Source organism: Stenotrophomonas sp. SMYL86, assembly GCF_036320025.1.
Lineage (GTDB): Bacteria > Pseudomonadota > Gammaproteobacteria > Xanthomonadales > Xanthomonadaceae > Stenotrophomonas > Stenotrophomonas maltophilia_A.
On the sequence record NZ_JAWIRU010000004.1, the window covers coordinates 220163 to 269364 of the forward strand.

Here is a 49202-nt window from a genome sequence, read left to right on the forward strand (position 1 = left end):
GTTGGCCGGCCCGCGGGCCGCACCCCGGGGGGGCCCGGGGGGGCCTTGCCTGCCGGCCAGCGGCCGGCACTACCACGGTCATCAATATTTCTCTTTCTTCCGCTTGGCCGGCTTGCCACGCTCGGGCAGCGGCGGCAGGCCATCGCCCTCGTCTTCGCCCTTGTGCTCGACCAGGCGGAAGTCGATCTTGCGCTCTTCCATGCTGGCCTTCAGCACCAGGATGCGCACGCGATCACCCAGCCGGTAGCTGCTGCCACGGCGCTCGCCGGTCAGCGTCTTGCGGGTCGCGTCGAACTTGTAATAGTCCTGCGGCAGCTGGGTCACATGGACCAGGCCCTGCACCTTCGACTCGTCCAGCTCCACGAACAGGCCGAAGCTGGTCACGCCACTGATCACACCGTCGAACTGCCCGCCTACGTGCTTTTCCATCCACGCGGCGCGGTAGCGCTCGTCGACCTCGCGCTCGGCCTCATCGGCACGGCGCTCACGCTCGGAGCACTGCAGCGCCAGCGCAGCCATTTCGCGTGCGTTGTAGGTGAACTTGTCCAGCGGCTTGCCGGACAGCGCGTGCTTGATCGCGCGGTGCACCAGCAGGTCAGGGTAGCGACGGATCGGCGAGGTGAAGTGCGCGTACGCCTCCAGCGCCAGGCCGAAGTGACCGTGATTCTCCGGGCTGTAGATCGCCAGGCTCTGGCTGCGCAGCAGCACCGATTCCAGCAACGTGGCATCAGGACGGTCGCGGATCTTCTTCAGCAGCTTGGTGTAATCGCCCGGACGCACCTTGGACCACGGCGGCAGGCTCAGCTTGAACTCCTTGAGGAATTCCAGCAGGTCGGCGTACTTGGTTTCCGGCGGCTTCTCGTGGATTCGGTACGGGGCCGGCACATGGCGCGACAGCAGGTACCTGGCCGCCTCGACGTTGGCCGCGATCATGCATTCCTCGATCAGCTTGTGCGCGTCATTGCGCACCAGCATGCCGGCCTGGGTGACTTCACCGCGGTTGTCCAGCACGAAGCGCACTTCGCTGCTTTCGAACTCGATGGCGCCGCGCTTGGCACGTGCCTTGGACAGCACCTTGTACAGCTGATGCAGGCGCTGCACCTGCGGCAGCAGGTCGCCCATCCAGGCCTTGGTATCGGCATCGTCCTCGCCCACCGCCTTCCACACCTGGGTGTAGGTCAGGCGCGCGTGCGAGTTCATCACCGCTTCGTAGAAGCGCGAATGCGTGACCAGGCCGTCGCGGTCGATCTGCATGTCGCAGACAAAGCACATGCGGTCGACCTTCGGCATCAGCGAACAGATGCCGTTGGACAGCGTCTCCGGCAGCATCGGCACCACGAAGCCCGGGAAGTACACCGAGGTGGCGCGCTTCTGCGCCTCCTCATCCAGCGGCGTGCCGGGGCGCACGTAGTTCGAGACATCGGCGATCGCCACCACCAGGCGGAAACCCTCGGCATTCGGCTCGCAGTAGACCGCGTCGTCGAAGTCCTTGGCATCCTCGCCATCGATGGTGACCAGCGGCGTGCTGCGCAGGTCGACGCGGTCGCCGATCATCGCCGGTTCGACCACCAGCGGTACCGAGGCGGCTTCGTCCAACACTTCCTGCGGGAACTCGAACGGCAGCTCATGACCGTGGATGGCGGTTTCCACCACCAGCGAGGCGGTCAGCTTGTCGCCGAGCACGGCGATGATGCGGCCGATCGGCGGGCGGCGGCTGTCCGGCGCCTGGGTCAGTTCACAGACCACCAGCTGGCCATCGCGCGCACCACCGGTCTGGTCCGGCGGCACCTGCACGTTGCGCTGCACGCGCTTGTCGTCGGGCACCACGTAGTTGATGCCCATCTCGATGCTGAAGCGGCCGATCAGGCGGGTCATGCCGCGCTCGAGCACGCGGGCGATGCTGCCTTCGCGACGGCCACGATGGTCGATGCCGGTCACACGGGCCAGCACCTTGTCGCCGTGCATGACCTTGCGCATTTCATACGGCGGCAGGAACAGGTCGTCACCGCCCTCGACCGGGCGCAGGAAACCGAACCCTTCCGGGTTGGCGATCACCACGCCAGTGACCAGGTTCAGGGTCTGGATCGGGGCGAAACCGCCGCGACGGTTCTGCACCAGCTGGCCGTCGCGGACCATGGCACCGAGCCGGCGCGACAGCGCCTCGGCCCGGTCCGGCGCGGTCAGGCCCAGGCGCGCGCCCAGTTCTTCGGCGGTCTGCGGCCCTTCGCAGCGCTCCAGCAGGGCCAGGATGGCCTCGCGGCTGGCGATGGGCTGTTCGTACTTCTCGGCTTCGCGGGCGGCATAGGGATCGTCGATCACCTTGCCGGTCGGCGGCAGCTTGCGGCCCGGGGCCGGGCCCGGAGCGGCGGCATCGGCGCTGCGGACCTTGCGACCACGCGGTGGTGCGCCGCCTTCATTCAATTCGGGGAACCAGCCCGGCAACGGCTTGCCCGGCTTGGTGGTGCGGGCCGTGCCCGCCTTGGCGCCCTTCTTCGGGGCCTGGCTGCGGGAGGTGCTCCCGCCCTTGCTTGGTTTTTTGGTAGTCATCGCCCTACATGGTAGCCGCTGACGGCGTGCAGAACGGGTCAGCGGCTGTCTTGAAGGCCTTGCATGAAAAATATTCAGGAAGTCGTTGACAGCCTGCGGATTCATCTTCACAATTGCGCCTCTGGAACGCCCAGGTGGCGGAATTGGTAGACGCACTAGTTTCAGGTACTAGCGGGTAAAACCGTGGAGGTTCGAGTCCTCTCCTGGGCACCACTGATAAAGAACCCCTGAGCGATCAGGGGTTTTTTGTTGTCCGGCGCCTCCGCCTCATATCCAGACATCGTTCTGCGCAGTGCGCTCGCCGCGCGAATCGCCCGTATTGAGCACGCCTCGCGGCTCGACCAGCATCAACCACACTTCGTGATCGGCACAGGTTCTGTGCTCCACCCCTTTAGGCACGACGTACAGTTCGCCTCGTCGCAGCAGGATGTGCCCGTCGCGGAATTCGATGCGCAGCTCTCCCTCAACCACCAGGAACGCCTCATCAGTGTCGGCGTGCACGTGCCATACGAATACGCCCTCGATGCGTACGATCTTGAACTGGTAGTCATTCATCTCGGCGATGACCTTGGGTGCCCACTGTTCGGTAAACAGCGCAAATTTCCGGGCAAGCGAGACCGGCTGGGGCAGAGGAGAGGGATCAAGGTGTGACATGCGGATGCTCTTGGCGACATGGAAGAGGAAGCATGGAAAACTCCGCCGTGGGGTTCTTGTACGATCGTGCAACGATCAACGGCGCCGGCCGCGCATGCCCATCCGCTTGAGCCACAGCGCAGGCGTGACCCCGTAGGCAAGCAGGAACTGCCGCGCCATGTGGCTCTGATCGAAGAAGCCCGTATCGAGTGCAGCCGAGGCGATTGATTGCCCGGCCAGCAGGGCCCTGCGCACCCTGTCGAGCCGCCGAAGTGTCAGGAACCGATAGGGGCTGGTACCCAGCAGCGCGCGAAAATCACGACTCAGCTGCCAGCGATCCATGTCGCTGACCTGCTCCAGCGCATCCAAGGTCACCTGCTGTCCGAGCCTGTCCATCAGGTAAGCGCGGGCCCGCTCCACCCCGGCCGCATCGGGCCTGCGCATGGCACGCGGGCGCCCGGCCACCGCGACAAGGCTGTGCGATAGATCATAGAGCGCGTCAGCCTCTTCCATGGGATCCAGGCAGGCCTGTAGGTGCGCCAGTAGAGGCAGAATCGCGGCCCTCAGGCGAGGGGCGCTGGATACCCCCCCCTGCACGAAGGGAAGCGGCGCACCGCCAAGCACCTGCTGCACCTGCCAAGGTGAGACATAGGCCATCCTGTAGCGGAATCCGGCGGCCGTGCCCGCCTCACCATCGTGCAGTTCATCAGGATGCAGCACGAGCACCGATCCAGGCACGCCGTGCCGCCGTGAGCGCTGATACTGGAAACTCTGCACCCCAGCCAGCGTGAATCCGATGGCATAAGTGTCATGTCGATGAGGCGCGTAACCGTGGCCTTCGAAGAACGCCTCGATGCGCTCAATGCCACCGTCACCCTCCCCGCGCTTGACCCAGTCACCTGGCGAAGCCTTCTCAGTCATTTCCACGCTCCATCAGGCACCACCACTCCAGCATGGATGTCGGCAGGGATTCTCTTACCAGCGTTCCGGTCGTCCGGGTTCAGCGATGCTCGATCAACATCACCGCGGTGACCGGTTCCGACATCGCCTCCAGCACATGCGCGACATCGGCCGCATAGCTGATGTAGTCGCCCGCCCCCAGTTCGACGCACTGCCCCACTGGCCCCAAGCGCGCGCGGCCACTGCATAGCACCACGTGCTCCACCGTTCCCGGCGGATGCGGTGCGGATTCACGGATGGATGCAGGCTCGACCACGACCCGATAGATATCGCGGCGCGCCCCCGCGGGGCACGCGGCCAGCAGATGCACGACGTAATCAGCCTGCTCGGAGGCCAAACGAGCGCCCTCTCCAGCACGTATCACCTGCACCGGCTGCTGCGGCGGAGCGATCAGCTGCGATACCTGAACCTCCAGCGCCGAGGCCAGCGCCCACAGCGTTTCAAGGCTGGGATTGCCAATACCAGCCTCCAGCTGGGAAAGCGTGGACTTGGCAACGCCAGCGCGCTTGGCCAGCTCAGAAACAGACACCCCCAAATGCTCGCGCTCCCGCCTGAGGGCACGGGCGAGGACATCAATGGGCGCGAACGTGGATGAAGACATGAATACTCCATATCGAACGAATGTTCGGCTTGACGAACACTAGTGGTCACTTCTATCTTAGCGGCCAATCGTTCGACATATCGAACACCGCTGGAGGTGGCATGCAGTCCATCCGCGTTGGCGCGTTGCAGATGGCGGCAGCGATGGTGATATCCGGCAGCGTGGGTTGGTTCGTGGTGGAAACCGGACTGCCCGCGCCGACCGTGGTGTTCTGGCGCTGCCTGCTGGGCGGACTGGCCATGCTGCTGGCCTGCGTCGCACTGCGCCTGCCGTTAGGGGATGCGCGCAAGCGGCGCTGCCTACCCTGGATTCTCGCTGGCGGTGCAGCCCTGACCCTCAACTGGATCTGCCTGTTCTCCGCCTACCCGTATGCGTCGATCGGCGTGGTGACCGTCACCTATCACACCCAACCGTTCCTGCTGGTGGCCCTTGGCGTGCTGGCCTTCGGCGAACGCCCACGCCCCGCTCAGTGGGGCTGGCTGCTGCTGGCCTTCGGCGGCGTGGTGATGATCGTTGTTGCCACCCCCTCAGGCACCACCCCTTCGGCCAACTACTTCACTGGCATTCTGCTGGCGCTGGCGGCCGCCCTCCTCTACGCCATTGCCGCAGCCATCGGCAAACGACTGGTGGACGTGCCCACGCCCGTGGTCGTAACGGTGCAGCTCCTGATGGGCAGCCTGTTGCTGCTGCCCTTCGCGCGCTGGCCGGGCGACGCTCCGTCGCATGGATGGGCACTGCTGCTGACGCTGGGCTTCGTGCATACTGGCATGATGTCGACGCTGTTGTACTCAGCCCTGAAGAAACTACCGACCCTGCTGGTTGGCGTCCTGTCCTTCCTCTACCCGGTCATCGCCATTGCCATCGATGCGGCGGCATTCGGCCATGTGCTGGGGCCGGCCCAATGGATGGGCAGCGCGGCGATCCTCGGCGCCGTCGCCGGCATGAACCTGCTGCGGGCGGGCGGAATGCAGGGCGGCACAGCGAGTGACGCCGAACACGACCAAAAGTGTTGACACCCCCGTAACAACACCCCATAATCTCGCTCCTCGACGCCCAGGTGGCGGAATTGGTAGACGCACTAGTTTCAGGTACTAGCGGGTAAAACCGTGGAGGTTCGAGTCCTCTCCTGGGCACCACGTCGAGAATGAGAAAAACCCGCGAAAGCGGGTTTTTTCATACCCGTGATTCGGCATCGCCGCGACCGGCGGCCGGCATCACAACAGCGGCCGCAGCACCAGCTCCAGCCCCAGCAGCAGCAGGAAACCCAGGAAACAGGCGCGGAACACCCGCGCACTGATGCGCTGCCGGATCACCTGCCCCAGCCACATGCCCAGCAATGCCGGCAGCACCGCCAGCGTACTCAGCCCCAGCTGCTGGATGCCGAATGCGCCGTGCAGCACCAGGCCAGTGGTCAGCGAAATCGTCGACACAGTGAACGCCAGCCCCAGCGCCTGCACCAGCTCCTCGCGCTGCAACCCCAGCGACTGCAGGTACGGCACCGCCGGCATCACGAACACGCCGGTGGCGCCGGTCACCACACCCGACAACGCCCCCACCAGCGGCCCCAGCCATCGCTCGCGCCGCTGCGGCACGCGGAACACCGGCGCGAGCAGCGCATACGCCGCGTAGACCACCAGCGCCACGCCCAGCGCAACGCGCGACCAGGTGCGATCGACCCGCACCAGCAGCGCTGCCGAGCCCAGCGTCACCACTACCACGGCCAGCATCATCGGCCACAGGCACCGCACGATGTGGCCCAGCGATGGCCCGGACAACAACTGCCATGCATTGGTGACGAAGGTCGGGATGAACAGCATCGACGCCGCCGCCACCGGCGACAGCGTGCTGCCCAGCAGGCCCATCGCCACCGTCGGCAAGCCCATGCCGGTCACGCCCTTGACCACACCGGCCAGCACGAACACCACCACCAGCAGCACGTAGAAGTACATCGATTCATTCATGCCTTCATTGGATCGGCCGGCCGTTCGGCGCACAATGCGGTCTTCCCGGCCTCGCCTTCGGCTGATCCGAAGGCTCAGGCGTTGCGATGAGGGCATCACATGCGGATGGATATCGCCGACCTGCGCCTGTTCCTGGCCATTGCCGAAGCGGGCAGCATCACGGCCGGTGCCGCGCAGGCAAACCTGGCACTGGGCTCAGCCAGTGAGCGCCTGCGCACGATCGAAGCCGATGCCGGTACCCCGCTGTTGAACCGGCACCCACGCGGCGTCAGCCTGACCGAAGCCGGTGCCGCGCTCGCCCACCATGCACGCTTGATCCTGCAGCAGCAGGCACAGCTGCGCGGTGAACTGCAGGCGTTCGCGCACGGTGCGCGCGGCACCCTGCATCTGTATGCCAACACCGCAGCGCTGACCAACTATCTGCCTTCGCGGCTCGCACCATGGCTGGCCGAACGCCCGCGCCTGCACGTGGAACTGCTGGAGCGCACCAGCCCTGAAGTCGTGCGTGCGATCAGTGCTGGCCAGGCCGAGGCCGGCATCATCAGCGATGCCGTCGACGCTGCCGGCCTGCAGCAGCATGTGGTCGCCGAAGATCCACTGGTGATGCTGCTGCCCGCAGACCACCGCTTCGCATCGCGGCGCAGCGTGGCCTTCACCGATGTTGCCGGCGAAACCTTCGTCGCACTGGCCGATGGCAATGCACTGCAGACCTACATCGAGGACCAGGCGCGCGACATCGGTCGGCGCCTGGACGTACGCATCCGCATGAAGACCTTCGAAGGCGTATGCATCATGGTCGGCCACGGCATTGGTGTCGGCATCGTGCCGCGGACCATCGCCCGCCAGCATCGGCGCAGCACGCATACCGTCGCCGTACCGCTCGCCGATGCATGGGCACAGCGCCGCCTGTGCGCCTGTTTTGCCGAGTGGGCGCAGTTGTCATCGGCGATGCGCAGCCTGCTGCTTCACCTGGGCGTACAGCCGCAGAAAAAGGTGTGAAATGTTGTTGACACATCCTCTGCCGTACCGCACAATTCATCTCCTGAGTCGCCCAGGTGGCGGAATTGGTAGACGCACTAGTTTCAGGTACTAGCGGGTAAAACCGTGGAGGTTCGAGTCCTCTCCTGGGCACCACGACTCAAGATGATCAAACCCGCGAAAGCGGGTTTTTTCGTTTCCGGGGTTTGCAGCGTCAACGCGATGGTGACGCCCATCCACGCATGGATGCACTCCGTCGACGCCTGAGTGCACAAACAAAAACCCCGCCTTGCGGCGGGGTCAAAATACAGCACGTGTTTCCAGGGAGTTTCAGTGTCCGCCACCGGCGGCCGCACCTGCGCCTGCGCCAAACGGCGGTTTGGCCAGCCACAGGAACGCGATGATCGCCAGGAAGATCCAGCCCAGCAGGAAGAAGATGTCGTTGAAGCCCATCTGCGATGCCTGGTGGTTGATCATGTTGTTCAGTACCGCTGCGCCATGTTGCAGGTCGCCCTGCCCCATCGCTGTCACCTGGTCCTGCATGCCCGGCTGATAGACCGAGATGTGCTCGGTCAGGTCGGCGTGGTGCACCTGGGTACGCCGCGCCCACAGCCACGTCGTCAGCGACGCCGCGAAGCTGCCGCCCAGCGTACGCAGGAAGGTGGCCAGGCCTGAGCCCGCCGCGATCTCGCGCCCATCCAGGTCCGACAGCAGGATCTGCAGCACCGGCATGAAGAACAGCGCGACGCCGATGCCCATGATCAGCTGCACGCCCGCCACATGGTTGTAGTCCACCTGCAGGTTGAAGTTCGAACGCAGGAAGCTGGTCATCGACAACACAATGAACGCAATCGTAGCCAGCATGCGCATGTCGAAGCGCGATGCATACTTGCCCACGAACGGGGTCATGATCACCGGCAGGATGCCGATCGGCGCTGTCGCCAGGCCCGCCCAGATCGCGGTGTAGCCCATGTCACGCTGCAACCACTGCGGAATCAGCAACGCCACGCTGAAGAACGCCGCGTAGGCCACCACCATCGCCAGCGTACCGGCGCGGAAGTTGCGATGCCGGAACAGCTTCAGGTCGACGATCGGATCCTTGTCGGTCAGCTCCCAGATCAGGAACACCGTCAGCGTGACCACGGCCACGCACGCCAGCACCACGATCTTCATCGACGAGAACCAGTCCTCGTCGTTGCCGAGGTCGAGCACCAGCTGCAGCGCACCGACACCGATCACCAGGGTGACCAGGCCGACGTAGTCCATCTTCGGCTTCTCGATGTGCTCCGGGCGCCCCTTCAGCTGGTTGCCCACCACCAGCGCAGCGAAGATGCCCAGCGGCACATTGATCAGGAAGATCCATTCCCAGCTGTAGTTGTCGGTGATCCAACCGCCGAGGATGGGCCCGCAGATCGGCGCCACCACCGTGATCATCGCCAGCAGCGCCAGCGCCTGCCCGCGTTTCTCCCGTGGATAGATCGAGACCAGCAACGACTGCGTGATCGGGTACATCGGGCCGGCCACGAAACCCTGCAGCGCACGCGACAGCACCAGCATGCCCATGCTCTGCGCCAGGCCGCACAGCAGCGAGGTGATGACGAAGGCCAGCGTGGCCCAGACGAACAGCTTGCGTTCGCCGAAGCGGCGGCTGAGCCAGCCGGTCAGCGGCAGCGCGATGGCCGTGCTGACCGCGAACGAGGTGATGACCCAGGTCGCCTGCTGCGAACTGGCGCCGAGGTTACCGGCGATGGTCGGCAGCGAGACGTTGGCGATGGTGGTGTCGAGCACCTGCATGAACGACGCCATCGCCAGGCCGACGGTGCACAGGGCGACGCTGGGCGGCAGGAACCCGGAGGCCGCACCCGGCGCCGCCGGGGCGCCCGGAGCACCGGGCGCGGCTGGAGCTTGTGCGGACATGGCGACCTCAGCCCACCTTCGCCTGCTGCGGCAGGTTGCCCTGGATGATCGTGTGGATCACCTCGTCGGCATCATGCAGCTGCTTGGCATACACGTCGGTGTCGAACACCGTGCCCTTGGCCGGGGTGCTCGGCAGCACTTCGCCCTTCTGGTCGCGCAGGCTCACTTCGGCCTTCATCGACAGGCCGATGCGCAGCGGGTGTTCGGCCAGCTGCTTGGCATCGATGGCGATGCGTACCGGCACGCGCTGAACGATCTTGATCCAGTTGCCGCTGGCATTCTGCGCCGGCAGCAGCGAGAACGCCGAGCCGGTGCCCAGGCCCAGGCTCTGGACGCGGCCCTTGTACTTCACGTCACCGGCGTACAGGTCCGACTTCAGCTCAACTTCCTGGCCCAGGCGCATGTGGCGCAGCTGGGTTTCCTTGAAGTTGGCCTCGACCCACATCTGCTCGGTCGGCACCACCGCCATCAGGGCATTGCCCGGCTGCACGCGCTGGCCAACCTGCACCGAACGACGGGCGACGTAACCGGTGACCGGCGCGACGATGCCGGCGCGGGCGTTGTTGAGGAAGGCCTGGCGCAGCTGCGCGGCGGCGGCCTGCACATCCGGCTGGGTGGCGATCACGGTGTCGTCGACCAGCGCGCGGTTGCGCTCGACAGTCTCGCGCGAACCGGCCACGGCGGCTTCGGCAGCGGCCAGCTCGTCACGGGCATGGGCCAGTTCTTCATTGGAAATGGCGCCGGTGGCGGCCAGATCCTTGCGGCGGGCGAAATCGTCGCGCACGCGCTTCAGGGTCACCTGGCGGGCGTTCAAATCCGCCTGTGCGCCTTCCACGCTGCGGTACAGGCCACGGGTCTGGCGCACGGTCTTGGCCAGGTTGGCTTCGGCCTGCTGCAGCGCCACCGACGTGTCGGACGGGTCCAGCTGCACCAGCAGCTGGCCGCGCTCCACGCGCATGCCGTCATCGGCGTTGATGGCGACCACGGTACCGGCCACCAGCGGGGTGATCTGCACCTGGTTGCCCTGCACGTAGGCGTCGTCGGTCTCTTCGAACCAACGGCCGAACATGAAGTACCACAACGCCAGTGCGGCAAGCAGCAGCACGACGATCACGAACAGGCCACGCAGCAGGTTGCCGCGGCGGTTGGGGGCGGCCGGGGCCGCAGTGTCTTGGGTCTGGCTCATGGCGGAAGTCTTCAGGAATGCGAGGAATCGGAATGGGAGGCGATCGGTGCGCGGTCGGCGTCAGAGGGCTGGAAACCACCGCCCAGCGCCTTGCTCAGGCGCACCGAGGTCTGCACCTGCTGCGACTGCAGGCCGGCCAGCTGCTGCTGCGACTGCAGCAGGGTGGACTGCGCGGACAGCACGTCCAGGTAGCTGCCGATGCCGGCGCGGTAGCGCTGCTGGGCCAGGTCGAAGGCCGAACGTGCGGTAGCCACCGCCTGCTGCTGCGAATGCGCCTGCTGTGCCAGCGAACGCACCGCGTTGACCTGGTCGGCCACGTCGCGCAGTGCATCGAGCACGGTCTGGTTGTAGTTGGCCACCGCCAGGTCGTACTGCGCATCGGTGTTGGCCAGGTTGGCGCGCAGCTTGCCGCCTTCGAAGATCGGCAGGCTCAGCGCCGGTCCGATGTAGGCGAAGGTCGAACTGCTTTTCAGCAGATCGCCCACGTTCGGTGCGACGACGCCAGCCAGTGCGGTCAGGTTGAAGCTCGGGTAGAACTTGGTCCTGGCGACCTTGATCTGCTTGTCGGCCGCTTCCACGCGCCAGCGCGCGGCAACGATGTCCGGGCGACGACCCAACAGTTCGCTGGGCAGCACGCCCGGCAGCTGCAGCGCCATCGGATTCAACCCCTGCGGGCGCTGGATCGACAGGCCACGGTCCGGACCCTTGCCGACCAGCGCGGCCAGCGCGGTGCGGGCCGCATCGATGCGCTGCTGCGCGGCCTGCACCTGCTGCTGCGCGGCGGGCACGCGCGCCTCGGCCTGGCGCACCTGCAGATCACTGTCGATGCCGGCGCTGCGGCGTTGGCGGGTCAGTTCCAGCGACTTCTGCGAGCGGCCCAGCTCTTCTTCGGCCACGTCATTGAGCTGCCATGCATACGCCAGGTCGGCATAGGCCTGGGTGATGCCGGTGGACAGGTTCAGGCGTGCAGCCTGGGCTTCGACAGTGGCGGCATGGGCGCCGTCCACGGCCGCTTCCCAGGCAGCGCGCTTGCCGCCCCACAGGTCCACGCCATAGCTGAAATCAAACGCGACCTGGCTGCTGCCAGCGTAATGGCCACCCATCTCGCTGCCGGCCATCGACTCGGGCAGGCGCAGACCGGTATAGCCACCGGACACCGACAGGCTCGGCAGGCGATCGGCACGCGCGGTACCGACCTGCGACTGCGCCTGGCGCAGGCGCGCATCGGCAGCGTCCAGGCTCGGGTGGCCAGCCAGGCCCTCGGCGACGAGCGCGTCCAGCTGCGCATCGCCCAGTGCCTTCCACCAGTCCTGCGCCGGGAAGCCGGTGGCGCTCAGGTCGGTGTCGGCCAGGGTGCGTTCGCTGTGCAGGCTGTCCACGTCGAGCACGTGGCCCTGCGGGTTGAGGCCACGACTGCTGGCGCAGGCAGCCAGGGCCAGGGCCAGCGCTGATACCAGCAGCGCGCGCCCGGACCGGCGGAGAGTGGATTGCGGGATCGGGTTCATGGGGTCGTCAGGGAATCGCGGATTCGGGTGAGGAGGGACAGCAGCTGCGTGCGCTCGTCGGCGGAAAGATCACGCAGGGCGTAATCCATCACCGCGTCGCCACGCAGCTTCAGCCGCGCCCACAGTGCGCGGCCTTCATCGGTCAGCACGATCTGCAGCGCACGCCGGTCCTGGGCATGCGGTTCGCGGCGGACGCAGCCCAACGACTCCAGCTTGTCCAGCAGGCGGGTCACCGCACTGGGCACCTGGTCGATGGCCTGGGCCAGCTCGTTGGCCGTGCACGGAGCCATGTTGGAAAGCACCTTCAACCCGATGTAATGGGTGAAGCCGATACCCAGGTCTTCTTCAGCCATGGATGCGTCGAGTTGACGGACCAGGCCGTCGCGCACCTGGCGCAGCAGCAGGCCGAAGCTGGGGGGAGTGGTTGCAGGACAGATCATGGGGGAGCATTCTCTTCCAAAAAAAATATTTCTCAATGGAAATATTCGATCTGGCATCGAATGCTGTGTTGCAGCAGCGGGCTGGATCAACGAAGGCGCCTACCTTAATGATCTGGTCAGGTGGCCCGGTAGTACAATTCAGCCAATGGATGACACATTTCAGCCAGCGGATATGATGAACAAGGCAGAAATCCCCCCTCCCAAGCGGTTGCTGCGCGACGACGCCCTGGATTGGTTCGAGCGCAATGACGGGCCACCGGTTGTCGCCTTCCGCTTCGACAGCCCCTTGGGCCTGGTCCGTGAAGTGGACTGGCACCACCATCAGCGCGCGCAGCTGATCTGCGTCGAACGCGGCCTGTTGACCACCCGCACCTCGCACGGAACGTGGTCACTGGCGCCGGGCTCGGCCGGCTGGATGCCGCCGCTGGAGCCGCATACGGTCACCCTCGACGGCCCGCTGCGTGGCTGGGGCATGGCGCTGGCCGCACCGGCCTGCGCCACCCTGCCCGCCGATCCCTGCGTACTGGGCCTGTCCAAGCTGGCGCAGGCGCTGGCCGACCGCATCTGCGAATGGCCGCTGGGCTACGACACCACGCCCGAGCGCCAGCACATCATCGAGGTGCTGCTGGACGAGATCCGTACCGCGCCGCGCCAGCGCATGCACCTGCCGATGCCGCATGACCGGCGCCTGCTGAAGATCGCCTCGCAGCTGCTGGCCGACCCGTCCGACGAGCGCAGCCTGGCCGAATGGGCGCACTGGGCCGGACTGTCGCCGCGCAGCCTGACCCGCCACTTCCGCGACGAGACCACGCTCAGCTTCGCCCAGTGGCGGCAGCAGGCCCGGCTGTCCGAAGCCCTGCGCCAGCTGACCGACGGCCGCAGCGTGGCCGATATCGCCCACGCGCTGGGCTTCAGCAGCGCCAGCGCCTTCGTCACCGTGTTCCGCCGCCACTTCGGGCTGCCACCGGGGCGCTACCTGGCACGGGCCGGACACGGCCTGGAAACCGGGCTGGACCCTGCGCGCGGCTTGGCATCCCCCGCCGCATCCGGATAATCACAGGATTGCGAGCGGCGACCGCCGTCGCCGCCTCCCGACAACAGGTAACAACGCCGCATGACCGAACTTGCCCGCCCCGTGTTCCACGGATTCGAACAACTGCCGCTGCGCGAGTACGCTGAACGCGCCTACCTCGACTACTCGATGTACGTGGTCCTGGACCGCGCCCTGCCGTTCATCGGCGACGGCCTGAAGCCGGTGCAGCGCCGCATCATCTATTCGATGAGCGAGCTGGGCCTGAATGCCGCGTCCAAGCCGAAGAAGTCCGCGCGCACCGTCGGTGACGTCATCGGTAAGTACCACCCGCATGGCGACAGCGCGTGCTACGAGGCGCTGGTGCTGATGGCACAGCCGTTCTCGTACCGCTACCCGCTGATCGAGGGCCAGGGCAACTTCGGCTCCAGCGACGACCCGAAGTCGTTCGCGGCGATGCGTTACACCGAATCCAAGCTGACCCCGATTGCCGAAGTGCTGCTGGGCGAACTGGGCCAGGGCACCACCGACTGGGCACCGAACTTCGACGGCACCCTGCAGGAACCGACCTGGATGCCGGCACGGCTGCCGCACCTGCTGCTGAACGGCACCACCGGCATCGCCGTGGGCATGGCCACCGACGTGCCGCCGCACAATCTCAACGAGATCGTCAGCGCACTGCTGCACCTGCTGGACAACCCCGATGCCAGCGTGCGCGACCTGTGCGAGCACGTGCAGGGCCCGGACTATCCGTCCAGCGCCGAGATCATCACCGCGGCCAACGATCTGCGGAACATCTACGAAACCGGCAACGGCAGCGTGCGCGCACGTGCGACCTTCACCAAGGAAGCACACAACATCGTGGTCACCGCGCTGCCGTTCCAGGTGTCGCCGTCGAAGGTGATCGAGCAGATCGCCGCGCAGATGCGCGCCAAGAAGCTGCCGTGGCTGGAAGACATCCGCGATGAGTCCGACCACGCCAACCCGGTGCGCGTGGTGCTGGTGCCGCGTTCCAACCGCGTCGACGCCGAGCAGCTGATGGGCCACCTGTTCGCGACCACGGACATGGAACGCAGCTACCGCGTCAACCTCAACGTGATCGGGCTGGACGGCCGTCCGCAGGTGAAGAACCTGAAGATGCTGCTCAGCGAATGGCTGACCTTCCGCAGCAACACCGTCACCCGCCGCCTGCAGCACCGCCTGCAGAAGGTCGAGCGCCGCCTGCACCTGCTGGAAGGCCTGCTGGTCGCGTTCCTCAACCTGGACGAGGTGATCCACATCATCCGTACCGAGGACGAACCGAAGGCGGCGCTGATCGCGCGCTTCGGCCTGTCCGACGACCAGGCCGAGTACATCCTGGAAACCAAGCTGAAGCAGCTGGCCCGCCTGGAGGAGATGAAGATCCGTGGCGAGCAGGACGAGCTGGCCAAGGAGCGCGAGAAGATCCTCGGCATCCTCGACAGCAAGGCCAAGCTGAAGAAGCTGATCCGCGACGAACTGACCGCCGATGCCAAGAAATTCGGCGACGCGCGCCGTTCGCCGCTGGTGCAGCGCCAGGCCGCGCAGGCCATCGACGAGACCGAGCTGGTGCCGAGCGAGCCGATGACCGTCGTGCTGTCGGAGAAGGGCTGGATCCGCGCCGCCAAGGGCCACGACGTCGATGCGTCCGCCCTGTCCTACCGTGATGGTGACGCCCTGCAGGGCGCGGTGCGTGCGCGCAGTACGCAGCAGGTCGCGTTCCTCGACAGCGAGGGCCGCGCCTACTCGACGCCGGTGCACACCCTGCCCTCCGCGCGTGGCAACGGTGAACCGCTGACCGGCCGCTTCTCGCCGGCTGCGGGCACCAGCTTCGTGACCCTGGCCAGCGCCGAGCCGGACACCCGCTTCGTGCTGGCCTCCACCCACGGCTACGGCTTCGTCACCCGCTTCGAGAACCTGATCGGCCGCAACAAGGCCGGCAAGGCGATGCTGAACCTGTCAGCCGGCTCGACCGTGCTGACCCCGTCGGTGGTGGCCAACGTCGCCACCGACCGCATCGTGGCGGTGACCAGTTCGGGCAACCTGCTGGCGATCGCCGCCAACGACCTGCCGGAACTGGACAAGGGCAAGGGCAACAAGATCATCGAGATCCCGAAGGCCAAGCTCGCCACCGAACGTGTGGTCGCCATCGTGGCGATCAGCCCGGGCCAGACCCTGCAGGTGCGCAGCGGGCAGCGCACGATGGGGCTGAAGTTCAACGAGCTCGACGCCTACCTCGGCGCCCGCGCCACCCGCGGCCACCTGCTGCCGCGCGGCTGGCAGAAGGTGGAAGGGCTGTCGGTGGAATAAAGGCTGGGGCATTGCTCCTGGTGGGTGTCAACCTTGGTTGACACGCCTTGCCGGAGACCAGACACGAAAAAGCCGGGGCATTCCCCGGCTTTTTCGTTGTCGGCTGGCGGGCGGTGGAGCGGCTGACTGGCGAAAGCTGGCTGGCGATGCTCCGGTGCTGGCGGGCGACAGAACGCTGTGCTTCTTCTGGTAGAGCCGAGGGGGGGGGGGGGGGGGTTTTTTGTGGCCTCCCCCCGCGGGGGGCGGGCGCCCCCACCGCGCGGCCCCGGCCCCCCTTCTCCTGCTGCTCTCCGCCCCCCCCGCTGGCGGGCGCGCTTTTCACCCCCCCCCCCCCCGCGCTCGGCTCTACCCAAAGCGGGGCGCCGGCTCAGTGCGCCGGGGCGCCGTTGCCGTCGATCTTGCTCAGCTGGTACAGCTCCAGGCCGATGCGCTTGATCAGGCCCAGCTGCTGCTCCAGCCACCAGGCGTGGTCTTCCTCGGTGTCCTTCAGCTGCGCCAGCAGCATGTCGCGGCTCACGTAGTCACCCTTCTCTTCGCACAGCTTCATGCCGGCGGCGAGATTGTTCCGAACCGCGTATTCAGTGTCGAGATCCTTCTGCAGCATCTCTTCCACGGTCTTGCCCGGCTCGGTGGCATGCGGGCGCATGTCCGGGTCGCCGCCGAGGAACAGGATCCGGCGCAGCAGCGCGTCGGCGTGCTGGGTTTCCTCTTCCATCTCGTGGTTCAGGCGTTCGTACAGCGCGAACAGGCCCTGGTCCTCATAGCGGCGGGAATGGATGAAGTACTGGTCGCGAGCAGCGAGTTCGCCGCGCAGCAGTTCCTTCAGGCAGGCGATGACGTCCGGGTTGCCTTTCATGGGGGGCTCCTGTGAATCGATGTGGCATAGGGTGCCGCATTTCAAAATACGGTGATCTAATCGGAATCAGTCGCAGTTGCGCCTGCGGCTACAATCGGCCCACGAGTTCGGAAAGGACGTGCGATGCGACGTACATGGCGTTGGGTGCTGGGTGTGTTGGTCGCCGTCGTGCTGGTCACCGCACTGGCCCTGTGGCTCCTGCTGCGCGGCAGCCTGGCCGACCTGGACGGCGAGCATGCGCTGCCGGGCCTGGCCAAGCCGGTCACCATCGAGCGCGATGCGCTGGGCGTGGTCACCATCACTGCCGGCAGCCAGGCCGACGCGATGCGCGCACTCGGCCATGTGCATGCGCAGGAACGCTATTTCGAGATGGACCTGATGCGCCGCAGTGCCGCCGGCGAGCTGTCGGCATTGTTCGGGCCGAAGGCCATTGAAGCTGACAAGCGCATGCGCGTGCACCGCCTGCGCGCCCGCACCGAGGCGCATCTGGATACCGCGCTGGGCGACAACGGCGCGGTCGTGCGCGCCTATGTGGATGGCGTCAACGAAGGCCTTACCGATCTCTCCGTGCGGCCGTGGGCCTACCTGCTGCTGCGGCAGTCACCGCAACCGTGGCAGGCCAGCGACAGCGTGCTGGCCGGGCTGGCCATGTACGCCGACCTGCAGGACCCGAACAACCAGACCGAGCTTGCCCTCAGCCGCATCCGTGCGGTGGTGCCGCCGGCGCTGTACGCGCTGATTGCCCACGACGGCACCGAATGGGATGCACCGCTGTTTGGCGAAGCCACCGGCAATGCGATTCTGCCCGATGCCAGCCAGCTCGATCTGCGCACATTGAAGGGAAAGCCGGGCACCGAGCAGGAGGAGGCGGACGTCATCGGCAGCAACAACTTCGCGGTGGCCGGCGCACTCACCGCCGACGGCCGCGCGATCATTGCCGACGACATGCACCTGGGCCTGCGTGCGCCGGGGCTGTGGTTCCGGGTGCGCCTGCGCTATCCGGACCCGCAGGCCGCCGGCGGCCTGGTCGACGTCACTGGCTTCTCGCTCCCTGGCCTGCCGGCGGTGATCGTCGGCAGCAACGGCCACGTCGCCTGGGGCTTCACCAACAGCTACATCGACACGGCGGACTACCGCACGGAAGCGGCCAACGCCACGGTGACCGTGCACGAAGAACGCATTGCGGTGGCCGGCCAGGCCGACGTGCTGTTCCCGGTACGCGAAACCGCCTGGGGGCCGATTCTGCACACCCATGCCGATGGCAGTGGCGATGCCCTGCGCTGGGTCGCACACCTGCCCGGCGCCGTACGCCTGGATTTCGCTGATCTGGCCCGCGCCGGTGACCTGGACGGTGCACTGCACTTCGCCGACCGTGCCGGCATTCCCGCGCAGAACCTGGTGGTCGGCGACCGCAGCGGACGCATCGCCTGGCGCCTGATCGGCGCCCGCCCCGACCGAGGCCCCGGCTGTGCACCGGCCGCCTTCACGGCCGCCAGCAACCAGGACTGCGCACCGTGGCCGATCCGCAGCGATGCCTCGCCTGCATTGATCGATCCCCCCAACCATCGCCTGTGGACCGCCAACGGACGCGTCCTCGACGGCGAGGCGCTGGCCAGCGTCGGCAACGGTGGCTATGACCTCGGCGCGCGTGCGCAGCAGATCCGCGACCTGCTCGCCATCCAGGACCGCTTCGACGAACACGACCTGCTGGCGATCCAGCTCGACGACCGCGCCGTGTTCCTGCAGCGCTGGTGGGCGTTGCTGCATGACGTCATCGAACGCAGTGACGACCCTGCACTGAAGCGCTTGAAGGCGGTCAGCCATCAATGGGGCGGCCGGGCCTCGGCCGGCTCGGTCAGCTACCGGGTGGTGCGCGCGTTCCGCACGCAGGTGATGGATACCCTGTCCGATGCACTGCTGGCGCCGGCCAACGCGCAGCTGGGCGATGACTATCTGGACCCGCGCCTGGCACAACTGGAAGGCGTTGCCTGGCCGATGCTGCAGCAACGCCCCGCCAACCTGTTGCCACCGGCCTACGACAGCTGGGACGCGCTGCTGCTTGATGCCGCACGCCGCACCGAGAGCGAGCTGGCCAAGCAGGGCCCACTGGCCCAGCGCACCTGGGGAGAGCGCAACACCGCGGCGCTCTGCCATCCCATCGCGCGTGCTTTGCCGGACATCGCCAAGCGCTGGCTGTGCATGCCCGCCGACCCGCTGCCCGGCGACCGTGACATGCCGCGCGTGCAGACGCCGAACTTCGGCGCCTCCGAACGCATGGTGGTTTCGCCCGGACATGAGGCCGACGGCATCGTGCACATGCCCGGCGGCCAGAGCGGGCACCCGCTTTCGCCGTACTGGGGCGCCGGCCACGAAGACTGGGTGCATGGGCGGCCGACACCGTTCCTGCCCGGCAAAGCGCAGCACACGATGACGCTGGTACCGGCGCGGTAGCGGTAGTGCCGGCCGCTGGCCGGCATCCATGCAGGTGTGTCCAGCATCATGAGGATGCTGGCCAGCGGCCGGCACGACCGTCCGGCCCTCAGCCCCGGCGTCGCTCGATCAGGTTCAGCAGGGGCCCGGTCATCGCCGTGGTCACCAGCGCCATGATCACCAGCACCGCGAACAGCCGATCGCCGAGCAGGCCCAGCTCGTAGCCCAGGTTGAGCACGATCAGCTCCATCAGACCACGGGTGTTCATCAGCGCCCCCAACCGCCACGCTTCGCGCGTGGGCATGCCCGCGCTGCGAGCGGCACTGAATGTGCCCAGCAGCTTGCCGGCCGTGGCCACCGCGATCACCACCACGCACAACACGATATCGCTGGCCTGCAGCGCATCGGCGCGCATGCGCAGGCCGGTCATGGCGAAGAACAGTGGCAGCAGCAGGGTCACCGCGAACGGTTCGACGCGGGCCATCAACAGGTCGCGCAGCTGCGCGTTGGACGATACCGCGACGCCCGCAGCGAATGCACCGAACAACGCGTGGATGCCCAGCATCTCGGTGATCAGCGCACTGGCCAGTGACAGCAGCAGGATACCCAGCAACCAACGTCCCTCACGGCCCGGCGCGATCTGCTGGCGGGCAAACCACGGCTTCACCAGCCCCAGCATCAGCGCCACGAACACGACCACGCACAGCAGGTTGAGGCTGGCCGGCAACCAGCCGCTGGCCTGGGCGGCGGCGACGATCAAGGCCAGCAGGCACCAGGCGGTGGCATCGCCCAATGCCGCGCAGGCGATCGCGGTCTGGCCCAATGGCGTCTGTGTGATCCCACGATCGGCAAGGATGCGCAGCAACACGGGGAACGCGGTGATGCTCATGGAGATGCCGACGAACAACGCGAATGCAGTAAAGCCCACACCCCGTGGGCCGTGCTGCGGGTACAGCCAGATCGCCAGCGCCACGCCGAGCACGAACGGCACCGCGATGCCGGCATGACTGACCGTGAAGGCGAAGCGCCGGCGACCACGCAGCGCCGCCAGGTCCAGCTCGGCACCGGCTACCAGCAGGAACATCAGCACGCCCAGCTGGCTGAGCATGCCCAGCGGACCCAGCGAGCTGGCCGGGAACAAGGCACCATGCAGCTGCGGCAACAAGCTGCCGAGCACCAGCGGCCCCATCATCAGGCCAGCGGCCATCTCGCCGATCACCGCCGGTTGTCCAAAGCGCTTGAGCAGCGCGCCCGCGCCCTTGGCCACCAGCAGCAGCACCAGCAGCTGCAGCAGGAACAAGCCCAGCGGTGAGGCAAGGTGCTGCGCCCAGCTGCCTTCGGCGGCGGTGGCGCGGGCAACCGCCTCGGGCGCCGCCGGCCCGGCATACCGCGCCAGCAGTACGCCAGCCAGCAACGGCACCCCGGCCCAGGCCAGATAACGCCATCCCCATTTCGTGGGCGGCACGTCGCCACCTGCCTGTACGTCCATGAACATTCCCCAATGCGCAGGGGGCGATCATACAAAAAGGGGACGGAGGGGATTAAGTCGTTAGTGGCACAAACGACTTAATCCCCTCCGTCCCCTTTTTGAGGGCTTAGGCCAGTGCCTGTTCGTGCACCCCGGCGATCGCGCGGCCCGACGGATCTGCCGCCGCGGCAAAGCTGGCGTCCCAGGCAATGGCGGCCGGCGACGAACAGGCGATCGACTTGCCGCCTGGGACGGTTTCGGCGGCCGCACGGCTGGGGAAGAACTGCTCGAACAGGTGGCGGTAGTAGTACGCCTCCTTGGTCTGTGGCGGGTTGTGCGGGAAGCGCTTGTCGGCCGCCGCCAGTACACGGTCGCTCACCTGTGCTTCGGCATGCGCCTTCAGCCCGTCGATCCAGCCGTAGCCAACGCCATCGCTGAACTGTTCCTTCTGCCGCCACAGGATGCTGTCCGGCAGGTAGCCGTCGAACGCCTCGCGCAGCACCGCCTTTTCGATGCGACGCCCGCCAAAGCCGGCGCCGACCATCTTGTGCGCAGCATCGAAGCGCATCGCCACATCAAGGAACTCACGATCGAGGAACGGCACGCGCGGCTCCACGCCCCAGGCCATCATCGACTTGTTGGCGCGCAGGCAGTCGTAGTTGTGCAGCGCGTCCAGCTTGCGCACCAGCTCGTCGTGGAATTCACGTGCATCCGGCGCCTTGTGGAAGTACAGGTAGCCACCAAAAATCTCATCGCTTCCCTCGCCGGACAGCACCATTTTCACGCCCATCGCCTTGATCCGCCGTGCCAGCAGGAACATCGGCGTCGAGGCGCGGATGGTGGTGACGTCGTAGGTTTCGATGTGGCGGATCACTTCCGGCAGTGCGTCGAGGCCTTCCTCGAAGGTGTATTCGAAGCCGTGATGCACGGTGCCGAGTGCCTCGGCAGCGATCGCCGCGGCCGCCAGATCGGGCGAGCCCTTCAAGCCGATCGCGAACGAATGCAGGCGCGGCCACCAGGCTTCGGTCTGCCCGCCATCCTCGATGCGGCGACGCGCATAGCGCGCGGCAACGGCCGCCACCAGCGACGAGTCCAGGCCACCGGACAGCAGCACCCCATACGGCACGTCGCTCATCAGCTGGCGCTCCACCGCATGCTCGAAGGCCTGGCGCAGTTCGGCCAGGTCGGCCTGGCGGCCCTGCACGTCGGCGTAGTCGCGCCACGGCTGCTGGTAATAGCGCACCAGCTCACCGCTGGCACTGTCGAAGTAGTGACCCGGCGGGAACTGTGCGACGTCGGCACAGGTATCGACCAGCGCCTTCATTTCCGAGGCCACCCGCAGGCGCCCCTGGGCATCGTGGCCCCAGTACAGCGGCACCACGCCCACCGGGTCACGCGCCACCAGCACGCGCCCGCTGTCGCGGTCCCACAGCGCGAAGGCGAAGATGCCGTTGAGCTGTTCCAGCCACTGCGCCGGCGAACTGCCCTGGCGATACAGCGCGTTGATCACCTCGCAGTCCGAGCCGGTCTGGAAGTCGTAGGCGGTGGTCAGCGCCGCCTTCAAAGCCTGGTGGTTGTAGATCTCGCCGTTCACCGCGAGCGCCAGCTGGCCATCGGCCGACAGCAGCGGCTGCGAACCACCGGCCGGGTCGACGATGGCCAGCCGCTCATGGACCAGCAGCGCACCTTCGTCGAGGTACACGCCGCTCCAGTCCGGGCCACGGTGGCGCTGGCGCTGCGACAGTTCCAGCGCATGGCGGCGCAGGGCGGGAAGATCGTCACCGGCCTGCAGGCCGAAGATTCCGAAGATCGAACACATGGGAGAGCTCCTGTTGGGGGATTTCACGGGTGGGAGGGTGTTCGACCGGCCATCCAGGCCCGGGTGGGGCTGCGCCCGGGCACAAAAAAACCCGCATCGGCTGATGCGGGTTTTCTGGTGTCCGGGCGTGTGTTGCTGTCTATCTACCCAGGGCGCAGTCCCGCATCGGCCGCGCACGATTATTCGCGCGCAGATTATTGCGGTTGTTGTTATTGACGGCGGTGGCCAGGCGGATCGACATGGCATCGACCCTACCCCGGTTTCCGGCACGGCGCAACCGTTGCGTTGGCAACCACTCCCCGGCGCGCATAATGGCCCGCCGTGAAACGTGTAATGGAAATGCAACACCGCACTGGACGCAACGCGGCGCTGGCCACCCTGCTCTGCCTGGGCCTGGCCGCCTGCCAGACCCTGCCTCCGCCCTCCACGCTGCCGCTGGCGCAGCAGCAGGCACTGGAGCAACGCGGCACCGACGGCAGCTTCGACGGAGCCTGGGACACTGCGCAGACCTTCGAACGTTTCAACGATCCGCGCGCCGTCGCCTACTACGAGCGTGCTGCCGCGGTCACGCCCTGGACCTTCCACAACACCAAAGCGGAAGAAGCACTGGGCCGGATCTGGATCTCCGGCAGGCTGCAGCATGCCGACAGCCCCCACATCAACCCTGCACCTGTCCTGCGCGCGTCCTGGCGACGTGGCGAACGCGCCTATCTGGCGGCTGCCAACCACGGCAATCCCTATGCGTTCTACGGGCTCGCCAAGGCCTACCGCCAGCGAGGCGACGCGCAGCAGGCGCTGCGCTGGGACCTGCGCGGAATGATCTACGAGCGCTACCCGAGTTCGTCGTCGCGACTGCCGGATGCGGTGGCCGCACAGGGTGACACCGTGCATCCGCTGGTGGCGCAGATCCAGCGTCGTGCCGAGCGCGGCGACGCCGAAGCGCAGGTCGACCTGGGCGCGCTGCTGGAGAAAGGCATGGGACTGCCGCGCGATCCGGCGCGTGCGCTGCAGCTGTACCAGCGCGCCGGTGAGAAGGGCAATGTGTTCGGCCAGTACTTCGCCGGTCTGCTGCTGGGCCGCAGTGCGCCGGGTGTGGAGAAAGACACCGACGCGGCGGCGCGCTGGTTCGCCAGAGCCGAGGCGCAACACTTCTACATGGCCGCGCCAAGTTACTGGAAGAAAGCGGTCGAGCCGCCGTTCTTTATTTTTTCCGAGTAGAGAAGCGGCCCCGGCGGGAGGCGTGCCGACCAACGGTCGGCACCCACCCTCGCGGGATTCATTCCGTCATGGGGTTCCCACCAGCAGCCGTTCCACCAGGCGCTGGTACAGCCCCGGCAACGCTTCCAGATCGTCCACGCGTACGTTCTCATCCACCTGGTGGATACTGGCGTTGACCGGCCCCACTTCGATGCACTGCGCACCCAGTGGCGCGATGAAGCGTGCATCTGACGTGCCGCCGCCGGTGCTTTCTTCCGGCGCACGGCCGATGTGCTCGGCCAGCACCGCACGCGCGGTGGCGCGCAGCGTGCCTTCCGGGGTGTAGAACGGCTCGCCGCTGCGGTGCCACTTCAGCGTGTACTGCAGGCCATGGCGGTCCAGCAATGCGGTGATCTCCGCCTCCAGCTTCGGTGCATCCCAGTGCGGGTTGTAGCGGATGTTGAAATCCACCTCCAGCTCGCCGGGAATCACGTTGTTGGCACCGGTGCCGGCATGGATGTTGGAGACCTGCAGGCTGGTCGGCGGGAAACTCTCGTAGCCGTCGTCCCAGCGCCGTGCACTCAGCTCGGCCAGGGCCGACGCCGCCTGGTGGATCGGGTTGCGTGCCTTCTCCGGATACGCCACATGGCCCTGCACGCCCTGCACGCGCAGCCTGGCCGACAGGCTGCCACGACGACCCACGCGCAGCAGGTCACCCAGCGTCGCGGTCGACGACGGCTCGCCGGTGATGCACCAGTCGATGCGCTGGCCGCGCTCGGCGAACAGCCGTGCGACGTGGCGCACGCCATCGATGGCATCGCCTTCCTCGTCGCTGGTCAACAGCACCGCCAGCGTGCCGGGGTGATCAGGATGTGCGGCCACGAACTGCTCGGCCGCCACCACGAACGCCGCCACGCTGCCCTTCATGTCGGCAGTGCCACGGCCGTACAGCACGCCGTCACGGATCTGCGGCGTGAACGGGTCGCTGGCCCAGGCCTCGCGCGGGCCCGTCGGCACCACGTCGGTGTGGCCCAGCAGCACCAGCACCGGCGCGCCTTGGCCATGGGTCGCCCACAGGTTGTCGACCTCGCCCAGCCGCAGGTGATCGCACTGGAACCCGGCCTGCTTCAGGCGTGCCGCCAGCAGTGTCTGGCAGCCAGCATCATCCGGCGTCACCGAGGGTCGTGCGATCAGTTCGCAGGTCAGGTCGAGGACCGCACTCATGCGTCACCCACGCCGAAGCGGGCCTTGAAACCGTTGTCGCTGAAGCCCTGGCTGACCGTGCCATCGGCCGTGACCACCAGCGGACGCTTGATCAGCTGCGGGTATTCACGCAGCAGCAGCTTCCATTCGGCCTCGGAGTCGGCGGCCTTGCGGTTGTCCGGCAACTGCCGCCAGGTGGTGGACGACTTGTTCACCATCGCGGCCAGGCCCCCCAGCTGCCCAGCCCACGCCAGCAGTGTTTCCGGGCTCGGCTTGTTCTCGCGGTAATCGACGAAGGTGTAAGGCACGCCGAAGCGGTCCAGCCACTTGGTCGCCTTCTTGCAGGTATCGCAGTTCTTCAAACCGTAGACAGTGGTGCTCATGGCCATCTGTGATGCTGGAAAACAGAGGGCCAGAATCTCACAACAGGCGCTCGGACACGACCCGGAACGGCACCCGTGGCAGCCGGAAGGCCAGCCCCTCGTGCAGCGCCACGCCCATTGCCTGCAGACGCGGGCACTGCGGTTCGCCTTCCAGCTGCAGCGGTTGCAGCTGCGCGATCTCCACCGGCAGCGCGATGCGGGTGCTGGCCCAGCGGCCGTCGCAGGTACGGGCGATGGCCTCGTCCTGGCAGGTGAGGAAACGCAGCAGGGCCTGGTGGCCGCCGAAGGCCGCCGACCACGCCGCCACATCCTCCCAGCCTGCAGCGGCCTGCCACTGCAGGTGCAACCTCGGCGCACTGCCCTGCCCACCTTCGATCAGGGTGTGCCCATCGCCATCGGTGCGCACCACATGCTCGAAGCGGGTGGACATATGCGGCTGCATGGCATCGCTGAAAACGCGCGCGCCGGCGACGAAGGCCAGCTGGTCCTTCACGTTGCGATCAAACAGCACCACCGGCGTCCCGTCCGGATCGTCGTCACGACGCAGGTACCAGCGCCAGTTGCTCTGCCGTGGCGACGGCATCAGGGAACGCAGCGGCCCAGCCAGCGCGGGCCCGAAGTGGCCGTGACGGTAGCTGAGGATGGTGTAAGGCGTACGTCCGGCATGGACCACGTAGTGATGGTCTGGTGGTGGCATCGGCGCGTGCCGCACATCCACCCACCAGCTCACGTAGACCACATCGCGCACGTCACTGACCAGCGCCGGCATCGGCCAGCGCCGCGACAGTGCACGGCGCAGCCGGGTCCAGCGCGGGGCGTGCAGCAGGCGCGGCAGCATCCGCCCGACCAGGGTGTCGGACGGATGCCGGTAGATCGCGGACTGCGCCAGATCCTCCGGCGCAGTCACCTTCAGTCGGCCAGGCCGCGCAGCAGGTCGTTGACGCTGGTCTTGCTGCGGGTCTTGGCATCAACCTGCTTGACGATCACCGCGCAGTACAGCGAGTGGGTACCGTCCTTGCTCGGCAGCGAGCCGGACACCACCACGCTGTACGGCGGGATGTAACCGTAGGTGATTTCGCCGGTGGCACGGTTGTAGATGCGGGTGCTCTGGCTGAGGAACACGCCCATGCCGATCACGCTATGGTGGCCGACCACCACGCCTTCCACCACTTCCGAGCGCGCACCGATGAAGCAGTGGTCCTCGATGATGGTCGGGCTGGCCTGCAGCGGTTCCAGCACGCCACCGATGCCGGCGCCGCCGGACAGGTGGCAGTGCTGGCCGATCTGCGCACAGGAACCGACGGTGGCCCAGGTATCGACCATGGTGCCTTCGCCGACGTAGGCGCCGATGTTGGTGAAGCTCGGCATCAGCACCACGTCCTTGCCGAAGTAGGTGCCGCGGCGGGCGATCGCGCCCGGCACCACGCGCACGCCACCACGGCGGAACTTCGCCTCGTCATAGCCGGCGAAGCGCGATTCGACCTTGTCCCAGAACGGCGCCGGACGGGCGTCGACCACGGCCATGTCATTGACACGGAAGTACAACAGCACGGCCTTCTTCAGCCACTCGTTGACCTTCCAGCCACCCTGGCCGTCCGGCTCGGCAACACGGAACTCTCCGCTCTCCAGGCCGTCAATCACGCGGTTGACCAGCGGCTTGGTCGAGCCTTCCAGCTCGTGCAGGGTCAAGGTAGCGCGGCGCTCGAAGGCACTCTCGATGCCGAACTTCAGCTCTTCCACGCCCGGGGCCGACGGCTTGCGCAGCGACTTGCGGGCAATGGTTTCGGCGCGGACCGCTTCGGCACTCTTGGTCGGCGCCGGCTTCTTCACAGCACGCTTCACCGCAGCCGCTTTCTTCGCCGGGGCCGTCACCGCAGCGGCCTTCTTCGGCGCTGGGGTCTTCTTCGCGGCCGGTGCGGCAGCAGCAGGTTTCCGGGCCGCTGCGCTCTTGGGGGTCGCAGCGGTCTTCTTGGCGGGCTTGGTGGCCATCAGGCGGGGTCTCCGGCGTTTCGATCAGGGTCCAGGCAGGCCAGCATCGCGTCATGCAGCTGCTGCCGGGCAGGTTCAGTCAGGGGGAGGTCGTGTTCGTCACTGATCACGAAGGTGTCTTCGGCGCGTTCGCCGAACGTGGCAATGCGCGCATCATGCACGCGCAGGCCCTGATTGCGCAGCACGAACGCCACATCGGCCAGCAGGCCGGGGCGGTCGGGGGCGACCAGGGCGAAACGGGTTGCGCCCGGCTCATCGCGGAATTCGATGCGCGGGGCGAAGCGGAAGTGCCGCAGCTGCCGTGGCACCACCCGGCGTGACGGCCGCAGGCGCGACAGGTCACCACTGAGTGCGTCGCGCAGCGCCGCTTCCAGGTTGGCACTGCTGCCATCGGCGAAGGTATCGGCCGGGTTCACTTCGAAGGTATCGAAGATGGTATCGGCCGGACCGTCCAGCACGCGTGCGCGGTGGATGCCGTAGCCCTTGCGGTCCAGCGTCATCACGATCGCGGCGAACAGGCCGTCGCGGTCCGGCGAATGCACGAATACTTCCAGCGCGGGGTCGTCGACACTGATCCGGCGTACCTTCACCAGCGCCTGGCCCTGCTTCACCGGCACCAGCGCGGCAGCCTGCCAGGCCAGCTGCTCCGGGCGCAGGCGGATGAAGCCTTCGTCGGGCATCACCGCGAACTGGCGATCGATGGTGGCATCGTCGTAACCCCGCTCGCGCACCAGCGCGCGTACGCTGTCACGCGCTTCGGCCACGCGCTCGGCCGCCGGCACCGGGTGTTCCAGCCCCTCGCGCAGCGCGCGCCGGGTGGCGAAGTACAGGTCGGCCAGCAGGCGGTCCTTCCATGCATTCCACAGCTTGGGGCTGGTGCCGGCGATGTCGGCGCAGGTCAGCAGGTACAGGTAGTCCAGGCGGTCGCGGCTGCCGACCAGGGTGGCAAAGCGATGGATCACCTCCGGGTCGGCGATGTCCTGCTTCTGCGCGGTCACCGACATGCGCAGGTGCTGTTCGACCAGCCACGCCACCAGTTCGGTATCGGACGTGCTCAGCGCGTGCGCCTGGCAGAACGCGCGCGCGTCCACCGCGCCCAACTCCGAATGGTCGCCGCCACGGCCCTTGGCGATGTCATGGAACAGGCCGGCCAGCAGCAGCAGCTCGGGCTTGCGCAGGCGCGGCCACACTTCGTGCGCGATCGAGAAGCGCTCGTCGGCACGGCTGCTGGCAAACAGGCCGATGTTGCGCAGGACCATCAGCGTGTGCTGGTCGACGGTGTAGACATGGAACAGGTCGAACTGCATGCGCCCGCTGACCTGGGCGAACGCGGGAATCCACTGGCCAAGCACGCCCAGCCGCGCCATGCGCGAGAGCGTATCGACCGGGCGCTGGCCGCGCAGCAGCGCCAGGAACTGCTCGCGTGCATCGGCATCAGCCTGGTCGTAGGCCGGCAGCAGTGGCAGCGCTTCGGCCAGCGCACGCGCGGTCAGCGAATGCAGGCCGCGCACCTGCGGATTGTTGGCCCAGCTGGCGAACAGCGCGAACACCTGGCCGATGTCGCCGCGCGGCCAGTCGGCTTCGTTGGCCGCCAGGTAACCACGGCGCAGGGAAAAACCCACGGTCAACGGCTCCGGCTGCGCCTCGCCGTCGAACTGCTCCTCGAAGCGCTGCAACAGGCGGTCGCTGATCCGGCGCACCACCAGTGCAGCACGGTAGAACCCCTGCATCATCTTCTCGACACCGAGATTCTCGGCATCGTCTTCAAAGCCCAGGCGTGCCGCCAGGGTCTTCTGGTAATCAAAACGCAGGCGCTCTTCCGGGCGACGCGCGACCAGATGCAGGCCAAAGCGCAGCCGCGCCAGCACCGCACGTTCGCGCTTCAGTGCTGCGGCTTCGTCTGCGCCCAGATGGCCGAGCCCGACCAGCGCCTCCAGGTCACGCACGCCGAAGGCACGCAGTGCCATCCAGCCCAGCGTGTTGAGATCGCGCAGCCCACCGGGGCCATCCTTCAGATCCGGCTCCAGGTTGTCGGCAGTGTCGCCGAAGCGCTGGTGTCGGTTGCGCAGCTCTTCCAGCTTGGCCAGGAAGAAGGTGCGCGCCGGCCACAGTTCACGATCGTCGACGGCCTCGCGCAGCGCGCGGCGCGCCACATCATCGGCCAGGATCGGGCGCGCCTCGATCAGCGCGGTCAGCACGGTCTGGTCCGCTGCCGCCTCGCGGCACTGCGATGAAGAACGCACCGCATGGCTGACGGCCAATCCGCAGTCCCACAGCAGCGCGAACAGGCGCGCCAGCGCCGCCTCATGGGCCAGCTGTGCCGGCGGATCGCCGAACACCAGCAGGTCGATGTCCGAACGCGGGAACAGTTCACCGCGTCCGTACCCACCCACCGCGAACAGTGAAAGGCCACTGTCGGCCGGCAGGCAGCGCTGCCAGGCCAGGCGGATCAGATGGTCGGCAGCGCGCGCCCGCAGCGCCAGCAGGCGCTCGATGTTGTCGCCCTGGTCGAAGCGGCGGTACAGGCGCGCGTCGGCCTGCTGCAGCGCCTGGCGCGCGGCAGCAGCCCAGTCCGGGTCGTTGAGCGACGCGGCCGGCGTGTCCAGCAGCGAACTCGCCGGCAGCATCGTCAGGAGACCTGCGACTCGCCCGGCGACAGGGTCAGCACGTCCACGCCGGTCTCGGTGACCGCGATCATGTGCTCCCACTGTGCCGACAGCTTGCGGTCCTTGGTCACCACGGTCCAGCCATCCGGCAGCACCTTGTTGTAGCGGGTGCCCTCGTTGATCATCGGCTCGATGGTGAAGGTCATGCCAGGCTGCAGCACCAGGCCCTGGCCCGGACGGCCGTAATGCACCACCTGCGGCTCATCGTGGTAGACCTTGCCGATGCCGTGGCCGCAGTACTCGCGCACCACGCTGAAACGCTCGCCTTCGGCATAGCTCTGGATGGCATGGCCGATGTCGCCCAGGGTCGCGCCCGGACGCACCGCGCGGATGCCGCGCCACATGGCTTCGTAGGTGGTTTCCACCAGGCGGCGGGCCATCACCGACGGGGTGCCGACGAAGTACATGCGGCTGGTGTCGCCGTGCCAGCCATCCTTGATGACGGTGACGTCGATGTTGATGATGTCGCCATCCTTGAGCACCTTCCCTTCGCTGGGGATGCCATGGCAGATGACGTTGTTGACCGAGGTGCACACGGTCTTCGGGAAGCCGCGGTAGCCGACGTTGGCCGGAACGGCGCCCTGCACGTTCACGATGTGGTCGTGGCAGATGCGGTCCAGTTCCTCGGTGGTGACACCGGGCTTGACGTGGGGGGTGACGATGTCGAGCACTTCGCTGGCCATGCGGCCGGCGATTCGCATCATCTCGATTTCCTGCGGGGTTTTCAGATTCACGCTCATGGCCCCCATTATCGCCGATCCGGCCACAATCTGAACGAACGCCACCCAACTGGCGATCCGGGCCATGCACGGTTCCGGCAAGGAAAGTGAAAGCGTGATCGCCGCCCCCCTTTCGCCTCCCTGTTTATCACGGAATACAGACACTTACGCCTCCTAAGCTGGGGTCACCGTCGCCGAAGCGGTGCCGAACGTGCCGCCTTCGCCTTGTTCAACGGACCTTCGGGTCAGGGAGGTTGTCCATGCGATCCGCGCTTCGTTCCCCGCTTGCCTGGGCCCTGGCCGGGGTCCTGCTGTCCGGCCCGGCCCTGGCCGCAGACACCACCACCTTCAATGTCACCCTGGTGGTGACCAAGGCCTGCACGATCACGGCTGCTGCCGCCACCAACGTTGACTTCGGCACGGCGGCCTCGACCACCGCGACCCCCACCCTGGGTCAGGGCACGGTGACCGCCCAGTGCTCGGCACTGACCCCGTACACGATTTCACTGAATGCGGGTGCCAATGCCAGCACCGCCAATGACGTCACTACTCGCCGGATGAAGAACACCAACGCCGCGGTGACCGCCAACAACTACGTCGGCTACCAGCTCTACCAGGACGCCGCGCACACCCTGGTCTGGGGTGCCACCTCCGGCACCAACACCCAGGCTGGCATCGGCACCGGCCTGGCCGTGCCCTACATCGTCTACGGCCAGATCCTGAACCTGAGCACCAACAACCCGGCGACCGGCAACTACCTGGATACGGTTACCGCCACGATCACCTATTGATGGAGCACGCCCGCATGGCCGGACCCCGCCCGTGGCGCGCCACCGGCGTGGCGCTGCTCGTCCTGAGCCTGGTATTCGCCGCCCCGGTTGAAGCCACCAGCCTGCAGGTCGCCCCGACCAGCCTGCAGCTGGAAGCGCGCCAGCGTGCCGGCGAGCTTTGGCTGACCAACAGTGGCACCTCGCCGGTGAAGCTGCAGGTTCGGGTGTTCCGCTGGGTGCAGCAGGACGGCCAGGAGCAACTGTTGCCCACCGATGAACTGGTGGTCACCCCGCCGATGCAGGAACTGGCTGCCGGGCAGCAGCAGCTGGTCCGGGTGATGCGTCCGGACAGGACGCCACCGCCGGCACAGCAGTACTACAGGCTGATTGTCGACGAGGTGCCCGACCTGGCCACCCGCGCCGACGGCATGCAGTTCGTGCTGCGCTATTCGATACCGGTGTTCGTGCAGCCCACCGCCGGCAAGCTTGCGCCGCAGCTGCAGGCCCGCCTGGTGCAGTTGCCCGATGGCCGCAACGGCGTCGAGGTGGCCAACGCAGGCAACAGCTATGCGCAGATCGCCGATCTTGCGCTGGGCAGCCCCACGCGCCCACGCATCGTGCATCCCGGACTGCTGGGTTACGTGCTGCCCGGGCAGGTGATGCGCTGGCCGATCGAGCGCACGGCGATCGACCGCGACAACGACCAGATCACGGCCAAGCTCAATGGCGAGTCGGAACAGACGCCGCTGTCGCCCCCATCGGCTCGCTGAGGCGTTGATGGGCGCGCTGCTTGCTGCCCTGGCTCCTGCGGCGACCCAAGCCGCCGATGTGTCCGGTGCAGCGGCTACCGCCACCGCCGATGTATCAGGCATCTCCGCCGATGCGATGCTGCCACCGCCCACACCGTTGACCGCCAACCAGACGCTGTACCTGGACGTTTCGCTCAACAGCACCCCACGCGGACTGCTGCCTTTCATCGAGAACCGTGGCCGCCTGCAGGCCAGCCCCGACGTACTGCGCCAGCTCGGCTTCAACGCCCACGGCGATGCACCGGTGTATCTGGACCAGATCAGCGGCGCGGTGGTGCGCTATGACGCACGCCTGCAGACCCTGGCGCTGGACGTGCCACTGGACCAGCTGACCCTGCCAACCACCGTGCTCAGCCGCCCGCAGACACGCGCGCCCGCGGGCAGTGCCTCACCCGGACTGCTGCTCAACTACGACGTGTATGGCAGCCGGGTGGATACGCTGGGCAACCTCAGCCTGAGCTCCGAACTGCGCCTGTTCGGCGTCGGCAACGGCACCTTCGAAAACACCGCGGTCAGCAGGCGCTACCAGCAGCCTGGCGACCGTCGCTGGCGAGGGGAGAGCGTGCGCCTGGATACGCGCTGGAGCCTGGATTTCCCCGACCAGGCGATGACGCTGGAGGTCGGCGATTTCTACAGCGGCTTCGTCGACTGGACCCGTCCGGTGCGCCTGGGTGGCCTGCAGATCGGTCGCAACTACGGCCTGCAGCCCTATCGCGTGCTGACCCCCACGCCCAGTTTCCTCGGCCAGGCGGTGGTGCCGTCCACGGTCGAGCTGTACGTCGATGGCCTGCGCCAGTACAGCGGCCAGGTCCCGGTCGGCCCGTTCCAGCTGGCCGCACAGCCGGGGATCAGCGGCACCGGCAGCGCACAGGTGGTGGTGACCGATGCGTTCGGCCGCATGCAGACCCTGGATTTCAGCTTCTATGGCACCCAGCAGCTGCTGGCCAAGGGCCTGTCGGACTGGTCCGCCGGCATCGGCCACCTGCGTGAGGACTTCGGCCAACGCTCCTTCGCCTACGACGACCGCACCGTGGCCAGTGCCAGCTGGCGCGGTGGCATCAGTGACACGTTCACCGGCGAGGCTCATGCCGAAGGCGGTGGTGGCCTGGCCCAGGCCGGCATCGGCGGCTGGTGGCTGCTGGGTGGCGCGGGCGTGTTCAACGCCGCCTATGCGCACAGTGACTACCAGGGCCTGCAGGGTGGCCAGTGGGCGCTGGGTTACAGCTGGAACAACCGCCGACTCAACGTCAATCTGCGCACCGTGCGCAGCCATGGTGATTACCGCGACCTGGGCGCACTGCAGGGCAACCTGCCGCCGAGCATCAGCGAACAGGCCACGGTCGGCGCCGACCTGCTGCGGCTGGGCACGCTCAGCGCCAGCTACCTGCGCCTGCGCTACCCCGATGGCGAAGACAACCGCTACGCCAGCCTGTTCTGGTCGCGGACCTGGAGCCAGCGCTGGTCAGCCTACCTCTCGGTGAACCAGAACCTGGACCAGAGTGATGACCGCAGCATTTATCTGTCGGTAACCGCCAGCCTGGGCAACAACCGCCAGGCCAGCCTGTCCAGCCAGCGCAATGGCGACAGCCAGACCTGGGTGGCCGACGTCACCCAGCCGGTGCCCGGCGATGGCAGTGCAGGCGGCATCGGTTGGCGCGCGCAGGTGCGCCACGGCGAGGACGGCAGTGGCGGCCTGGCCGAAGTCGGCATCCTCAATGACGTCGGCCGCTACTCCTTCGGGGCCTCGCGCCAGGGCGGGCTCAACTATGCCTACGGCAGCGCCAGTGGCAGCCTGGTCTGGATGGGCGGGCACGCGTTTGCCACCCGCGAGGTCTCCGATGCATTCGCGGTGATCAGCACCAATGGTGTCGGTGACGTGCCGGTGCGGCTGGAGAACCGCCTGATCGGCGTCACCGATGATCGTGGCCTGTTGCTGGTCAGCCCGCTGCTGTCCTGGCAGCGCAACCGGGTCTCGATCGACACCCTGGACCTGCCCGAGGACATGCGTGCCGACCGCATCGAGGACTGGGTGACGCCGCGCCAGCGCGCTGGGACCCACGTGACATTCCAGTTGCGCTCGCGGCCCTCTCTGAGCCTGACGCTGCAGAGCATGGACGGGCAGCCGCTGGAAGTGGGCAGCGAAGTGCAGTTGCCCGGCGGACGCCAGGCCACGGTGGGCTATGACGGCCTGCTGTATCTGGAAGACGTCGCTGCCGGCAGCGTGCTGTACATCACCACCAGCCGCGGCCAGTGCCGGGTGAAGGTACCCGAGCAGCCCAAGGTAGTGGCGTCCGGCGCCCGGCCGAAGCCGGCACCGCTGCCGTGCATCCCGGAGGTGGCGCCATGAGAGTGCTGCTGCTCGGCATGCTGCTGTTCGCCGGCCTGCTCGCGGCACTACCGGCCCAGGCGACAGCGGTCTGCACGGCAACCGCGAACCCGACCCTGCCGTTCGGCAACATCAACAGCAACGCTCCCGGCCCTACGGCGGCGACGCTGAACATCACGGTGACCTGCACCACCGCCGCACTGAGCCTGCTGGCCACCACCGGCGTCCGCGTCTGCGTGGGTGTCGGCGCAGGCAGTGGCGGCGGCAGCAGCTCCACCTTCCGCACGATGTCCACTTCCACCAGCGACACCATGAATTTCCAGCTCTACAACAACGCCAGCTACGGCCAGGTCACCGGCCTGGTGCCACGCGGCACGCCGCCGGCGCAGGAACTGACCATGAGCTACAACGTGCCGCTGCTGACCGGCGGCAGCGGTGCGCAGTCCGTGCAGCTGTTCGCGCAGATCCCCGCCAACCAGATCCTCGCTTCGGGTGCTTACAGCAGCACCTTCAGTGGCGCCAACGTGGTGCTCACCTGGGCCTGGAATGAAGTCCTGCTCGGCAACGCCACCGTGCCGGCCGCCTGCAACGGCGGCGCAACCGGCACCAACAGCGCCAGTGCGGCCTTCAGCTTCACTGCCACTGCCAACGTGCTGCCGCAATGCGGCAGCTACGTCACCACCAACATGGACTTCGGCAACGTCACCGGCAGCATTCCCGCCAACATCGACCGGACCGCCACGCTCACGCTGACCTGCCTGAAGAACACCGCCTACCAGATCAGCCTCAACAACGGCCAGAACAACCCCGCCGCCTCCACCACCCGGCGCATGGCCACCACCATTGGCAGCGGCACCTACTACCTCCCCTATGAGCTGTACCGCGACGCCGCGCGCAGCCTGCGCTGGGGCAATACCCTCAACGTCGATACCGTTGGCGGCACCGGAAGTGGCAGCGCGCAGCAGCTGACCATCCATGGCCGGGTGCCGCCGGTCACCGGCCAGCCCCCGGCCGGTACCTACAACGATCTGGTGCAGGTGACGATCACTTACTGACCTGTGTGCCGACCAACGGTCGGCATCCACCGGGATGGATTGGAATGGTCGGCACCCACCGGGGTGGGTTTCGGTAGATCCACGCCGTGCGTGGATGTGCGCATCCCTCCTGCGCCAGGACCAGTCGACTGGCAGTCGAGCCTACAGATTCGGCCGATCCGGCCGATACCGCGCAACGGGTCCTACAGTACGGTGGATGGCAGGTGGTTCGCGCACTTCTGATCGGGGCGATGCTGGTCGCCAGTACGCCCGCGTGGGCCGATCCCGGCAGCACCTCCCTGCAGATCCGGCTGACTGTGGTCGAGGGCTGCAGCAGTGATGCCGGCAACACCCGATGCACGGCACCGCACCGGCGCAGCGACGCGCCCGAGCTTCCGCAACAGATCCGCGACCTCGCGCCGCCGGCCGACAGCGACGACGCGGCGCCTGCCGTGACCCTCATCTACTGATGCGCATCCTGCTGAGCCTGCTGGCACTGCTGCTGGCACTGCCCGCTGCGGCGCTGGACCTGGTGCCCACCACCCTGCAGCTGCCCGCCGAAGGGGGGCACGGCGAGCTGTGGCTGTACAACCCCGGGCCCGGCCGCTGGCAGGGCGAGGTTCGGATCCTGGCCTGGGAACAGCAGGTCGATGCGGAAAAGCTGCGGCCCAGCGACCAGATCCTGGCCAGCCCCGCCCGGCTCGACCTCCCGCCCGGCACCCGTCAACGCATCTGGCTGCTGCCTCGGGAGACGTCGCCCGTTGCCGTCGAGCAGGCCTACCGGGTGATCCTGAGCCCCAGCGGACCGGACCTGCCACGCTACTCGCTGCCCTTGTTTCGGGGGCATGCGACGCCCCTGGCGCGGCCGGACCTGCATGCCGGGATCGAGCCCGGCACGTCGCAGCCTCTTCTGCGACTGCGCAACGCAGGTTCCGTTCACGCCCGCCTGCACGATCTTGCGTTCGTCGCCGGCGATGGACGCCGCACCCTGCTGCTGCCGGGACTGGCCGGCTACCTGCTGGCGGGCCGGGAACGCCGCTGGGCCCTCCCCGTCCATGCCGACGGCTATGCCGGTGGCCATTTCCAGGCCCGGCTGCAGGACGGCCGCGTGGTCGATCTGACCGCGCCGGACCCGGCAATTGCAGCGAGCGCTCCCAGCGGGCTATAATCGACCGGATTCCTGCCGCCTGCGTGCGCGGGAGACCGTCCACACCGGACGTCACCGGTGAATCCACACCTGCTGCCCCCATCCGTGCCGGGGTGCTCCGCAAGGAGTTCGGCCACGGAGGCAACAGGGAAGCCCAACCCCGGAACCATCCGCGCTTCCACGCGTCCCGCATACCTATCCCGCGGGCGGAATCGCCGGTTCCATATCAGGAGTATTGCAATGCCCCAGGTCACCATGCGTCAGATGCTGGAAGCCGGCGTCCACTTCGGCCACCAGACCCGCTACTGGAACCCGAAGATGGCTCCGTACATCTTCGGCGCCCGCGGCAAGATCCACATCATCAACCTGGAAAAGACCGTCCCGCTGTTCAACGATGCGATGAACTTCATCTCGTCGGTTGCCCAGAAGCGCGGCACCGTCCTGTTCCTGGGCACCAAGCGCAGCGCCCGCGAAACCATCAAGGAAGAAGCCGAGCGTTGTGGCATGCCGTTCATGAACCAGCGTTGGCTGGGCGGCACCCTGACCAACTTCCGTACCGTCAAGCAGTCGGTTGCCCGCCTGAAGGAACTGGAAGCCGGTGAAACCGACGGCACCTTCGAGAAGCTGGTCAAGCACGAAGTACTGGGCCTGCGTCGCGAGCGCGACAAGCTGGAAGCCTCGCTGGGCGGCATCAAGGACATGAACCGTCTGCCGGACGCCATCTTCGTGATCGACATCGGCCACGAAGACATCGCGATCAAGGAAGCCAAGAAGCTGGGCATCCCGGTCATCGCCGTGGTCGACACCAACTACAACCCGGAACTGGTGGACTACGCCATCCCGGGCAACGACGACGCCATCCGCGCTGTGCAGCTGTACGCCCGCGCCGCTGCCGACGCCGTGCTGGAAGGCAAGGCTGCTGCTCCGCACGCTGCTTCGGTGCGTGAGGAAGAGTTCGCCGAAGCCGCTGCTGAAGGCGAAGAGAAGCCGGCCCGCCGCGCTCCGGCCAAGAAGGCTGCCAAGAAGGGCGACGACGCCCAGGCCTGATCCAGGCCCCGGGGTGGACGCCCGGCGTCCACCCTCCCTGCGCGCAGCCTTTGGCGCGTGACAGGACCGTGTCACACGGGCCGGCCACCATGCCGGCCCAACCCCTTTCTTTCGTGAGGTAATCCCGTGGAAATCACTGCTTCCCTGGTCAAGGAACTGCGCGAGCGCACCGGCGCCGGCATGATGGAATGCAAGAAGGCTCTCACCGAAGCCAACGGCGACATCAACGCTGCTGCTGAAGCCATGCGCAAGTCCGGCGCTGCCAAGGCCGACAAGAAGGCTGACCGCGTGGCCGCCGAAGGCCGTCTGGGCCTGGCCCAGGATGGCGGCAAGGCCGTGCTGGTCGAAGTCAACTCGGAAACCGACTTCGTCGCCAACGATGACAACTTCAAGTCCTTCGTCAATGCCGTCGCCGCTGCCGCCCTGGCATCGGGCGCCAACGATGTCGAAGCCGTGAAGGCTGCCAAGCTGGCCGATGGCCGCACCGTTGAAGAAGCCCGCGCCACCGCCGTGCAGACCCTGGGTGAAAACATCCAGATCCGTCGCATGGTGAAGGTTGATGGCAACAACACCATCGGCGCCTACGTCCACACCAACGGCAAGGTTGGCGTGCTGGTCGACCTGGTCGGCGGCGACGTCGAGCTGGCCCGTGGCCTGGCCATGCACGTGGCAGCCCTGAAGCCGCCGCACAACAAGGCTGCGGACGTCCCGGCCGAGTTCGTCGAGAAGGAAAAGGAAATCGAGCTGGCCAAGATGTCCGAAAAGGACAAGGCCAAGCCGGCCGAGATCCTGGAAAAGATCATCAGCGGCAAGATCAACAAGATCGTCAGCGACGTGACCCTGTACGGCCAGACCTACGTGCTGGGCGACACCACCGTCGAGCAGGTGGTCAAGGCCGCTGGCGCCGACGTGGCTGGCTTCAAGCTGCTGATCGTCGGCGAAGGCATCGAGAAGGTGGTGGAAGACTACGCCGCTGAAGTTGCCAAGGCGATGCAGGTCTGATTCCAGCCTTCCGGCTGTGAAGCGACCAGAAGGAGCCGCGGGAAACCGCGGCTCTTTTTTTATGTATGGGCCAAGGGATGAACCCATGCCCCATCGGCGGGTGTGCACCGTTGGTGCGCACAACCGGCACCTTTGCGTTGCGCGCGAATCAAGCCGATACTCGGCGCAGGGAATCCACAGTCACATAGCAGGAACGAAAATCGCGGACTGTGATGCATTCCTAGGTATTCTTGTCCCAATGGAATTGAACGACCCGACATGCCTCCCGAGCTGACAGCTGCCCTGGCGCTCTGCCGCAACCTGCCCTCGCCACCCGGTATTGCCCTGCGCATCATCGAGCTGGCCCAGGACCCGGAAGCGGACATCGCCACCGCCGCCGATATCATCGCCATCGACATGGCGCTGAGCGCTCGCATGCTGCGCATCGCCAATTCGCCGCTGTACGCCAGCCGCCGCCGCATCGAGAACCTCGGCCAGGCGCTGACCATGCTCGGCCTGAATGCCACGATCAGCCTCGCCCTCGGCTTCACCGTCACCCAGGGCCTGACCGGTGGCGGCGGTGCCGACCACGACCTGCGCCAGCGCGCGTGGAAGCGCAGCATTCTCAGCGCCCTGGCCGCCAGCCAGCTGGGCCAGGCACGCGGCCTGCGCCGGCTGGAGGAACTGATGCTGGCCGGGCTGCTGCAGGACCTGGGCGTGCTGTGCCTGGCCCAGGCCGAATCGGAGCGCTACCTGCCACTGCTGCGCGAAGCCCGTGACAATACCGATCTGGTCGCACGCGAGCGCGAGGAACTGGGCTGCAGCCACGCCGATGTCGGCGCCTGGGTGGCCGAACAGTGGGGCCTGCCGCGCTACCTGGTGGAAAGCATCAGCCACAGCGAGGACGACGACGCTGCCGATTCGCCGTTCCAGGCCTGCGTGCAGCTGTCCGGCGCTGTCGCCGACATCTGGCTGGACGAAGACGCCGATGCCGCCCGCGAACGCGCTCTGCACCAGGTGCATGACCGGCTGGAGCTCGACAGCGCCCGTTTCGATCAGGTGCTGACCCGCATCAGCGATGCCCTTCCAGATATCGCCAGCCTGTTCGAGGCCGGCCTGAACTCGCCCTCGCGGGTCCGTGAGCTGATCGACCACGCACAGGAGCTGGCCACCCTGCGCAACCTGCGCGAGCTGCAGGATGCCGATCAGGCACGCCGCCGCGCCGACGAATTCGAGGCGCGGGCCAAGCGCCTGGCCGACCAGGCCCACCGCGACGCCCTGACCGGCGTGCTCAACCGCCGCCAGCTGGAGGCGGTGCTGGAACAGGAGTTCCTGCGCGCCGGGCGCCAGGGCTGGCCGCTGTCGGTGGCCTTCATCGACCTGGACGACTTCAAGAAAATCAATGATGCCCACGGCCACCTGACCGGCGACGAGGTGCTGCGCGCCTTTGCCGGCAAGCTGCAGGGCCAGCTGCGCAACAGCGACACCGTGGCCCGCTTCGGTGGCGAGGAATTCGTCGCGCTGCTGCCCAACACCAGTGAATCGGTGGCGCTGGACGTGATCCGGCGTGTGCTGGCCAACATCGTCGCCACGCCGATGGCCGAGCTGGAGGGAGGCCCGCTGTTCGTCACCTTCTCCGCCGGCGTGGCCACCCAGGGCGGCTACGAACGCTTTGCCGACGTGCAGGACCTGCTGCGCGCAGCCGACGATGTGCTGTACCGCTCGAAGAACCTGGGCCGCAACCGGGTGATCGCCCGCTCCCCCGGCGCCCTCGGCCACGACGAGCTTTCAGCCACCGCCGGCGCCGAGCTGGGCTGAACGGGACGCCCCGCGTGAGCGGGGCGGACGGCAGGATTTCGCGCCGCAGTGCACAAAACACTTTGGCCCAACGCCGCATGCGCGTAGAATCGCCCGCGATTTCCACGCACCCGAGGTCCCCATGTCCAAGCTCGCCTATCGCCGCATCCTTCTGAAACTGTCCGGGGAGGCGCTGATGGGAGATGAGGACTACGGCATCGACCCGAAGATCATCAATCGCCTGGCCCGTGAGGTCATCGAAGCCCAGCAGGCCGGTGCCGAAGTGGCGCTGGTGATCGGCGGCGGCAACATCTTCCGCGGCGCCGGCCTGGCCGCTGGCGGCATGGACCGGGTCACCGGCGACCAGATGGGCATGCTGGCCACGGTCATCAACGCCCTGGCCATGCAGGACGCCCTGGAAAAGCTGGGCGCCAAGGCCCGCGTGATGAGCGCGATCAAGATCAACGACGTGTGCGAGGACTACATCCGCCGCCGCGCCATCCGCCACCTGGAAAAGGGCCGCCTGGTGATTTTCGCCGCCGGCGTCGGCAGCCCGTTCTTCACCACCGACTCCGGCGCCGCGCTGCGTGCGATCGAGATCGGTGCCGACCTGCTGCTGAAGGCCACCAAGGTCGATGGCGTGTACGACAAGGACCCGAACAAGCACAGCGACGCGGTCCGTTTCGACAGCCTGAGCTACGACGAAGTGATCCGCCGCGGCCTGGAAGTGATGGATACCGCGGCCTTCGCACTGGCCCGCGACAGCGACCTGCCGATGCGCGTGTTCGACATGGGCCAGCCGGGCGAGCTGCTGAAGATCCTCAGCGGCGAGAACATCGGCACCCTGGTCCAGGGCCGCGACCCGGCCTGAGCCTGAGCGCCAGGCGAGCTCCGGGCCGATTCTGGCCCGGCAGCGTCCCGTATTCGCCTATAATCGCCCGATTCCAGTTACACCCAGGACCGGGCGATGCTCAACGACATCAAGAACAACGCGCAGACGCGCATGGCCAAGAGCATCGACGCTCTGAAGCACACCCTCACCTCGATCCGCACCGGCCGCGCCACCCCGGCCCTGCTGGACCGCGTCACGGTCAGCGCCTATGGCAACGCCAGCACCCCGCTGAACCAGGTCGCATCGATCTCCAACGCCGACGCCCACTCGCTGCTGGTCACGCCGTTCGACAAGAGCATGATCAAGGAGATCGAAAAGGGTCTCTACAACGCCGAGTTCACCCCGAACACCCTGGGCACCGCGATCCGCATCAACATGCCGCCGCCGACCGAAGAGCGCCGCAAGGAGCTGGCCAAGCAGGTGCAGAAGGAAGGCGAAGGCGCCAAGATCGCGATCCGCAACATCCGTCAGGACGCGAACAAGGAAATCGCCAAGCTGGTCAAGGACAAGGCGATCAGCGAAGACGAGAAGAAGCGCGGTGAGGACGACATCCAGAAGTTGACCGACACCAACATCAAGGACGTCGACAAGGTCGTTGCCGACAAGGAAAAAGAACTGCTGTCGGTCTGAAGTCGATGCCTTCAGTCCCGCCTCCGTTGCCGGCCGCCCTGCCCCGCCACATTGCCATCATCATGGATGGCAATGGGCGCTGGGCACAGCAGCGCCGTCGTCCGCGCGTGATCGGCCACCGGGCCGGCGCGCGTGCGGTCAACCGCACCATCGAGCGCTGCCTTGAGCTGGGCATTCCGGCGCTGACCCTGTTCGCGTTTTCCAGCGAGAACTGGGGCCGGCCGCAGGAAGAAGTCGATGCGTTGATGAAGCTGTTCCTCGGCGCGCTCGACCGCGAAGTGGACGAGCTGCATCGGCGTGGCGTGCGCGTGCGCTTCATCGGCGAGCGCGAACGCTTCGGTGCCGGGCTGGTCAGCCGCATGCAGCTGGCCGAGCAGCGCACCGCAGACAACACCACCCTGACCCTGTCGATCGCCGCCAGCTACGGTGGCCGCCAGGACATCGCCCGTGCCGCGCGCGCGCTGGCCGCTGAAGTCGCCGCCGGCCGCCTGCTGCCCGAACAGATCGACGAATCGCTGCTGGGCAGCCAGGTCGCCCTGGCCGACCTGCCGCCACCGGACCTGTTCATCCGCACCGGTGGCGACACCCGCATCAGCAACTTCCTGCTGTGGCAGCTGGCGTACACCGAGCTGTGGTTTACCGAGGCACTGTGGCCAGACTTCGATCCCGCCCTGCTGCAGCAGGCGCTGGACGCCTACGGCAGCCGTGAGCGTCGTTTCGGCCTGACCAGCGCCCAGATCGCCGCACTGGCCACCGAGACTTCCAGCCCATGACCAAGACCCGAGTCCTTGCCGCGCTGATCATGGCGCCGGTCGCCATTGCCGCGATCCTGCTGCTGCCGACCCAATGGCTGGCAGCGGCGGCCGCTGCGGTGCTGCTGATCGGCCTGTGGGAGTGGCTGAAGCTGGCCGGCATCGAAGACACCCTGGCGCGCACCGTGCTGCTGGTACTGAACCTGCTGCTGATGGTGCTGCTGGTGTGGGCCGATGGCAGCACGCTGGTGCTGTTCCAGATCACCACATTGGCCGGTGTTGCCTGGTGGCTGGCGGCGCTGGTCTGGCTGCGCTTCTTCAATTTCGGCGCGCAGCCGTCGGCACCCTCGCGCATCGTGAAGATGCTGGCCGGTACGCTGGCCATCGTTCCGGCCTGGGCCGCGCTGGTGCTGATCCATGCCGGCGGCGATCCGCCGGGCAAGCAGGGCCACCTCTGGCTGCTGGCTGCGCTGGCACTGGTCTGGGCGGCCGATTCGGGCGCCTATTTCGCCGGCCGTCACTTCGGCAAGCACAAGCTGGCCCCGCGCATCAGCCCCAACAAGACCTGGGAAGGCCTGTTCGGCGGCCTGCTGGCCGGTGTCGCCGTGGCCGTCGGCCTGGGCTGGCTGGCCGGCATCGATACCGCACACCTGCCGGGCCTGCTGATCACTTCGGTGGTGGCGGTGTTCGCCTCGGTGCTGGGTGATCTGTTCGAAAGCCTGATCAAGCGCCACGCGGGCGCCAAGGACTCGGGCCACCTGATTCCGGGCCATGGTGGCGTACTCGACCGTGTCGACGGCGTCCTGGCTGCAGTGCCGGTGTTCGCACTCGGCAAGGAAATCTTCGGGTTCTGACCATGAATGCTGTCGCAGACCTGCGCCGGGTCGCCGTATTCGGCGCCACCGGCTCGATCGGTGCCTCCACGCTGGACGTGATCGCCCGCCACCCGCAGCGCTACCAGGCCACCGTGCTGGCCGCCGGTCGTCAGGTGCAGGCGTTGCTGGCACTGTGCCGCCAGCACCGGCCCGCGCACGCGGTGATCGCCGACGAATCGCTGTTCGCTGAGCTGCGCGATGGCCTGCGCGATGCCGGACTGGCCACCGAGGCGCATGCCGGCCATGCCGCGCTGGACCAGCTGGCCGCCAGCGATGCCTGCGACACCGTGGTCGCCGCCATCGTCGGTGCGGCCGGGCTGTCTTCCACCCTGGCCGCCGCCGCCGCGGGCAAGCGCATCCTGCTGGCCAACAAAGAATCGCTGGTGCTGGCCGGTGAGCTGCTGACCCGCACCGCTGAACGCGCCGGCGCCGAGATCATCCCGATCGACAGCGAACACAGCGCGATCTTCCAGTGCCTGCGCTCGCGCGATGCCAGCGTCGATGGTGCCGGCGTACGCCGCATCCTGCTGACCGCCTCCGGCGGCCCGTTCCGTGGCCGCAGCCGCGCCGAACTGGCCCAGGTCACCCCGGCCCAGGCCGTTGCCCACCCGAAGTGGTCGATGGGGCCGAAGATCTCGGTCGATTCGGCGACGTTGATGAACAAGGGCCTGGAAGTGATCGAGGCCCACCACCTGTTCGGCATCCCCGGTGAGCGCATCGAAGTGCTGGTGCACCCGCAGAGCCTGGTCCACTCGCTGGTCGAGTTCGTGGACGGCTCGACTCTGGCGCAGATGGGCCTGCCGGACATGCGCACCACACTGGCCGTTGGCCTGGGCTGGCCACAACGCATTGAATCGGGCGTATCCGGGCTGGATCTGCTGGCCCAGGGCCGGCTCGATTTCGAGGCCCCGGACACCGACGCCTTCCCCTGCCTGGCCCTGGCCTGGCAGGCGATGCAGGCCGGCGGCACCGCCCCGGCGGTGCTGAACGCTGCCAATGAAGAGGCGGTTTCAGCGTTTCTTCAGGGCCGGATCGGTTTCCTGACCATCCCGGAGCTGGTTGCTAACGCTCTTTCAACACTGCCGACCCAGCCAGCCGATACACTGGAGGTCCTGTTGTCCGCCGACCAGCGGGCACGCCAGCTGACCCTGAACGCCATCGACGCCGCCTGAACGACCGCCTCGCCCAGCATGACGACGCCGCCCCTGCCCGCCACTGTGAGCCTGCATGACTGACTTCATCGGATCGGTCTGGTGGATGATTGTCAGCCTCGGGCTGCTGGTCACGTTCCACGAGTTCGGGCATTACTGGGTCGGGCGCCTGTGCGGGGTCAAGATCCTGCGCTTCTCGGTCGGCTTCGGCCGGCCGCTGTGGTCGCGCCGGGACAGGCACGGCACCGAGTTCGCCATCGCCGCCATCCCGCTGGGTGGCTATGTGAAGTTCCTGGACGAGCGCGAGGTCGAAGTGCACCCGCACGAGCGCGGCCAGGCCTTCAACCACAAGACCGTCTGGCAGCGCATCGCCATCGTCGCCGCCGGACCGATCGCCAACCTGCTGCTGTGCATCCTGCTGCTGTGGGCGATGTTCGTGATCGGCAAGCAGGATTATTCGCCGACCATCGGCCGTGTCAGCGGCATCGCCGCCAGCGCCGGCCTGACCAGCGGCGACCGCGTGCTGCGCGTGGACGAGCGCCCGGTGGTCACCCTCGGCGAGGCCAGCATGGCGCTGACCGCCGCCGCGATGGACCGCCGCGACGTGAAGCTGGAAGTGCTGGACCCGGCCGACCAGGTGCGCGTGCGCAGCCTGCCGCTGTCGCAGCTGCCCCCCGGCTTCGATGAACGGCGCGTGCCGATCCTGGCTGGCCTGTACTGGCAGTCGTGGCTGCAACCGGCGCTGGTCGAGTCGCTCACCGCGGACTCCGTGGTGGCCGGGCAGCTGCAGCCGGGCGATCTGATCGTAGCGATCGACGGCCAGCGCATCGACGGCGCCGACCAGGTCATCGGCGAGATCCAGACGCTGGGCCGCGCCGGCGGCCCGGGCATGATCGAGGTCCTGCGGGGCGGCGAGCGCCTGGCGCTGGAAGTCACCCCGCGCCAGGGCAAGGATTCAAAGGGCGAGCCGATCTGGCAGATCGGCGTGCAGTTCCCGACCTCGTTCAGCCCTCCCTACGACACCCTGCTGCGCTATGGCCCGCTCGACGCGGTCACCGTGGCCGTGCGCGAAACCGGCCGCCTGGCGGCCGATTCGCTGGGCATGATGGGCCGCATCGTCACCGGCAAAGCCTCGCTGCAGAACGTTTCCGGGCCCGTCACCATCGCCCGGGTAGCCAACATCTCGGCCAAACGCGGCCTGGACTGGTTCCTGCAGTTCCTTGCCCTGCTGTCACTCAGCCTGTGCATCATCAACCTGTTGCCGATCCCGATCTTGGACGGCGGCCACCTGCTGTATTACCTTATCGAGTTGGTCAAGGGCAGCCCGCTGAGCGAGCGTGCCATCGCCGCCGGCCAGTACATCGGCCTGGCGTTGCTGGCCGGGCTGATGGGGTTGGCGTTCTACAACGACATCCTCGGCCTGGTCCCGCGATGAACTTTTCCACGTTGTTGCCGTCTACAGCGTCGGCATCCCGCACCAATGAAATCGACCTTCCTACCGGACGTGACATGACGCGACTCCCCAATCGCCGCCTGCTGGCCCTCGCCCTCGCCGCCGTCACCGGCGCTCCCGCCCTGGCCCAGGCAGCCGAGCCCTTCACTGTCAGCGACATCCGCGTGGATGGCCTGCAGCGCATCAGCTCGGGCACGGTATTCACCTACCTGCCGGTGGAGCGTGGCGAGACGGTCACCGACAACAAGGTCGGCGAGACCATCCGCGCCCTGTACAAGACCGGCTTCTTCGAAGACGTGCAGCTGGACCGCCAGGGCAGCATCCTGGTGGTGACCGTCAAGGAACGCCCGGCGATCAACAAGCTGACCGTGACCGGCAACAAGGACATCAAGTCCGAGCAGCTGCTCAAGGGCCTGTCCGACATCGGCCTGACCGAGGGCGGCACCTTCGATCGCCTGAGCCTGGACCGCGTGACCCAGGAACTGCGCCGCCAGTACAACGACCGCGGCAAGTACAACGTCGAGATCACCCCGACGGTGAGCCCGCTGGACCGCAACCGCGTGGACATCGCGATCGCCATCAAGGAAGGCAAGGCGGCCAAGATCCGTCACGTCAACCTGGTCGGCACCGAGAAGTTCGAGAGCAAGGACATCCTGGAGACCTGGGAGTCCAAGGAGCACAACTGGGCATCGTGGTACCGCCGTGACGACCAGTACTCCAAGGAAAAGCTGTCCGGCGACCTGGAAAAGCTCAATTCCTGGTACCTCGACCGCGGCTATGTCGACTTCAGCATTGATTCGACCCAGGTGTCGATCAGCCCCGACAAGCGCGACATGTTCCTCACCGCCGGCGTGACCGAAGGTGCGCAGTACAAGATCTCCGAGATCAAGGTCAGCGGCGACACGATCCTTCCGCAGGAGGACGTCGAGCGCATGGTGATCCAGAAGTCCGGCGACACGTTCTCGCGTGCGCTGCTGGAATTCAGCTCGGACACCATCACCAACTCGCTGTCCAACATCGGCTACGCGTTCGCCAAGGTGAACCCGATCCCGACCACCAACCGCCCCGAGCAGACCGTGGCGATCAACATGCAGGTCGTGCCCGGCCCGCGCGTGTCGGTGCGTCGCATCCTGTTCCGTGGCAACACGCGTACGTCCGACGAAGTGATGCGTCGCGAAATGCGCCAGTTCGAGAACAGCTGGTACTCGCAGGCCGCGATCGACCGCTCCAAGATCCGCCTGCAGCGCCTGGGCTACTTCGAGTCGGTGGACGTTGAAACCCCGGCCGTGAGCGGCAGCAACGACCAGGTCGACGTCGTCTACAACGTCAAGGAAACCACGTCCGGCAGCTTCGTGTTCGGCCTGGGCTACTCGCAGTCCTACGGCATGACCACCTCGGTGCAGCTGTCGCAGAACAACTTCCTCGGCGGCGGCAACCGCGTGTCGGTCGAAGCCTCGCGCAGCAGCTACCTGCAGCGCTACGGCTTCAGCTACACCAACCCGTACTTCACCGATGACGGCGTGTCGCTGGGCTACAACCTGTCCTGGCGCGAACTGGACTACTCCGACTTCAACACCGCGCAGTACAACAGCACCAATGGTTCGGCGCAGGTGGTGTTCGGCGTGCCGATCACCGAGACCGATACCGTCTCGCTGATGTTCGGCATCGACAGCAACCAGATCACCACCTACCAGGGCTCGACCCCGCAGTCGATCATCGACTACATCAACGCCGTCGGTAAGCGCACGTTCCATGCATGGCGCACCGAGCTGGGCTGGGCGCGCGACTCGCGCAACGACTACTTCATGCCGACCCGCGGTACCTACCAGCGCATCGGCCTGGAAACCACGCTGCCGGGTTCGACCATCGAGTACTACAAGCTGAACTACCAGATCAGCAAGTACTGGCCGATCATGCCGTCGCTGGTGATCAACACCCGTGCCGAAGTGGGCTACGGCGATGCCTATGGCAACGACTACACCCGCACGCTGACCAACCCGGACGGCACCACCCGTACGGTGACCGCCAGCGGTCTGCCGTTCTTCGAGAACTTCTACGCCGGCGGTACCAACTCGGTGCGCGGCTTCGAAGACAACACCCTCGGCCCGCGCGAAGTCACCAACGGCTACCCGGAAGGCCAGCCGCTGGGTGGTTCGCTGAAGACCGTCGGTTCGGTCGAAGCCTACTTCCCGCGCCTGTTCGACAGCCCGTCGGCACGCGTGTCCGCCTTCGTCGACTTCGGTAACGTCTACAACGGCACCAAGAACTTCAAGGCCAACGAACTGCGCGTGTCCACCGGTGTGGCCCTGCTGTGGCGCGCCCCGGTCGGCCCGATCTCGATCAGCTACGCCTTCCCGCTGAAGAAGGAAGACGATGACAAGATCGAACGTCTGCAATTCACGTTCGGTGGCCAGTTCTGAGGAACAACGTTCCTCAGAACTGATCCACCTCCGGTGAATTGCCCGCGCATTTCACCTATCCCCCGCGCCGTTGGCGCGCCCCCCTTAACAAAGGGGGGCTCTCCACCAGACGGGATGCGAAGCGCCGGGCATTGCCCGGCGTTTTCGTTTTTCAGATGACACTCCACGGCATGGGCTTTTGGCCGCGCTCGCGGGAAATTGTCCAGAGGCGGCGGGTGGCCCTGGACAGGACCGTTGGCGCCATGGATGGCGCCATCGAGCACCATGGAGGGGCTTTTGCGTGTCCTGGCCAGGGCCACCCG

The 49202-nt window shown here is 67.0% G+C and carries 40 protein-coding genes and 3 tRNA genes; 25 read left to right on the forward strand and 18 right to left on the reverse strand.

The window, feature by feature from the left end; translation table 11 throughout:
- Positions 1 to 81: 81 nt before the first annotated feature.
- Positions 82 to 2547 carry a ribonuclease R gene (rnr, locus tag V3B64_RS07295; RefSeq protein ID WP_049421611.1) on the reverse strand — a complete coding sequence of 822 codons (2466 nt, stop codon included), beginning with the start codon at positions 2545 to 2547 and terminating at the stop codon, positions 82 to 84.
- A gap of 128 nt (positions 2548 to 2675) precedes the next feature.
- On the opposite strand from rnr, the gene V3B64_RS07300 reads away from it, so the two are divergent.
- A tRNA-Leu gene (locus V3B64_RS07300) sits at positions 2676 to 2760 on the forward strand.
- A 54-nt stretch (positions 2761 to 2814) separates the two neighbouring features.
- Here the strand turns inward: V3B64_RS07300 and V3B64_RS07305 are convergent.
- From V3B64_RS07305 to V3B64_RS07315, 3 genes are all read right to left on the reverse strand, one after another.
- Positions 2815 to 3201, reverse strand: coding sequence for a cupin domain-containing protein (locus V3B64_RS07305; protein WP_032127914.1), 387 nt, complete (start codon positions 3199 to 3201; stop codon positions 2815 to 2817).
- A 75-nt stretch (positions 3202 to 3276) separates the two neighbouring features.
- A complete protein-coding gene (locus V3B64_RS07310; protein WP_329913872.1) occupies positions 3277 to 4101 on the reverse strand; it encodes an AraC family transcriptional regulator in 825 nt (274 codons plus the stop codon).
- 79 nt (positions 4102 to 4180) lie between these two features.
- Positions 4181 to 4741 (reverse strand): XRE family transcriptional regulator, encoded by a 561-nt coding sequence (locus tag V3B64_RS07315; protein WP_032127916.1) that lies wholly within the window; start codon positions 4739 to 4741, stop codon positions 4181 to 4183.
- Positions 4742 to 4842: 101 nt separating this feature from the next.
- On the opposite strand from V3B64_RS07315, the gene V3B64_RS07320 reads away from it, so the two are divergent.
- Complete coding sequence (locus tag V3B64_RS07320) at positions 4843 to 5754, forward strand: DMT family transporter (RefSeq protein ID WP_132809717.1); 912 nt, start codon at positions 4843 to 4845, stop codon at positions 5752 to 5754.
- A 38-nt stretch (positions 5755 to 5792) separates the two neighbouring features.
- Positions 5793 to 5877, forward strand: a tRNA-Leu gene (locus V3B64_RS07325).
- Positions 5878 to 5955: 78 nt separating this feature from the next.
- Here V3B64_RS07325 and V3B64_RS07330 read toward each other — a convergent pair.
- The gene (locus V3B64_RS07330; protein WP_329913873.1) at positions 5956 to 6702 is read right to left on the reverse strand and encodes a sulfite exporter TauE/SafE family protein; all 747 of its coding nucleotides are present in this window, start codon (positions 6700 to 6702) and stop codon (positions 5956 to 5958) included.
- A 99-nt stretch (positions 6703 to 6801) separates the two neighbouring features.
- Here V3B64_RS07330 and V3B64_RS07335 point away from each other — a divergent pair, with 99 nt between their 5' ends.
- Positions 6802 to 7701, forward strand: coding sequence for a LysR family transcriptional regulator (locus V3B64_RS07335; protein ID WP_121503834.1), 900 nt, complete (start codon positions 6802 to 6804; stop codon positions 7699 to 7701).
- Positions 7702 to 7751: 50 nt separating this feature from the next.
- A tRNA-Leu gene (locus V3B64_RS07340) sits at positions 7752 to 7836 on the forward strand.
- A gap of 174 nt (positions 7837 to 8010) precedes the next feature.
- On the opposite strand, the gene emrB is transcribed toward V3B64_RS07340, so the two are convergent.
- The 4 genes from emrB to emrR are packed head-to-tail and all read right to left on the reverse strand — an operon-like array spanning position 8011 to position 12728.
- Positions 8011 to 9597, reverse strand: a complete 1587-nt coding sequence (gene emrB, locus V3B64_RS07345; RefSeq protein ID WP_032127920.1) for a multidrug efflux MFS transporter permease subunit EmrB — start codon at positions 9595 to 9597, stop codon at positions 8011 to 8013.
- A 7-nt stretch (positions 9598 to 9604) separates the two neighbouring features.
- On the reverse strand, positions 9605 to 10783 hold the full coding sequence (gene emrA / locus V3B64_RS07350; protein ID WP_049399501.1) for a multidrug efflux MFS transporter periplasmic adaptor subunit EmrA: 1179 nt from the start codon (positions 10781 to 10783) through the stop codon (positions 9605 to 9607).
- Positions 10784 to 10794: 11 nt separating this feature from the next.
- The gene (gene emrC / locus V3B64_RS07355; RefSeq protein ID WP_329913874.1) at positions 10795 to 12288 is read right to left on the reverse strand and encodes a multidrug efflux transporter outer membrane subunit EmrC; all 1494 of its coding nucleotides are present in this window, start codon (positions 12286 to 12288) and stop codon (positions 10795 to 10797) included.
- The gene (emrR, locus tag V3B64_RS07360; protein WP_032127923.1) at positions 12285 to 12728 is read right to left on the reverse strand and encodes a multidrug efflux system transcriptional regulator EmrR; all 444 of its coding nucleotides are present in this window, start codon (positions 12726 to 12728) and stop codon (positions 12285 to 12287) included. Before emrR ends, emrC begins: the two co-directional genes overlap by 4 nt.
- 172 nt (positions 12729 to 12900) lie before the next feature.
- On the opposite strand from emrR, the gene V3B64_RS07365 reads away from it, so the two are divergent.
- Both V3B64_RS07365 and parC read left to right on the forward strand, forming a co-directional pair.
- The gene (locus V3B64_RS07365; protein WP_049399506.1) at positions 12901 to 13782 is read left to right on the forward strand and encodes a helix-turn-helix transcriptional regulator; all 882 of its coding nucleotides are present in this window, start codon (positions 12901 to 12903) and stop codon (positions 13780 to 13782) included.
- A 60-nt stretch (positions 13783 to 13842) separates the two neighbouring features.
- Positions 13843 to 16086: a DNA topoisomerase IV subunit A gene (gene parC, locus V3B64_RS07370; protein WP_121503835.1), complete on the forward strand. Its 2244-nt coding sequence runs from the start codon at positions 13843 to 13845 to the stop codon at positions 16084 to 16086.
- Positions 16087 to 16453: 367 nt separating this feature from the next.
- Here the strand turns inward: parC and bfr are convergent, their stop codons facing one another.
- A complete protein-coding gene (gene bfr, locus V3B64_RS07375) occupies positions 16454 to 16942 on the reverse strand; it encodes a bacterioferritin (RefSeq protein ID WP_004151115.1) in 489 nt (162 codons plus the stop codon).
- Between the two features lie 123 nt (positions 16943 to 17065).
- Here bfr and V3B64_RS07380 point away from each other — a divergent pair, with 123 nt between their 5' ends.
- Positions 17066 to 19393 (forward strand): penicillin acylase family protein, encoded by a 2328-nt coding sequence (locus V3B64_RS07380; RefSeq protein ID WP_329913875.1) that lies wholly within the window; start codon positions 17066 to 17068, stop codon positions 19391 to 19393.
- Between the two features lie 88 nt (positions 19394 to 19481).
- Here V3B64_RS07380 and V3B64_RS07385 read toward each other — a convergent pair whose 3' ends face one another.
- Both V3B64_RS07385 and asnB read right to left on the reverse strand, forming a co-directional pair.
- Positions 19482 to 20867: a cation:proton antiporter gene (locus tag V3B64_RS07385; protein WP_329913876.1), complete on the reverse strand. Its 1386-nt coding sequence runs from the start codon at positions 20865 to 20867 to the stop codon at positions 19482 to 19484.
- A 100-nt stretch (positions 20868 to 20967) separates the two neighbouring features.
- Positions 20968 to 22659 (reverse strand): asparagine synthase B, encoded by a 1692-nt coding sequence (gene asnB, locus V3B64_RS07390; protein ID WP_049399515.1) that lies wholly within the window; start codon positions 22657 to 22659, stop codon positions 20968 to 20970.
- Between the two features lie 339 nt (positions 22660 to 22998).
- On the opposite strand from asnB, the gene V3B64_RS07395 reads away from it, so the two are divergent.
- Positions 22999 to 23877, forward strand: a complete 879-nt coding sequence (locus V3B64_RS07395) for a tetratricopeptide repeat protein (RefSeq protein WP_329913884.1) — start codon at positions 22999 to 23001, stop codon at positions 23875 to 23877.
- 66 nt (positions 23878 to 23943) lie between these two features.
- Here V3B64_RS07395 and dapE read toward each other — a convergent pair whose 3' ends face one another.
- The 6 genes from dapE to map are packed head-to-tail and all read right to left on the reverse strand — an operon-like array spanning position 23944 to position 30903.
- The gene (dapE, locus tag V3B64_RS07400) at positions 23944 to 25080 is read right to left on the reverse strand and encodes a succinyl-diaminopimelate desuccinylase (RefSeq protein ID WP_329913877.1); all 1137 of its coding nucleotides are present in this window, start codon (positions 25078 to 25080) and stop codon (positions 23944 to 23946) included.
- Positions 25077 to 25448: an arsenate reductase gene (locus V3B64_RS07405; protein ID WP_180838119.1), complete on the reverse strand. Its 372-nt coding sequence runs from the start codon at positions 25446 to 25448 to the stop codon at positions 25077 to 25079. Before V3B64_RS07405 ends, dapE begins: the two co-directional genes overlap by 4 nt.
- A gap of 31 nt (positions 25449 to 25479) precedes the next feature.
- Entirely contained in the window at positions 25480 to 26349 is an 870-nt protein-coding gene (locus tag V3B64_RS07410; RefSeq protein ID WP_329913878.1) for a hypothetical protein, read from the reverse strand.
- A 2-nt stretch (positions 26350 to 26351) separates the two neighbouring features.
- The gene (gene dapD, locus V3B64_RS07415) at positions 26352 to 27431 is read right to left on the reverse strand and encodes a 2,3,4,5-tetrahydropyridine-2,6-dicarboxylate N-succinyltransferase (RefSeq protein ID WP_329913879.1); all 1080 of its coding nucleotides are present in this window, start codon (positions 27429 to 27431) and stop codon (positions 26352 to 26354) included.
- Positions 27431 to 30058: a [protein-PII] uridylyltransferase gene (locus V3B64_RS07420; RefSeq protein ID WP_032127932.1), complete on the reverse strand. Its 2628-nt coding sequence runs from the start codon at positions 30056 to 30058 to the stop codon at positions 27431 to 27433. The genes dapD and V3B64_RS07420 overlap by 1 nt, the downstream gene beginning before the upstream one ends.
- A gap of 2 nt (positions 30059 to 30060) precedes the next feature.
- Positions 30061 to 30903: a type I methionyl aminopeptidase gene (map, locus tag V3B64_RS07425; RefSeq protein WP_080355365.1), complete on the reverse strand. Its 843-nt coding sequence runs from the start codon at positions 30901 to 30903 to the stop codon at positions 30061 to 30063.
- A gap of 173 nt (positions 30904 to 31076) precedes the next feature.
- On the opposite strand from map, the gene V3B64_RS07430 reads away from it, so the two are divergent.
- The 16 genes from V3B64_RS07430 (at position 31077) to bamA (ending at position 48900) form a co-directional block, all read left to right on the forward strand.
- The gene (locus V3B64_RS07430) at positions 31077 to 31607 is read left to right on the forward strand and encodes a spore coat U domain-containing protein (RefSeq protein ID WP_032127934.1); all 531 of its coding nucleotides are present in this window, start codon (positions 31077 to 31079) and stop codon (positions 31605 to 31607) included.
- Positions 31607 to 32356, forward strand: coding sequence for a molecular chaperone (locus V3B64_RS07435; protein WP_329913880.1), 750 nt, complete (start codon positions 31607 to 31609; stop codon positions 32354 to 32356). The genes V3B64_RS07430 and V3B64_RS07435 overlap by 1 nt, the downstream gene beginning before the upstream one ends.
- 7 nt (positions 32357 to 32363) lie before the next feature.
- The gene (locus V3B64_RS07440; protein WP_329913881.1) at positions 32364 to 34742 is read left to right on the forward strand and encodes a fimbria/pilus outer membrane usher protein; all 2379 of its coding nucleotides are present in this window, start codon (positions 32364 to 32366) and stop codon (positions 34740 to 34742) included.
- A complete protein-coding gene (locus V3B64_RS07445) occupies positions 34739 to 35776 on the forward strand; it encodes a spore coat U domain-containing protein (protein ID WP_121503843.1) in 1038 nt (345 codons plus the stop codon). Before V3B64_RS07440 ends, V3B64_RS07445 begins: the two co-directional genes overlap by 4 nt.
- Before the next feature lie 230 nt (positions 35777 to 36006).
- Complete coding sequence (locus tag V3B64_RS07450) at positions 36007 to 36225, forward strand: hypothetical protein (protein WP_049399532.1); 219 nt, start codon at positions 36007 to 36009, stop codon at positions 36223 to 36225.
- Entirely contained in the window at positions 36225 to 36923 is a 699-nt protein-coding gene (locus V3B64_RS07455) for a molecular chaperone (protein WP_329913882.1), read from the forward strand. Before V3B64_RS07450 ends, V3B64_RS07455 begins: the two co-directional genes overlap by 1 nt.
- A gap of 219 nt (positions 36924 to 37142) precedes the next feature.
- Complete coding sequence (rpsB, locus tag V3B64_RS07460) at positions 37143 to 37949, forward strand: 30S ribosomal protein S2 (RefSeq protein ID WP_005408748.1); 807 nt, start codon at positions 37143 to 37145, stop codon at positions 37947 to 37949.
- 126 nt (positions 37950 to 38075) lie between these two features.
- On the forward strand, positions 38076 to 38951 hold the full coding sequence (tsf, locus tag V3B64_RS07465; RefSeq protein ID WP_032127939.1) for a translation elongation factor Ts: 876 nt from the start codon (positions 38076 to 38078) through the stop codon (positions 38949 to 38951).
- Positions 38952 to 39209: 258 nt separating this feature from the next.
- Complete coding sequence (locus V3B64_RS07470; protein ID WP_049399536.1) at positions 39210 to 40748, forward strand: GGDEF domain-containing protein; 1539 nt, start codon at positions 39210 to 39212, stop codon at positions 40746 to 40748.
- 121 nt (positions 40749 to 40869) lie between these two features.
- Positions 40870 to 41598 (forward strand): UMP kinase, encoded by a 729-nt coding sequence (gene pyrH / locus V3B64_RS07475; RefSeq protein WP_010486325.1) that lies wholly within the window; start codon positions 40870 to 40872, stop codon positions 41596 to 41598.
- A gap of 96 nt (positions 41599 to 41694) precedes the next feature.
- Entirely contained in the window at positions 41695 to 42249 is a 555-nt protein-coding gene (gene frr, locus V3B64_RS07480) for a ribosome recycling factor (protein WP_032127942.1), read from the forward strand.
- A gap of 5 nt (positions 42250 to 42254) precedes the next feature.
- Positions 42255 to 43022, forward strand: a complete 768-nt coding sequence (gene uppS / locus V3B64_RS07485) for a polyprenyl diphosphate synthase (protein ID WP_032127943.1) — start codon at positions 42255 to 42257, stop codon at positions 43020 to 43022.
- Positions 43019 to 43855: a phosphatidate cytidylyltransferase gene (locus V3B64_RS07490; RefSeq protein ID WP_010486331.1), complete on the forward strand. Its 837-nt coding sequence runs from the start codon at positions 43019 to 43021 to the stop codon at positions 43853 to 43855. Before uppS ends, V3B64_RS07490 begins: the two co-directional genes overlap by 4 nt.
- A gap of 2 nt (positions 43856 to 43857) precedes the next feature.
- The gene (locus V3B64_RS07495) at positions 43858 to 45048 is read left to right on the forward strand and encodes a 1-deoxy-D-xylulose-5-phosphate reductoisomerase (RefSeq protein WP_049399539.1); all 1191 of its coding nucleotides are present in this window, start codon (positions 43858 to 43860) and stop codon (positions 45046 to 45048) included.
- 55 nt (positions 45049 to 45103) lie between these two features.
- Positions 45104 to 46462, forward strand: a complete 1359-nt coding sequence (rseP, locus tag V3B64_RS07500; protein ID WP_032127946.1) for an RIP metalloprotease RseP — start codon at positions 45104 to 45106, stop codon at positions 46460 to 46462.
- 74 nt (positions 46463 to 46536) lie between these two features.
- A complete protein-coding gene (gene bamA, locus V3B64_RS07505; protein WP_049436473.1) occupies positions 46537 to 48900 on the forward strand; it encodes an outer membrane protein assembly factor BamA in 2364 nt (787 codons plus the stop codon).
- The last annotated feature ends 302 nt before the right edge of the window (positions 48901 to 49202 follow it).

Coding starts and splice junctions, on each gene's coding strand:
- rnr (WP_049421611.1), bottom strand. CDS start 2,547: ATGACTACCAAAAAACCAAGCAAGGGCGGGAGCACCTCCCGCAGCCAG.
- V3B64_RS07305 (WP_032127914.1), bottom strand. CDS start 3,201: ATGTCACACCTTGATCCCTCTCCTCTGCCCCAGCCGGTCTCGCTTGCC.
- V3B64_RS07310 (WP_329913872.1), bottom strand. CDS start 4,101: ATGACTGAGAAGGCTTCGCCAGGTGACTGGGTCAAGCGCGGGGAGGGT.
- V3B64_RS07315 (WP_032127916.1), bottom strand. CDS start 4,741: ATGTCTTCATCCACGTTCGCGCCCATTGATGTCCTCGCCCGTGCCCTC.
- V3B64_RS07320 (WP_132809717.1), top strand. CDS start 4,843: ATGCAGTCCATCCGCGTTGGCGCGTTGCAGATGGCGGCAGCGATGGTG.
- V3B64_RS07330 (WP_329913873.1), bottom strand. CDS start 6,702: ATGAATGAATCGATGTACTTCTACGTGCTGCTGGTGGTGGTGTTCGTG.
- V3B64_RS07335 (WP_121503834.1), top strand. CDS start 6,802: ATGCGGATGGATATCGCCGACCTGCGCCTGTTCCTGGCCATTGCCGAA.
- emrB (WP_032127920.1), bottom strand. CDS start 9,597: ATGTCCGCACAAGCTCCAGCCGCGCCCGGTGCTCCGGGCGCCCCGGCG.
- emrA (WP_049399501.1), bottom strand. CDS start 10,783: ATGAGCCAGACCCAAGACACTGCGGCCCCGGCCGCCCCCAACCGCCGC.
- emrC (WP_329913874.1), bottom strand. CDS start 12,288: ATGAACCCGATCCCGCAATCCACTCTCCGCCGGTCCGGGCGCGCGCTG.
- emrR (WP_032127923.1), bottom strand. CDS start 12,728: ATGATCTGTCCTGCAACCACTCCCCCCAGCTTCGGCCTGCTGCTGCGC.
- V3B64_RS07365 (WP_049399506.1), top strand. CDS start 12,901: ATGATGAACAAGGCAGAAATCCCCCCTCCCAAGCGGTTGCTGCGCGAC.
- parC (WP_121503835.1), top strand. CDS start 13,843: ATGACCGAACTTGCCCGCCCCGTGTTCCACGGATTCGAACAACTGCCG.
- bfr (WP_004151115.1), bottom strand. CDS start 16,942: ATGAAAGGCAACCCGGACGTCATCGCCTGCCTGAAGGAACTGCTGCGC.
- V3B64_RS07380 (WP_329913875.1), top strand. CDS start 17,066: ATGCGACGTACATGGCGTTGGGTGCTGGGTGTGTTGGTCGCCGTCGTG.
- V3B64_RS07385 (WP_329913876.1), bottom strand. CDS start 20,867: ATGTTCATGGACGTACAGGCAGGTGGCGACGTGCCGCCCACGAAATGG.
- asnB (WP_049399515.1), bottom strand. CDS start 22,659: ATGTGTTCGATCTTCGGAATCTTCGGCCTGCAGGCCGGTGACGATCTT.
- V3B64_RS07395 (WP_329913884.1), top strand. CDS start 22,999: ATGCAACACCGCACTGGACGCAACGCGGCGCTGGCCACCCTGCTCTGC.
- dapE (WP_329913877.1), bottom strand. CDS start 25,080: ATGAGTGCGGTCCTCGACCTGACCTGCGAACTGATCGCACGACCCTCG.
- V3B64_RS07405 (WP_180838119.1), bottom strand. CDS start 25,448: ATGGCCATGAGCACCACTGTCTACGGTTTGAAGAACTGCGATACCTGC.
- dapD (WP_329913879.1), bottom strand. CDS start 27,431: ATGGCCACCAAGCCCGCCAAGAAGACCGCTGCGACCCCCAAGAGCGCA.
- V3B64_RS07420 (WP_032127932.1), bottom strand. CDS start 30,058: ATGCTGCCGGCGAGTTCGCTGCTGGACACGCCGGCCGCGTCGCTCAAC.
- map (WP_080355365.1), bottom strand. CDS start 30,903: ATGGCCCGGATCGCCAGTTGGGTGGCGTTCGTTCAGATTGTGGCCGGA.
- V3B64_RS07430 (WP_032127934.1), top strand. CDS start 31,077: ATGCGATCCGCGCTTCGTTCCCCGCTTGCCTGGGCCCTGGCCGGGGTC.
- V3B64_RS07435 (WP_329913880.1), top strand. CDS start 31,607: ATGGAGCACGCCCGCATGGCCGGACCCCGCCCGTGGCGCGCCACCGGC.
- V3B64_RS07440 (WP_329913881.1), top strand. CDS start 32,364: ATGGGCGCGCTGCTTGCTGCCCTGGCTCCTGCGGCGACCCAAGCCGCC.
- V3B64_RS07445 (WP_121503843.1), top strand. CDS start 34,739: ATGAGAGTGCTGCTGCTCGGCATGCTGCTGTTCGCCGGCCTGCTCGCG.
- V3B64_RS07450 (WP_049399532.1), top strand. CDS start 36,007: ATGCTGGTCGCCAGTACGCCCGCGTGGGCCGATCCCGGCAGCACCTCC.
- V3B64_RS07455 (WP_329913882.1), top strand. CDS start 36,225: ATGCGCATCCTGCTGAGCCTGCTGGCACTGCTGCTGGCACTGCCCGCT.
- rpsB (WP_005408748.1), top strand. CDS start 37,143: ATGCCCCAGGTCACCATGCGTCAGATGCTGGAAGCCGGCGTCCACTTC.
- V3B64_RS07470 (WP_049399536.1), top strand. CDS start 39,210: ATGCCTCCCGAGCTGACAGCTGCCCTGGCGCTCTGCCGCAACCTGCCC.
- pyrH (WP_010486325.1), top strand. CDS start 40,870: ATGTCCAAGCTCGCCTATCGCCGCATCCTTCTGAAACTGTCCGGGGAG.
- frr (WP_032127942.1), top strand. CDS start 41,695: ATGCTCAACGACATCAAGAACAACGCGCAGACGCGCATGGCCAAGAGC.
- uppS (WP_032127943.1), top strand. CDS start 42,255: ATGCCTTCAGTCCCGCCTCCGTTGCCGGCCGCCCTGCCCCGCCACATT.
- V3B64_RS07490 (WP_010486331.1), top strand. CDS start 43,019: ATGACCAAGACCCGAGTCCTTGCCGCGCTGATCATGGCGCCGGTCGCC.
- V3B64_RS07495 (WP_049399539.1), top strand. CDS start 43,858: ATGAATGCTGTCGCAGACCTGCGCCGGGTCGCCGTATTCGGCGCCACC.
- rseP (WP_032127946.1), top strand. CDS start 45,104: ATGACTGACTTCATCGGATCGGTCTGGTGGATGATTGTCAGCCTCGGG.
- bamA (WP_049436473.1), top strand. CDS start 46,537: ATGACGCGACTCCCCAATCGCCGCCTGCTGGCCCTCGCCCTCGCCGCC.